We start from the raw sequence: 50965 nt of genomic DNA on the forward strand, positions 1-50965 counted from the left end.
CGTGGAGCGCCGGGCCCGCCAGCGCGGCCTCGACGTCGCCCGTCTCGACGTACGCAGCGACCAGCCGATCCCCACCTCCGGCGACATCTACCTGATCGGCGGCGGTGAGGACCGGCCGCAGCGGCTCGCCGCGGAGCGTCTGCGTCGCGACGGCGGTCTGCACCGCGCGGTCGGCAACGGCGCGATCGTCTTCTCGGTGTGCGCCGGCTACCAGATCCTGGGACACGAGTTCATCAACGACCTCGGACAGCGCGAGCCGGGCCTCGGCCTGCTCGACGTGGTCTCGGTGCGCGGCGAGGGCGAGCGGTGCGTCGGCGACGTCCTCGCGGACATCGACCCGCGGCTGGGCCTGCCACAGCTGACCGGCTTCGAGAACCACCAGGGCGTCACCCATCTCGGCCCCACCGCACGCCCGTTCGCGAACGTGCGGCTCGGCAAGGGCAACGGCACGGGCGACGGCACCGAGGGCGCGTACAACGACACGGTGTTCGGTACGTACATGCACGGTCCCGTACTGGCCCGCAACCCGCAGATCGCGGACCTGCTGCTGAAGCTGGCGCTCGACGTGAACGCGCTGCCGCCGATCGACGACCGCTGGTACGAGGCGCTTCGGGGCGAGCGCATCGCCGCGGCGCAGCAGCCCGCCTGAACCGCGCAAAACGCCCTCGGGGCGCGCTCGAGGCCATGGCTCGAGCGCGCCCCGAGTCGTGTCCGGCACGGTGTCCACAGGGCCCGCCTGACAGCCCTCCCGCTCACTTGTGCGGGCGAGTCCACCAGGCGGACGCCCGCTACGGCACCACCCCGTCCCGCCGGTAGGGTGACCGGGACTCAACCGGACAACGTGGTCCGGTCCCCAGCCCACGTTGAGAAGGTATTTCGGGCCATGCGCATTGGTGTCCTCACGTCCGGCGGCGACTGTCCCGGCCTGAACGCCGTCATCCGGTCCGTCGTGCACCGTGCCGTCGTCGACCACGGCGACGAGGTCATCGGTTTCCGGGACGGCTGGAAGGGCCTTCTGGAGTGCGACTACCTCAAGCTGGACCTCGACGCGGTGAGCGGCATCCTGGCTCGCGGCGGCACCATGCTCGGTTCCTCCCGGGTCCAGCCCGCGCATCTGCGTGACGGCGTGGAGCGGGCCAAGGGTCATGTCGCGGAGCTCGGCCTCGACGCGATCATCCCGATCGGCGGCGAGGGCACGCTGAAGGCCGCCCGGCTGCTCTCGGACAGCGGCCTGCCGATCGTCGGCGTGCCGAAGACCATCGACAACGACATCGCCGCCACCGACGTGACCTTCGGCTTCGACACGGCCGTCGGCGTCGCGACCGAGGCCCTGGACCGACTGAAGACCACGGCCGAGTCCCACCAGCGGGTGCTGATCGTGGAGGTCATGGGCCGCCACACCGGCTGGATCGCGCTGCACTCCGGCATGGCGGCGGGCGCGCACGCGATCGTCGTACCGGAGCGCCCCTTCGACATCGAGGAGTTGGCCGCGACGGTCGGCGAGCGCTTCGAGGCGGGCAAGCGGTTCGCCATCGTCGTGGCCGCCGAGGGCGCCAAGCCCCGTGCGGGCACGATGAACTTCGACGAGGGCGGCAAGGACGTCTACGGGCACGAGAGGTTCGCGGGCATCGCCCGGCAGCTCTCCCTCGAGCTGGAGGAACGCCTCGGCAAGGAGGCCCGTCCGGTGATCCTCGGCCACGTCCAGCGCGGGGGTACGCCGACGGCGTACGACCGGGTGCTCGCCACGCGGTTCGGCTGGCACGCGGTGGAGGCCGCGCACCGTGGTGAGTTCGGCCACATGACCGCGCTGCGGGGTACGGACATCGTGATGGTGTCTCTCGCGGAGGCGGTGGAGACGCTGAAGACGGTTCCTGACGAGCGGTACGCCGAGGCGGAGTGCGTGTTGTAGGTCGTCGGGTGCGGGTTGTGGTGGCTGGTCGCGCCCACGCGGCGGAGCCGCACAGTGTCACAGCCCCGCGCCCCTTTCAGGGCGCTCGTACTGACCCCGGTCACCACGGTGACCGGGGTCAGTTCTAGTCTGGTGCCGGACAGACTGCGCACAACCCGTACGAAACAGGAGCCGGCGGATGGATCACAGCGGGCACGGCATGACCATGGATCTGCCGCCGTTCACGCTGGGACGGGGGCTCGAGTGGTCCGCGGACCCGTTCTTCCTCGTCGCCTGCCTGGCGGGACTAGGCCTGTACGGCTGGGGGGTGGTGCGGCTGGCTCGGCGCGGCGACAAGTGGCCGGTCGGGCGGACCATCGCCTTCGTCCTCGGTGTGCTGACCGTGATGCTGGTGATGTGCACCAAGCTGAACGACTACGGCATGGTGATGTTCAGCGTGCACATGGTGCAGCACATGGTGATCAGCATGCTGTCGCCGATCCTGATCCTGCTCGGTGCGCCGATCACGCTCGCCCTGCGCGCACTGCCGGTGGCGGCCACCCGAGGGCACAAGGGGCCCCGTGAACTGCTGCTGATGTTCCTGCACAGCCGCTACATGCGGATCGTCACGCACCCGGCGTTCACGATCCCGCTGTTCATCGCGAGCCTGTACGCGCTGTACTTCTCCCCCATCTTCGACTTCCTGATGGGCTCCAAGGTCGGGCACATCGCGATGATGTGTCACTTCCTCGCCGTCGGCCTGGTCTTCTTCTGGCCGATCATGGGTGTGGACCCGGGGCCGCACCGGCCGGGCTATCTGATGCGGATGCTGGAGTTGTTCGCGGGGATGCCGTTCCACGCGTTCTTCGGCATCGCGCTGATGATGGCGTCCGGGCCGATGGTCGAGACGTACGAGAACCCGCCCGCCTCGCTCGGCATCGACGCGCTCGCCGACCAGACCGCGGCGGGTGGCATCGCCTGGGCGTTCAGCGAGATCCCGTCCGTCCTCGTGCTGCTCGCGCTGCTCTTCCAGTGGTACGGCTCCGAGCAGCGCCAGGCCCGCCGCACGGACCGGGCCGCGGACCGCGACGGCGACAAGGAACTCGAGGCGTACAACGCCTATCTGGCCTCACTCAACGCACGCGGTCGCTGAATCATCTCTCGGTTGCTGAATTAACTTTGCAATTCGCCTTGCGTGAAAGGCATTTCCATTCAGTAGCATGAGATGTGATGCTCCGCGTCCGGACGGTCTCGTGTCCGCCCCGCGGAGCCCACGGGGGAAACCGCAGGGGGAGCGGTCATGACATTTCGCGCGTCCATGCAAAGGGTCGGCATTTCAGCGGCCCACAGGATTGTCTTAGTGCTGGTTTCCGTGCTGATAGTCAGCGGGTGCAGCAAATCCGATCAGTTGTTCGTAGTGCGGGCCGTGGCGGCCGGCGTTTCATCGGTCTCCCCTTTCTTCGAGGAGGACGGCCAACTCGGCACGGACATCCACCTGCGCGAGGCGCGGCCGAGCGGTGGCGTGCAGGCCAGCAACAACCCCGGGTTGTACGGCGGTGCCACCGGGGGCGACGACAGCGGTTCGCCGGGACAGGACGGCGACGATGGGGCCACCGGTGAGTTCGGCGGCTCGACCAAGCCCGGCACGTGCGACGTCGAGAAGCTGAAGAATTTCCTCACCGCTCCCGAGAACTCCGCGAAGGCTCAGGAATGGGCGCGGGTGCTGCGTATCACCACCGATGAGATCCCTGGCTATATCGATCGACTCACACCCGTCGTACTGCGTCACGACACTCTCGTGACGAATCACGACTACGAGGACGGCAAGGCCGTTCCCTACGCCGCTCTGCTGCAGGCCGGAATCGCCGTTCTGGTCGATCAGCAGGGACTGCCCGCCGTGAAGTGCTCGTGCGGCAACCCGCTGCTCCCCTTCGAGGGAGACGCCGCCAAGACCAAGGTGCAGTTCAAGGACGGCAACAAGAAGTGGGCCGACTTCCGGCAGGACCACGTCGTGGTGGTCAAGCCGCCGCCCGGGCAGCAGGACATCCGCAGGCTCCAGCTCGTCGACGTCCACAACCCCGACCGTGGCATCGCCCGGCCGCTGGGCACCGAGGGCAAGAACGACACGTCGTTCAGCACCCACGAGAAACACACCGTGCCTGCCGTCACCGGCATGGTGTTCGCCCAGGCGACCCAGAGCCTGGCGGACGAGGGGCTGGCGATGGCGTACGACGGCGGCGCTCTGCCGCCCGACGACGCCCCGGTCATCGCCTCCCAGCCCGCCGAGGGCAGCAAGGTCGAATGGGGCACGCCCGTGACCCTGAGCGTGCGGGACGACAGCCCGTCCGACAGCGGCGACGGTGGGGACTCGCCGTCGGAATCCGGTGGAGCGACCACGGATGGCCCCGACGACTCGAGCTCGGGCCCGGATGCGTCGAGCTCGAGCCCCGGGACCAGTCCGCCGACTCCGTCCGGCGACTCGTCCGGCCCCTCGTCCTCGGGCGGAGGCACCGGAACACCCACGACGCCCGGTTCGAGCGGCGGCACTGATGGCGGAACAGACGGCCCGACGAACGGCGGGACGGGCTCATCGCCCCCGCCGGACACTTCGCCACCGGACACTCCGCCGCCGGACACTTCTCCGCCGGAACCGTCGCAGACACCGACCAGAAGCGACCCGGTCACCCCCTCGCAGCCCACCTCGGCCGCCCCGCCATCGGTCGACCCCACCGTCAGCAGCGCGCCGCCGTCGACCGAACCGGAGTCGAGCGCGCCCGCCCCGGTCGACCCCGGCACGAGCGACTCCGCGCCCGGTGAACCCTCCACGACCGACTCCGGCGGGACCACCCAGGTCATGACCTGATCCGCGTACGAACCAACGCAGAACCCGGGGAGCAACCGGATGGCAGCAGGATCACCGCAGTCGGGAGTGGGCCGTGTCATCGGCGGCCGGTATCTGCTCCTGGACCAGGTCGGTTCCGGCGGGATGGGCCATGTCTGGCTCGCCCACGACCAGCGACTCGACTGCGATGTCGCACTCAAGGAGATCAAGTTCCGCGGTGTCCCGGACAGCGGTGAGGAGCACGAGTCGCGCATCGCGCGCGCCCGCGCCGAGGCGCGGCACGCGGCGGTACTGCGCGGGCACCCGCACGTGGTGACCGTGCACGACGTGCTGGAGCACGAGGGCCTGCCGTGGATCGTGATGGAGTACGTGGCGGGCGCGCAGGACCTGCGCGCCTGGCTCGCCCGGCGCGGCCCGCTGGCCCCCGACGAGTGCGCCCGTATCGGCATCGCGGTACTCGACGCGCTGACCGCCGGGCACGAGCGCGGCATCATGCACCGGGACGTCAAGCCCGCGAACATCCTGCTCGCCCCGGATCGCACGGGCACCCCCGGCTCCCGCATCCTGCTCACCGACTACGGCGTCTCGGTCCAGCCGGACTCCCCCGAGACCCGTTGGACCCGGGCGTCCGTCCTGGTGGGCACGGCCGGCTACCTGGCACCGGAGCGGGCCTCGGGCGGGCCACCGACCGCGGCGGCCGACCTGTTCTCGCTGGGCTGCACCCTGTACTTCGGTGTGGAAGGCACCGGTCCCTTCGACCGCGACAGCGATCTGGGGACACTGACCGCCGTCGTCCTGGAAGAGGCGCCGCCAACCCGGCGGGCCGGTGCGCTACGGCCGATCATCGAGGCGCTGCTGGTCAAGGACCCCGTCCAGCGAATCTCCGCGGAGGACACGGCGGCGGCCCTGGCCCGCGTCATCCTGCCCGAGCCCCATCCGCCGACTCAGGTGGACCCCGGCTCGCGGCCGCCATGGGCGGGGCTCGTCACCTCCGACGCGTCCGGGGGCCTGGCGCCACCGGGCCAGGCGGGCTCCGGTGCCCCGGCGCGGGACCAGGGCTTCGCGGCACCGGCATCGGCGCGGGACCAGGACCTGGCCACCCCCGCCGGAGATCAGGGCTTCGCGGCACCGGCCGCCCACACCGCCGCGGCCTACGCCCCCACGGCCGACGCCGCTCGCGCACCGGCGTCCCACCCGACGTACACGCCCACAGCGCACGCCATCGGCACCCCGGCCTCCGGATACGCCCCCCGGCCGGGCCAGGGCTTCGGCCCGCCGAACCCGAGCACCCCCCGACCCGGCGTCGGCTTCGGTCCGCCGTGGTCCGGAGGGCCGGTCACCCCCACCACAGGTCCCGGCAGGCGGCGCCGCAAACGCCCGCTCGTCCTGCAAGGAGCCGCGGCACTGCTCCTCGCGCTGGCGCTGACCGCGGGAGGGGTCTGGTACGCGATGGCGCGCAAGCCCATCCCCCCGTACGGCGACACGGTCGGCCTGTCCGAGCCGCTCCGCAAGGGCGACTGTGTGCTGAGCGACCCGTCCCCCGCGCCCTCGACGGGTGTCCCGCGGTTGCAACTGGATCCCAGCTGCGGAGCCCTGCGTCCCGACGGGCAGGTGATGGAGCTGTACCAGGCCCGCTCGTTCGAGGACGCGAGCCGCAGCGGAGCGAACCAGTGCGCTGAGCGGACGAAGGCCATCGCGGACAAGCTCGCATGGCATGTGCAGAGCCTGGCCGTGGTGCCGACGCGCGAGGGCTTCGAGGCCACCGGCGGCAACGTCGCGTGCCTGCTGGTCGGGAAGCACGGACCGGTGTACGGCAAGCTGGGCGGCCTCCGTCCGTACGGGATGACGTTCGAGGACGCGACCCAGATGCAGGAGGACGACTGCCTCGGCCATGTACGCGGGGACGCGCGCCAGTACACCCACTACGAGCTCGTCTCCTGCGACAAGGACCATGTAGGGGTGGTCGTCCGCATCACGCACCTCACTACCTTCGAGGCCGGCAAGGACGCCGATGCCGAGGCGGACGCGCAGTGCGCGACCGACGCCCCGCCGGAGGACTTCGGCTACAGCTCCCGCACCTACCTGAGCCATGGCTTGCGCAGCAAAGGACTGTGGGCCAAGGGGTACTACCTGGTGGTCTGCGGCATCGAGCGCCGGGACAAGACCCTCATGCGCGGCAACGAGTAGCCTGCCCGGCCCTGGCGAACCGCGCCCTGTCGGGTGAAAATGGCCCCAGGCCACGGCCCGCTTCGCGGACCCCGCCTCGAGGAGGGTGGTGCTGCGATGCCCGGTTCGACGAAGACGATGGGGGTGCTCACCGTCGGTGGGCTCGTCATGGTGACGGCCTACACGGTGGCGCTCGGCAGCAATGGCTGGCTGTGGTTCGGCTGGGTGCTCCTCGGCCTGATCACACTCGGGATGGTGGCCTCGCGCAGCACCTGACGCCCGCCGCGTTCACTGTCTGGGCAGGCGTCCCGCCGAGTGCACGCCCGGCTGATATTTCGGCAGCCGGGCGGTGATCTTCATGCCCGCGCCCACCGCGGTCTCGATGACGAGGCCGTAGTCGTCCCCGTACACCTGGCGCAGCCGGTCGTCGACGTTGGACAGTCCGATGCCGCCCGAGGGGCTGACCTCACCGGCGAGGATGCGGCGCAGCCGGTCGGGGTCCATTCCGGTGCCGTTGTCCTCGATGACGACCAGTGCCTCGGCGCCCGCGTCCTGCGCGGTGATGCTGATGTGGCTCTTGTCGGTCTTGCCCTCCAGGCCGTGCTTGACGGCGTTCTCCACGAGGGGCTGAAGGCAGAGGAAGGGCAGCGCGACCGGCAGTACCTCGGGCGCGATCTGCAGGGTGACCGAGAGACGGTCGCCGAAGCGGGCCCGTACGAGCGCCAAGTAGTGGTCGATGGCGTGGAGTTCGTCGGCGAGGGTGGTGAAGTCGCCGTGCTTGCGGAACGAGTAGCGGGTGAAGTCGGCGAATTCCAGGAGCAGTTCGCGGGCGCGTTCCGGGTCGGTGCGGACGAACGACGCGATCACCGCGAGCGAGTTGAAGATGAAGTGCGGGGATATCTGGGCGCGCAGGGCCTTGATCTCGGCCTCGATCAGGCGGGTACGGGACTGGTCGAGGTCGGCGAGTTCCAGTTGTACCGAGACCCAGCGGGCCACCTCGCCCGCGGCCCGTACCAGCACGGCGGACTCGCGGGGCGCGCAGGCGACGAGCGCTCCGTGCACACGGTCGTCGACAGTGAGTGGTGCAACGACGGCCCAGCGCAGGGAACAGTCCGGCTCATCGCACCCAAGCCGGAAGGCCTCGCCGCGCCCGGTCTCCAGCGGGCCGCCGAGCCGTTCCATGATCTCCGTGCGGTGGTGCTCCCCCACGCCGTCCCAGGCGAGGACCGTGTCCTGGTCGATGAGGCAGAGGGCGTCCGTGCCGAGCAGGGTGCGCAGTCGTCGGGCGGACTTGCGGGCCGTCTCCTCGGTGAGCCCCGCGCGCAGCGGGGGCGCGGCCAGCGAGGCGGTGTGCAGGGTCTCGAAGGTGGCGTGCTCGACGGGGGTGCCGAGCCCGCCCAGGTTCTCGGGCCGCGCGGTGCGCCTGCCGAGCCAGAACCCTGCGGCGAGCAGGGGGAGTACGGCGACACAGAGGCCCGCGAGGAATCCGCTCATGCCTTGGCCTCTCCCCGAACTACGGCCCGCGTCTCCCCTCGTGCCTCTCCTCTTGTCTCTCCTCTTGTCTCTCCCCGTATTTCTCCCCCGGACAGTTCTTCCGGCAGATGGAACCGGGCCAGTATCGCCGCGGTCCCGGCCGGGACCCGTCCCGGCGTGGCCAGCGACACCAGCACCATCGTGAGGAACCCGAGCGGCACCGACCAGAGCGCCGGCCAGGCCAGCAGCGCGTGCAGCGAACCCGAGCCCGGGTAGCCCGCCATGGTCGCGGCGACCGCGACGAAGGCCGCACCGCCGCCGATCAGCATTCCGGCGGACGCGCCCGGCGGGGTCAGACGCCGCCACCAGATGCCGAGGACGAGCAGCGGGCAGAAGGAGGACGCGGACACGGCGAAGGCGAGGCCGACCGCGTCGGCGGCCGGCAGCCCGCCCACCATCGCGCTCGCCGCGAGCGGCACCACCATGGCGAGCGCGGTGCCCAGCCTGAAGTGCCGTACCCCGCGCGAAGGCAGCACATCCTGCGTGAGCACCCCGGCCACCGCCATCGTCAGTCCGGACGCGGTCGACAGGAACGCCGCGAAGGCCCCGCCCGCCACCAGCGCGCCCAGGAGATCCGCGCCGAGCCCGCCGATCATCCGGTCCGGCAGGAGCAGGACGGCCGCGTCCGCGTTCCCGGTGAGCGTGAGTTCGGGAGCGTACAGCCTGCCCAGCGCCCCGTAGACGGGCGGCAGGAGGTAGAAAGCGCCGATCAGGCCGAGCACGGCGACGGTGGTGCGGCGGGCCGCGACACCGTGCGGACTGGTGTAGAAGCGGACGACCACGTGGGGCAGTCCCATCGTGCCGAGGAAGGTGGCGAGGATGAGGCCGTACGTGGCATACAGCGGGCGTTCCTCGCGACCGGCCGCCAGCGAGGTGGACATGCCGCCGTTGCTGCCGCGGTCGGCGACCGGGACCGGGTCGCCCTTGGTGAAGGTCAGCCGGGTGCCGCGTTCGATGTGGTGGGCGCCTGCGGGGAGTTGGATGCGCTCGTCCTGGTGGCGCCGGCCGTCGACCGTGCCCGTCGCCGTGACGGTGAGAGGGCTCGAGAGTTTCAGGTCGAGGCTGTCGTCGACGCGGACGACCCGCTGCTCGCGGAAGGTGGCCGGTTCGTCGAAGCCGTCGCGCGGTGCCCCGTCGGCCTGCCAGGCGAGGACCAGGAAGAGCGCGGGGACCAGCAGGGCGGTGAGCTTGAGCCAGTACTGGAAGGCCTGCACGAAGGTGATGCTGCGCATGCCGCCGGCGGCGACGGTGGCGACCACCACGACCGCGACGAGCACGCCGCCGAACCAGTCGGGCGCGTCGGTGAGCACGGCCAACGTCAGCCCCGCGCCCTGCAGTTGGGGCAGCAGATACAGCCAGCCGACCCCGACCACGAAGGCACCGGCGAGGCGGCGCACCGCCTGTGAGCCGAGCCGCGCCTCGGCGAAGTCGGGCAGCGTGTACGCGCCGGAGCGGCGCAGCGGGGCCGCGACGAAGAGGAGGAGCACCAGATAGCCCGCCGTGTAGCCGACGGGGTACCAGAGCATGTCGGGGCCCTGGACCAGGACGAGACCGGCGATGCCGAGGAAGGACGCGGCGGAGAGGTACTCGCCGCTGATCGCGGCCGCGTTGAGCCGTGGGCCCACGGTGCGTGAGGCGACGTAGAAGTCGGAGGTGGTCCGGGAGATCCGCAGGCCGAACGCGCCGACCAGGACGGTCGCCACGACGACGAGGGCCACCGCGGGGACGGCGTAGTTCTGGTTCATGGGTCAGCGGTCCTCGACCAGGCGCACGAAGTCCTTCTCGTTGCGCTCCGCGCGGCGCACGTACCAGCGGGCGAGCAGCACCAGCGGCGGGTAGACGCAGCATCCGAGCACGACCCACTCGAGGCTCTCGCCGTCCGGCATCGCGGCGAAGGCAAGGGGCAGCGGGCCGATGAGCAGCACCAGGACGGCGAACACCAGGAGTGCCGCCCGGAGTTGACTGCGCATCAGGGAGCGGACGTAGGTGTGGCCGAGCGTGGTCTGTTCGTCGATCTCGGTCCTGGGCCGGTAGTAGCCGGACGTCCCGCGGGTGCGCCGGGGTACCCCGGTGACGACCACACGGCGTTCGGTCGGGTCTTGCGGCACGCCGCCCTCCTCAGCTCGTGGTCCGGCGCATCAGCAGATCGCGCAGTTCGCGGGCGTGCCGACGGCTGACCTGGAGTTCCACCGAGTCGATGAGGACACTGACCGTGCCCGCGTCCAGGCGGAGTTCGCCGATGTGGCGCAGTGCGACGAGGTGGCGCCGGTGGATGCGGACGAAGCCCCGGGAGCGCCAGCGTTCCTCCAGGGTGGACAGCGGGATGCGGACGAGGTGCGTGCCCTGGGCGGTGTGCAGGCGGGCGTAGTCGCCGTGCGCCTCGACGTGGGTGATGTCCTCGACGGCCACGAAGCGGGTCACGCCGCCGAGTTCGACGGATATGTGGTCCGGGTCGGGCTCGTGCACGGGTATCAGGGGGGCGGTGTCCCGGAGTTGGGCGGCGCGCCGGACGGCCTCCGCCAGCCGTTCTCTGCGCACCGGCTTCAGTACGTAGTCGACCGCCTTGAGGTCGAAGGCCTGGACGGCGAAACCTTCGTGGGCGGTCACGAACACGACGAGCGGCGGTTTGGCGAATCCGGTGAGCAGCCTGGCCAGGTCGAGTCCGTCGAGCCCGGGCATGTGGATGTCGAGGAAGACGACGTCGATCGCCTCGGGCCCGTCGGGGCCTGACGCGAGCGCCCGGTTGATCCGGCGCAGCGCCCCGGTCGCGTCGCTCGCGCCCTCGGCGCCGGCGATCCGTGGATCGGCGTTCAGTAGATAGAGGAGTTCCTCGAGGGTCGGTTGTTCGTCGTCGACGGCGAGCGCGCGCAGCATGAAGGTGGAGTGTAAGAGCAATTCGTACGCCTGGACATGCGGCGCGTGGACGTTGCCGCCGCGCGCGGCGCGGGCGTCCCCGCGGCACGGGGCCCGGACGTCGGCAGGCTGCTCGGCATGGACGTCGCCACCGTGCGGGCCCTGGACGTTGGCGCTGCCGGGCCCCGGACGTTGTCGCTGGATACAGTGCCGCCATGAACAGCAAGCCCGCCATGTTCGACGAGCTCGACCGCAAGATCATCACGGCCCTGATGGCCAATGCCCGGACGAGCTTCGCCGAGATCGGCGCGGCGGTCGGGCTGTCGGCGACCGCGGTCAAGCGCCGCGTCGACCGGCTCCGCGAGACCGGCGTGATCACCGGGTTCACGGCGACGGTGAAGCCGACGGCACTCGGCTGGCGTACGGAGGCGTACGTGGAGGTGTACTGCGAGGGCGCCGCGCCGCCCCGGCGGCTCGCGGAGGTGGTGCGCAACCATCCGGAAATCACCGCGGCCATGACCGTGACCGGCGGCGCGGACGCGCTGCTGCATGTGCGCGCCACGGACGTGGAGCACTTCGAGGAGGTGCTGGAGCGGATCCGTATCGAGCCCTTCATCCGGAAGACGATCAGTTACATGGTGCTGTCCCACCTGCTGCCGGAGGCCCCGGAGGCGGGAGCGACCCACGCCGCACCCGAAGACGCATCGAACGTGCGCTGACCACCGGATCTGCGCAGCAATACTGCGCACACGCGCAGCTCTCGTCGCTTGTCGTCCGTATCCCCCTTTTCTACCGTGGAGACATCCCCAGCCGACACCGCAGGAAGCGGAGGAACCTCTCTGTGCCTGACAGCCGTGTGCCGCGCCTTCGGCGCTTTCTCGTCTGTGAACCCAGACACTTCGCCGTGCAGTACGCGATCAACCCCTGGATGAATCCGGACACCCAGGTGGACGTCGATCTCGCCCGCGGCCAGTGGGCGGCGCTCATCAGCGCCTATCGCGCCCATGGCCACACCGTGGACACCGTGGAACCCGTCGCGGATCTTCCGGACATGGTGTTCGCGGCGAACTCCGCGCTCGTCCTGGCGGGCCGTGTCTTCGGCTCGCTCTTCCACGCTCCCCAGCGCCGCCCCGAGTCCCTCGCGTACGACACCTGGTTCAAGGATGCCGGTTTCGACGTGTACCGCCCGGAGTCGGTGTGCGAGGGCGAGGGCGACCTCGTTCCGGTGGGCCCGTATGTGCTGGCCGGCACCGGTTTCCGTACCACCCGTGAGGCGCACCGCGAGGTGCAGGAGTTCTTCGGCGTGCCGACGATCAGCCTCCAGCTGGTGGACCCGCACTTCTACCACTTGGACACCGCGCTGTTCGTCCTGGACGAGGACAACATCGCGTACTACCCGGAGGCGTTCTCGCCCGGCAGCCGCGAGGTGCTCGGACGGCTGTTCCCGGACGCGGTGCTCGCGACCCGCGAGGACGCGCTGGCGTTCGGCCTGAACTCCGTGTCCGACGGCCGCCACGTCTTCATCGCGCCGCGCGCCGAGGCCCTCGCCGACCAGCTCGCACGCCACGGCTACGTCCCCGTCCCCGTCGACCTCTCGGAGTTCCACAAGGCCGGCGGCGGCATCAAGTGCTGCACCCAGGAGATCCGCTCATGACCGCTCCCGCCCGTACGCTGACGTCCGCCGACCTGATCCGCGCCGAGGCGCCCGTCCTCGCGCACAACTACCACCCCCTCCCCGTGGTCGTCGCCCGCGCCGAGGGCACCTGGGTCGAGGACGTCGAGGGCCGCCGCTACCTCGACATGCTTGCGGGCTACTCGGCCCTCAACTTCGGCCACCGCAACCCGGTGCTGATCGACGCCGCCCACCGCCAGCTCGATCTGCTGACCCTCACCTCCCGCGCCTTCCACAACGACCGGCTGGCCCGCTTCGCCGAATCCCTGGCCGGGTTGACGGGCCTGGACATGGTCCTGCCGATGAACACGGGCGCGGAGGCGGTGGAGAGCGCCATCAAGGTGGCCCGCAAGTGGGCGTACGAGGTGAAGGGCGTCGCTCCGGGTCAGGCGACCGTGGTCGTGGCGGCCGACAACTTCCACGGCCGGACGACCACGATCGTCAGCTTCTCCACGGACGAGACGGCCCGCACCGGCTTCGGCCCCTTCACGCCGGGCTTCCGCGTCGTCCCGTACAACGACCTCGCCGCCCTCGAGGCGGCCGTCGACGGGAGCACCGCGGCCGTGCTGATCGAGCCCATCCAGGGCGAGGCGGGCGTGATCATCCCGGACGAGGGCTACCTGACCGGCGTACGCGAACTGACCCGCCGCACCGGCTGCCTGTTCATCGCGGACGAGATCCAGTCGGGCCTCGGCCGCACCGGCACCACCCTCGCCGTCGACCACGAGGGCGTCGTCCCTGATCTGCTGCTGCTCGGCAAGGCGCTCGGCGGCGGCATCGTGCCGGTCTCGGCGGTGGTCGGCCGTCGGGATGTGCTCGGAGTGCTGCGGCCCGGCGAACACGGTTCGACGTTCGGTGGCAACCCGCTCGCCGCGGCGGTCGGTTCGGCGGTCGTCGAACTGCTGGAGACCGGCGAGTTCCAGCGCAGGGCAGCCGAGTTGGGCGTCATCCTGCGGGGCGGTCTGGCCGCGCTGGTGGGCCGGGGCGTCGTGGACTTCCGCTCGCGCGGGCTGTGGGCGGGCGTCGACATCGACCCCGCTCTCGGCACGGGGCACGAAATCAGCGAGGGCCTGATGCGTGAGGGGGTTCTGGTCAAGGACACCCACGGATCGACCATCCGGCTGGCCCCGCCACTGACCATCACCGGCGAGGAGCTCCAGTCCGCCCTGGGTGCCTTGGAGCAGGTGCTGACGCGAGGGGTCTGATACCGGCCAAGTGGCCCAAGAGGCCACAGAGAGTGACACTGGAACGGTTACGCCCGGCGACGGCCACGCCTACACTGATCGCTCCCCGGGGAAATGTCCCGGGGGAAAAGAGGAGCGCTTCAGTGTTTTATTACGTGCTCAAATATGTGCTTCTGGGTCCGCTGTTGAGGCTGGTCTTCCGGCCCCGGATCGAGGGCCTTGAGCACATTCCGTCGTCGGGCCCCGCCATCGTGGCCGGCAACCATCTGTCGTTCTCGGACCACTTCCTGATGCCCGCGATCCTCAAGCGGCGCATCACCTTCCTCGCGAAGGCCGAGTACTTCACGGGCCCCGGCATCAAGGGCCGTCTGACGGCCACGTTCTTCCGCAGCGCGGGGCAGATCCCGGTGGACCGCTCGGGCAAGCAGGCGGGGCAGGCCGCGATCCGCGAAGGTCTCGGCGTGCTGCGCAAGGACGAGCTGCTCGGCATCTACCCGGAAGGCACCCGCTCGCACGACGGCCGCCTCTACAAGGGCAAGGTCGGCGTCGCGGTGATGGCCCTGAAGGCTCAGGTCCCGGTCATTCCCTGCGCGATGATCGGCACCTTCGAGGCGCAGCCGCCGGGCCAGAAGATCCCGAGCATCCACCCCGTGGTGATCCGCTTCGGCAAACCCCTCGACTTCTCCCGCTACGCCGGGATGGAGGACGAGAAGGCCGTCCTGCGCGCCATCACCGACGAGATCATGTACGCCATCCTCACCCTCTCCGAACAGGAGTACGTCGACCGTTACGCGGCCGTCGTGAAGGCCGAGGAGGCCAAGGAGGCCGCCGAGAGGGCGGCGAAGGCCCGCAAGTTCCCGCGGATGCCCCTGAGTTGACAAGCATCCCGACCCGGCCGTACGTCCTGTACATTTTCTCCGTATGAGACGTGCGGTAGTGATAGGGGCGACGGGGCAGATCGGACGCGCGACGGTGGGCGCGCTCGTCGATGACGGCTGGGAGGTGACGGCCGCGTCGCTCGGCGGTGGCCGGGACGAGAGCTGGCCCGCGGAGGTGCGCGCGGTGCGACTCGACCGTGCGGACGACCCGGCGCTGGCCGCGGTGATCGGCGACGGCTGCGATGTGCTGGTCGACATGGTCGCGTACGACGCCGGCCATGGGCGCCAGCTGGCCGGCCTGGCCGACCGCGTCGGCTCAGCCGTGGTGATCTCCAGCGTGTCGGTGTACGAGGACGACAAGGGGCGCGGCTTCGACACCCAGTCGGAGCCGGACGGCTTCCCCCACTACCCGGTGCCCATCCCCGAGAGCCGGTCCACCGTCACGCCCGGTGACGCCACGTACAGCACCCGCAAGGCCGCCCTGGAGCGCGAACTCCTCGCCGCTGGCGACCGGTTGCCGACGACCCTGTTGCGGGCGGGCGCGATCCACGGCCCGTACTGCCGCTCGCCCCGCGAGCTGTATTTCGTCAAGCGCAACCTCGACGGCCGCCGCAGGCGCGTCCTCGCGTACGGCGGCGAGAGCCGCTTCCATCCGGTGAGCGTCCGCACCCTCGCGGAGCTGATCCGGCTCGCGGCCGCGCGGCCGGGATCGCGCGTCCTCAACGCCTGCGATCCCGATGTGCCGACCGTCGCGGAGATCGGCGCGGCGATCGACGCCGTGATGGGTGTCGAGACGGAGTCCGTCCTGGTGGACGGGGCCGCTCCGGAATCGACCGTGGGCGACACGCCCTGGTCGGTTCCGCTGCCGGTGATCTGCGACATGGCCGCGGCGGAAGGGGAGTTGGGCTACCGTCCGGTGGTCCGGTACGCCGACACGCTCCCGGAGACGGTCGCCTCGATCGAACGTCAACTCGCCGGGCGGGACTGGCGGGAGGCGTACCCGAAGATGCTCCAGGCATACGGGGATGTTCTCTTCGACTACGCGGCCGAGGACGCCTGGCTCGCATCATGAGCGAGGGGCGGCCGGAGTCCGGCCGCCCCTCGCCCTTCGGGTACTGACTACGGCTTGGGCGTGGCGTGCGGGGTGCACGTCACGTCTGCCGCGTCCGTCTTGCCGGTGAGCAGGTAGGTGTCCACCCGCTCGTTGATGCACGGGTTGACCAGGCCGGTCACACCGTGCGAGCCCGCGTCCTTCTCGGTGATCAGGCGAGAGCCCTTGAAGCGCTGGTGCAGTTCGACGGCGCCGGGGTACGGGGTGGCGGCGTCATCCGTGGACTGCACGATCAGGACGGCCGGCAGACCCTTGCCGGTCTTCACGTTCACCGGCGTCTGCTGCTTGACCGGCCAGGTGGCGCACGGCAGGTTCATCCACGCGTTGGCCCAGGTCATGAACGGGTAGTCCTTGTGCAGCCGCGTGTTGTCCTTGTCCCACTTCGTCCAGCTGGTAGGCCACTTGGCGTCGGTGCACTCGACGGCCGTGTAGACGGCGTTGCCGTTCTCCGAGGCGATGTTGCCCGCGGTGTCCGACAGGTCGGGAGCCGCGGCGTCGACGAGCGCCTGGGTGTCACCGGCGACGTACTTGCTGAACACCGTGGCGACCGGCACCCACGAGGAGTCGTAGTACGGGGCGCTCTGGAAGAAGGAGATCAGCTCGGCGGGTCCGACGACGCCACCGAGCGGGCTCTTCTTCGCGGTGGCGCGCAGCTTCAGCCACTGGTCCTGCACCTCGGCCCGGGTGTCGCCGAGGTGGAAGGTCGCGTCGTTCTTGGCGACCCAGTCCTCCCAGTCCTTCCAGCGGCCCTCGAAGGCGATGTCCTGGTCGAGGTTGGCCTCGTACCAGATCTTCTCGCGCGACGGGTTGACGACACTGTCGACGACCATACGACGGACGTGGCCCGGGAAGAGCGTGCCGTAGACCGCGCCGAGGTACGTGCCGTACGAGACACCCAGGTAGTTGAGCTTCTTCTCGCCGAGTGCGGCCCGGATGACGTCCAGGTCGCGCGCGGTGTTGGGCGTGGTCATCTGTGCCAGCATGTCTTCGCCGGTGCGCTCGGCGCAGCCGTCCGCGTACTCGGCGGCCAGCTTGCGCTGGGCGCGCTTGTCCGCCTCGGAGTCCGGGACCGGGTCGGCCTTGGGCGCCTTCACGAACTCCTGCGGGTCGATGCAGGATATGGGCGCCGAGTGACCGACACCGCGGGGGTCGAAGCCCACGAAGTCGTAGGCCTTGGCCGTGTTCGCCCAGATCGGGTTCTTGTTGGTGACCCGCGTCGGGAAGCGCATGCCTGAGCCGCCGGGGCCGCCCGGGTTGTAGACGAGGGCGCCTTGGCGCTCCTCCTTCGTACCCGTGTTCCCGATGCGGTCGACGGCGAGCTTGATCTGCTTGCCGTTCGGGTGGGCGTAGTCGAGCGGGACGGTGACCCAGCCACACTGGATCGGCTTCACGATGCCCCAGTCCGCGGGACAGTCCTGCCAGTCGATCCCGGCCTTGGCGGCCTTGGCGGCGGCGATCGCCGCGCCACGGGCCACGCGGTCCTGACCGTGGCGCGAGTCGGCGGTGGCCGTCGGCGCCGTGACGGCTCCGGCAATCAGGGTCGCCGTGACGAGCGCTCCGGCCGAGCCGAGCGCTGCCACCCGTCTCGTCGGTCTCATAGCCCTCAAGTGGGACCTCCCCGTACATCGTTGCGATTGGTACGGGGATCCTTTCGGCTGTCAGGTCCCTGAGAACAGAGGTGATCGGGCTTCTTTACTAATCCGATAACCGGTGTACGGCGCTCCGTTGAGCGGAGACGTGTGTTTCAGCCGAGGTCACTCAAGGCTTCGTCCAGCACCCGCCGCAGCCGCAGCGCGTCCGGCGCCAGCGCGCTGACCAGAGCAGCGGGCCCGGCGAGCGGCGTGAGCGCCGCTGACTCCCCCAGCAGCCGGGCCTGAACCGGGTTCCGCGCGAACTCAGGCCTGACGACGACGAGTTGACCCAGGGCGCGATGCCCGCCGAGGACGGCGGGCCCGTCCCATCCACCGGGTGCACCGGGCCCGCACGCCAACTCCTGGTCCAGCAGTGGCCGTCCGTCGAGCCGCACGGTAAGACGACTGGTGAGCCGGCCGGGTTCCTCACCGGCGCGCCCGAGTACCTGCTCCTCCCGGAAGACGAGCCGGGCGCCCCGCTGGAGTTCGATGCGCGAGGAGACGTACAGATCGCTGCCGCCCGCGGAGATCAACTGCTCGGGCAACCAGCGCAGTTCGCCCCCATCGGCGACGCTCAGCCGCACGTCGTAGCGCGCCTCGCCCTTGGCCTGGCCCGGCAGCGCGATGGTCGCGGCGGCCGACCCGACGTGCAGCCGGGCGCCTTGGGCGACCTCCGCCTCGACGGTGAAGTGGTCGCCGCCGAGCGGACCGCTCATCGCGCCGACGAGCATGACCCGCGCCTCGTTGTCACTCGCCCGGGTGCGGCGCAGGGCGAGCGGCCCCTCACCCTCCAGCACGGGCAGCGAGGTACCGCCCCGGCCGTCGTCCCGTGCCCCGATCCGTGCGGTGGCCCGCACTCCCGCTGTCGTCATGCCGTCCACGCCGCGATCCGTTCCCGCACCCAGGCGGCGACGTCGGTGACACCGCCCTCCGTCCGGAGCGACTGGAAGACGACGGGCAGTTCGGCCCGCTGCGCCTTGGCGTCGGCGGCCATCCGCCCCAGATCGGACCCCACGTACGGTGCGAGGTCGGTCTTGTTGACGACGAGCAGATCGGCGGTCGTCACACCGGGCCCGCCCTTGCGCGGGATGTCGTCCCCGCCCGCCACGTCGATGACGAAGATCTGCGCGTCGACCAGCCCCTTGGAGAAGGTCGCGGTGAGGTTGTCGCCCCCGGACTCTACGAGGATGAGATCCAGCGGCCCGATCTCGTCCTCCAGGTCCTCCACCGCTTCGAGGTTCGCCGAGATGTCGTCCCGGATCGCGGTGTGCGGGCAGGCCCCCGTCTCGACGGCGGTGATCCGCTCCGGCGGCAGCACGGCCTCCCGCAGCAGGAACTCGGCGTCCTCGCGTGTGTAGATGTCGTTCGTGACAACAGCGAGGGACAGTTCGTCGCGCAGCGCGCGGCAGAGCGCGGCGACGGTCGCCGTCTTGCCGGACCCGACCGGCCCGCCGAGCCCTATGCGCAGGGCACGACGGGAGCCGTCGGGACGGTGGGCGTCGGCGCTGACGGCGGAGGGGCCGTCGTGGGTGTGGGTGTGGTCGAGGTGCATGGTGTGCGGCTCCAGCCAGGTCTCATTTTTTAGCCCGTCCGGCGTTTGAGGACAAGGCCGTTCAGGCCGAACGGGGGTCTGGGGGCGGAGCCCCCAGGGGACGATGGGGTCCCCCCCTGCTCGAGCGAAGCCGAGAGCTTGGGGGAGGGTAGGGGCGGCGGGGGCGAGAACTCCCTACGACGCGAACAGCCGCACAGCCCAAGCGGCATGCGCCTCCGCACCGATCTCCAGCAGCGGAGCGGAAGCCGCAGGCAGTGCGTCGACCCCGTCGTCGAGAGCCCGGCGAGCGGCACCGGCCGCCTGATGGGCCACAAGGTCCAGCTCCGGCGCGAGCCGCGCAAGGACCGCCGTGGCGTCGAACGGATCGAGGCTCAGCAGCCGCACCGTCGCGCTCGCCGGCCCACTGACACTCTCGTACGCGGAGCAGTACGCGGCGTCCTCGGGCCCGAGCCCCGCGGCGCGCGCGGTGAGCCCGAGTACGACCGGCTGGTGCGCTCCCTTGGGAAACGCCCGTGCCAGCGCGTCGAGTTCCCCGGACGGCCAGGTCGCCCGAGCCGCCCGCATCAACTGCCGTCCGAGCCGCCGCGCGGCGACCCGCAACGCGGGCGACGGCGTACGCGCGTCCGCGGCCGTGTCCAGCTCCGCCGGATCGACCCCGAGCGCGGCCGCCGCGGCGAGAGCGGCCGACACCAGTCCCGCCGTGTGCAACCGTCCCCGGCAGAAGTCCTCCAGACTCGCCGCCCCGCTGATCCGTCCGGCCTTGACGGCGGCCTCGGCCCCGCCGGAGTGGGCGTGCCCTCCGGCGGGGAAGCGGCCGTCGGCCAGGACGAGAAGTGCTGCGCGGGACATCAGAAGAGGAAGTAACGCTGGGCCATGGGCAGTTCGGCGGCCGGTGTCGCCTCGACCAGCTCCCCGTCGATGTGCACGGCGAAGCTGTCGGGATCGACCCGCACCTGCGGCCGGGCGTCGTTCTCGCGCATGTCGGCCTTGGTCACCGCCCGGGTCGAGTCGATGGCGAGGAACCGCTTCCCGAGCGAGAGCCGCTCCGGCAGCCCGTCCTCGATGGCCAGCGGAGCCACGAAGTTGAACGAGTTCGAGGCGGGCGCCCGCCCGATCGCCCCGAACATCGGCCGGGGCAGGATCGGCTGAGGCGTCGGGATGGACGCGTTCGCGTCGCCCATCTGCGCGTACGCGATCTGCCCGCCCTTGATGACCAGGTGCGGCTTGACCCCGAAGAACGCGGGCTCCCACAGCACCAGATCGGCGAGCTTGCCGGTCTCGACGGAGCCGATCTCACGGGCGAGGCCCTGCGCGAGCGCCGGGTTGATCGTGTACTTGGCGACATAGCGACGTACGCGATGGTTGTCCGCGCGGCCGTCACCCGGCAACGCACCCCGCCGCCGCTTCATCACATGGGCCGTCTGCCAGGTCCGCATGATGACCTCGCCGACCCGGCCCATGGCCTGCGCGTCGGAGGAGATGATCGAGATGGCGCCGAGGTCGTGGAGGATGTCCTCGGCCCCGATGGTGGACGGACGGATCCGGGACTCGGCGAAGGCCAGGTCCTCCGGGACGGCCGGGTTGAGGTGGTGGCAGACCATCAGCATGTCGAGGTGTTCCTCGGCAGTGTTGACGGTGTACGGCCGGGTCGGGTTGGTGGAGCTGGGCAGCACGTGCGGCTCGGAGACCACGGTCATGATGTCCGGCGCGTGCCCGCCGCCCGCACCCTCGGTGTGGTAGGCGTGGATGCCTCGTCCGGCGATCGCGGCGAGGGTGTCGCCGACGAACCCGGCCTCGTTCAGGGTGTCCGTGTGGATGGCGACCTGGATGCCCGTCCGGTCGGCCACGGTCAGTGCGGCGTCGATGACGGCGGGCGTGGTGCCCCAGTCCTCGTGCAGCTTCAGACCGAGCGCGCCGCCGCGGATCTGCGACAGCATCGCGTCGTGCGAGACGGTGTTGCCCTTGCCGAGCAGGCCGAAGTTGAGCGGGTACTGCTCCATCGCCTCCAGCATCCGGGCCAGGTGCCAGGGGCCGGGAGTGACCGTGGTCGCCTTCGAGCCCTCGGCGGGACCCGTGCCGCCGCCGACCAGCGTCGTGATGCCGGCGGCGAGCGCCTCGTCGGCGATCTGCGGACAGATCAGGTGGACGTGCGCGTCGATGGCGCCCGCGGTGACGATCCGGCCGTTGCCCGCGATGATCTCGGTCTCCGGGCCGATCACCAGGTCGGGGTGCACCCCGTCCATGGTGTCCGGGTTGCCCGCCTTGCCGATGCCGGTGATCCGGCCGTCGCGGATGCCGACGTCGGCCTTGACGATCCCCCAGTGGTCGACGATCACGACCCCGGTGATGACCGTGTCGGGGGTGCCGTCTGCGCGCGTAGCGCGGGCCTGGCCCATGGATTCGCGGATGACCTTGCCACCGCCGAACACCGCCTCGTCACCGGCGAGACCGGGTCCGCCGGAACGGTCCTCCTCGATCTCGATCAGCAGGTCGGTGTCGGCGAGCCGGATGCGGTCACCGGTGGTGGGGCCGAACAGATCGGCGTACGCGCCGCGCGAGAGCTCAGGCATCGAGGGCACCTCCGGTCTCACCGCGCAGGCCGGGCACGACACGGGCGCCGGTGAGCGGAACGAGTTCGACGTCGACGGGGATCCCGGGCTCGAAGCGCACGGCGGTGCCGGCGGCGACGTTGAGCCGCTTGCCGCGCGCGGCGGCGCGGTCGAATTCCAGACCGGGATTGGCCTCGGCGAAGTGGTAGTGGGAGCCGACCTGGACGGGCCGGTCGGCGGCGTTGAGGACGGTCAGCGGGGTGACCTCGCGGCCTTCGTTGAAGGCGACGGGTCCGTCGGCGAACAGGATCTCTCCGGGAATCATGGCTCTCGCTCCCCCGTCAGACGATCGGGTCGTGGACGGTGACGAGCTTGGTGCCGTCCGGGAAGGTCGCCTCGACCTGGACGTCGTGGATCATCTCGGGGATGCCCTCCATGACGTCGTCCCGGGTGAGGATCTTGCGCCCGGAGGACATGAGCTCGGCCACGGTACGGCCGTCACGCGCGCCTTCGAGGATGTGCGACGTGATGAGGGCGACAGCCTCGGGGTGGTTCAGTTTCAGCCCTCGGGCACGGCGCTTCTCGGCCACGTCGGCGGCCACATGGATCAGCAGCCTCTCTTGCTCGTGCGGGGTCAGTTGCACGGCGTCCCACCTCACAGTCCTCGCTCCGGACCGTGCGGGGTCCGGTGGCCGCAGCCACCAAAACCCCTGGTGGCATGGATGCGCACGGTAGTTGGCCGTCGTTTCATGGACGTTAACCGGCCTGTGATCCACTCCTGACCGCCGGAGTGGGCTGCGCCACGCTCAGCAACGCCCACGGCCCGCGCCGCGCGCGGATACCGCCCACTCAGGAGGGCGCGGCGACTCGGCCCACCCTTGGATCACCGGCCGGGGACAGGGGCTTCCCCGGCCCGCCGCGCCTTCGGGATCCACCACTACGTCGACGAGGCCGTCACCCGGGACGCCACCGAGGATCGGACCGTATACGGCACGGCGCCGCCGCCACGCAGGCGCCGCCGCCACCGGCGGACGCGGCAGCAGCCCCACCTCGCCCGGCAGCCCCACAAGGGTTCCCGGCCGACCGGCGTGGCCCCGGAGCGCGAGCCCACGCCGACGAGCCGACACCGGACGACCGCCTTCCCGGCTCACCCCTCGGTCCGAAACGCCTTGCGGCTACGACGCGTTGGGCCCCCGGTGCTCCGCGGCGATGCCGAACCGCTGGCGCTCGCGCGGGGCGGAGGCGACCTCGCGGACGCTGGAGAGGGAGCTGACCACCTGCTCCTCGGCGGGCTCCTGGAGTGCCTCGAGTCGCTCGAGGTCGGCGGCGGAGACCAGGGCGACGAGAGGCTTCCCGTGCCGTGTCACGACGACGCGCTCGCCGCCGTACACCACCCGGTTGATCAGATCGGCGAGCTCAGCCCTGGCTTGCGTCACCGGAATCTCGTAGGCCATGCCCTCCAGCTTAGACCGGGCCCTGCGACACCTCGGGACCGGAACATCAGGCACCGGAAGACCCGCGCCGGTCGCCATCGACTGATCCGCACCACCCCACTCCCCCACACGGTGGCGCCCCGGGCCGACTCCCGGTCCGGGGCACAGCCGTTTTCGCTCTCAGCATGCCTCGCTCCCGACCGTACGTACGTCCTGTACATTTTTTACAGACGTCGACAGAGGAGGCGCGCGCCATGGACAGCACGTCCGCCCGCTATGTCCTGCCCGAGTTCACCGAGCGCACGAGTGCGGGACTCCGGACCCTGGATCCGTACTCGAAGCTGCTCGACGAGCGGATCGTGTTCCTCGGGACCCCGATCGACGACACGTCGGCGAACGATGTGATGGCGCAGTTCATGCACCTCGAGTACCTGGCGCCGGACCAGGACATCTCGCTGTACATCAACTCTCCCGGCGGCTCGTTCAGCGCGATGACGGCGGTCTACGACACGATGCGGTTCGTCAGCTGCGACGTGCAGACCGTGTGTCTGGGGCAGGCCGCGTCGGCCGCCGCCGTCCTGCTGGCCTGCGGCGCGCCGGGCAAGCGGTTCGCGCTGCCGGGTGCCCGGGTGCTGATCCACCAGCCTTCACTGGCCGAGCCGGTACAGGGTCAGGCGAGCGATCTGGCCCTGCAGGCCGAGGAATTGATGCGCACTCGCAGGCTGCTGGAGGACATGCTCGTACGGCACACGGGGCAGAGTCCTCAGCAAGTCGCCGCCGACATCGAGCGGGACACGATCCTGGACGCGCAGGCGGCGTTGGCGTACGGACTGGTGGACGGGATCATCCCGAGCCGCAAGACCCCGCACACCGCACCGGGCGCGAGGAACGCAACACCCGACGCGAGGTGATCCGCCGATGGTGCCCGAACTTCCCCCACTGCCCGCACTGACCCGTGCCGAGGCCGAGCTGATCGACCGTTACCTCGACGTGGTCGACCTGCTCGGCCGCATCAACCCGGCCCGGCCGGGAGACACCTACCGCGGGCTGCGCGCCGCGCAAGCACTCGTAGGGAAAGCGACGGCACTGCGCGACGCCCTCGCGCTGATGCACCAGCGCGGCGAGAGCGAGGTGCACGCCCCGACCCTGGCACAGGCCCTGCGGGTCCTCGACGGCGAGCGGCGGGTGGCCCGCGTCACCCTGCCGCCCGGCGCGGAGAGTTGACGCGTCCGGCCCGGGCTTCAAACGGACCAACCGGATTACCCCCTGATGGAGTAGACGCGGGTCCTTTCGGAGACCCGCAGAAGTTGCGCAACGCGCGTAGCCCAGAAGCGGAATAGAGCGCTCCGATGCTGGTGAAGGCATCATCGATAACCCCAACAGCCCTCGAACAGAAGAGTGTCCACCCGAACGGGTGAGTGGTGACTAACCCCACAAATCGCCGGTTCCGCTCGGATTTTCCGACTTCCATGCGTGAAGATCCCTTCGACGACAAGCCCCCGCCACAGCGGCGGGGCGGTCCGGGCGGACGCCGAGTCCTGCCGCCCCCGGATGACCGGTCGACAGATGTGCATCGGCAGGAGTGGAGGACCCAGCACGACGGTCCGCCGGAGAGATCCGGACGGTCCTTGGGGTGAAGCCGCAGTACGCGGCCGGGCTACTTCGCCAGCCCGAATCCGACAGGTCATCCTTCACAGGCGGCTGACGAAGGGTTGCGCATGACTGCGCTCAATCGTGTTCCGTCGCTGTGGACCCGGGCCGGTACGGCCTCGGCGCTCACCATCGCCGCCGTGGGCGGCAGTCTCGTGGTCCCGGGCGTCGCATCCGACGCCGAAGCGGCCACTGTGGCGACGAAGGCACTCCAGGTCGCGGCTTCCAAGAAGGGCTCCCCGTACCAGTACGGTGCCGCCGGGCCACGCCGCTTCGACTGCTCCGGGCTCACGCTCTACTCGTTCAAGAAGGCAGGCAAGAAGCTGCCTCGTACGGCCGCGGCGCAGTACAACAAGTCCCGCCATGTCTCCGCCTCGAAACGCAAGGCCGGAGACCTCGTGTTCTTCCACTCGGGCAGCAGCGTGTACCACGTCGGCATCTACGCCGGGAAGGGAAAGATCTGGCACTCCCCGAAGACGGGGGAGGTCGTGAAGCTCCAGAAGATCTGGACCAAGAGCGTGTGGTACGGCCGGGTCAGCTGATCTGCCCGCGGGGGTGACGGCGGCCGCGCCGTCGCCCCCTCGGGGCATGAAACGGGGTGAATCGGTTAGTCGTACTCCATGGCCGAGCAACGTCCCCCCACGGATCGTGACGAGACGCCCCTCGAACGCGCCGACCGCAACTTCGGCGAACTGCTCCAGGAACTGCGCGTCACGCAGGCCGGGGTGCAGATTCTCTTCGCCTTCCTGCTGACCCTGGCCTTCACCCCGCGCTTCCCGTCCCTCGACACGATGCAGCGGGCCACGTACGTCACGACGCTCCTGCTGGCCGTGCTGGCCACCGCCCTGTTCACGGCGCCTCCGGCCGTGCACCGATTGCTGTTCGGGCAAGGTGCCAAGCCGACCATCGTGCGGGTCTCCTCCGCCCTGACCACGTTCGGTATGGGCGTTCTCATGCTGGCGATCACGGGATCGGTGCTGCTCGTCGTGGACGTGGCGGTCGGGCGGGGGATCGGGATCGCCGCGAGCGCGGGCACGCTGGTCGCCTATCTGGCGCTGTGGGGCGCGCTGCCGCGGCTGGTCCGGCGTACCGTCGTCAGGACCGGAGAGGCTCCACGAGGAGCACCAGACCGAGAACGGTGAGTGCGGTGCCGGTGGCCGCCGCCACGACGCGGGCGGCGCGCGGCCTGCGCAGCAGGCGGCCGAGCCGGTCCACCAGCAACGCGACCGCCGGGAACCACACCAGGGCGAGGACGACCACGATCAGCGCCAGCAGCAGCGTGCGGGGCATCGCGGGGCTGCCCACGGGTACGAACTGCGGCAGCAGGCTGAGGAACGTGATGGGCGCCTTCGGGTTGAGCGCGTTGGTGACGAAACCCTGCCGCAGCGGCCCCGCACCCGAATCCGCCCCTTCGGCCACCGCCCCGCTCGGCCGCCGCAGCCCCCACAAGGTCCGTACGCCGAGGTACAGCACATAGGCGCCGCCGAGCAGCTGCAGCGCCCGGAACAGCGCGGGCACGGCCGTGAGGACCGCGGCGACCCCGGCGACCGCCAGCGCCGTGTGCAGGAGCAGCCCGCCGGTGATCCCGAGCGCGCACGCGACCCCGGCCCTGCGGGAGACCAGGGCGTTGCGTACGACGACGGCGAAGTCCGCGCCGGGCATGGCGACCATGCCCGCGGCGACCCCGGTGAAGGCGATGAGCTGTGCGTCCATGGCCACCAGGCTGCCCGGACCGGGCCTTCAACAGGTATGTCGAATATCCTGGGTCAGTCTTAAGCAGTCGTTTAGGCACTCGTCCAGGCACTCGTCCAGGCACTCGTCCAGGCACTCGTCCAGGCACTCGTCCAGGCACTCGTCCAGGCACTCGTCCAGGCACTCGTCCAGGCACTCGTCCAGGCACTCGTCCAGGCACTTAGTTCAGACACAGAGGCGGTGTTCGAGCCCCGGGAAGGTCAGGAGGGGCACGATGTACGACCCGACGCGGCTCGCGGCCCTGGTGGCGGTCGCCGAGGCGGGATCGATCACCCGGGCCGCCGAGCGCCTCGGGTACACGCCGCCCGCGCTCTCCCAGCAGCTGGCGAAGCTGGAGCGGGAGGCGGGCGCGAGCCTCCTGGTGCGGTCCCATCGCGGGGCGCGGCTCACGGACGCGGGCGAGCTGCTCGTGGCGCGGGCCCGTCGGATTCTCGACGAGATGGAGCAGGCCCGGCACGAACTGGCCGGACTGGCCGGTCTGTCCGGCGGCATTCTGCGGCTCGGCACCTTCCAGACGGCGGGCATCCATCTGCTGCCGCCGGTGCTCAGCGCCTTCCGCCGGGCGCACCCGGACGTACAGCTCACGGTCGCGAACTGTGAGCCCCCGGACGGCGTTTCGGCGGTCGCGGCGGGCGAGGTGGACCTCGCGCTGACGCACGCCTACGAGCCCGCGGACCCCGTGCGCCTCCCCTCGTCGGTGCGCGCGGAGCCGGTGCTGGTCGAGGAGTTGGTCCTCGTGACCGCGCCGGGGCACGTCCTGGCGGGCGGTTCGTCGCGGCTGCCGCTGACCGAACTCGCCGGACAGCCACTGATCAGCATGGCCCCGGATCATCCACCGCGACAGGGCGTGGAGGCCGCACTGGCCCGGGCCGGTGCCACCCCGTCGGTGCGGGTCGAGACTCCGGGGTACGCCCTGGTGTGCGCGCTGGTCAGCGCGGGGCTCGGGGTCGCTGTCGTACCGGAGATGGTGGCCAGGACCGCGGCGACCCCGGTGGGGCTGCGCCTGCTCGAGCCGGGGAACCTGCGGCGCACGATCTCCGTCGTCCACCGGACCGACCGTCCGACGCCGGCGGCCGACGCCTTCCGGGCCTTGCTGCGCGGCGCCTTCGGACGTGCGGCACAGCACAGGCCCGACAACTGATCTACTTCTTACGGCTCTTGTGGCCCCCCGGCCGTCACCGGCTGCGCCGGCACCGCCCATGGCAGTTCGATGGAGACCGTCTTGCCGCCCTCCCTGGTGGGCCGGACGAGGAGTCTGCCGCCGCACTCGGAGGTGAGCCAACGGATGATCACCATGCCGCGTCCGTTGTCCTGTTGGACGGCTGCGGGCAGGCGTTTCGGAAAGCGCGGGTGGCTGTCGGTGACGCCGAGGCGCAGGTGTTCGTCTCGGTCGAGCCGGACATCCACCGTGAAGGTGGGCGACTGCCCGAAAGTGTGCTGGACGGCGTTGGTGGCTAGTTCGGACACGATCAGACGTACGGTGTCGGCGACTTCGGCGTCGCACGGCAGGCCCCATTCGACCAACACGTCGGCGACGAATTTCCGGGCCGCGGAGACCGAGGCGGGATCGCTCGGCAGAGTGACGGATGCTTCATGGTGATCTGCCATGGCGACGTCGTCCCTTTCCCACGGGACCGGAGTCCGACAAGGAGCGGATGGTTCGAGTACGGTCCCGGACTGGTGCTTTGCGCCAGACTGCCATCACTGGGCCGGCCACGGGAGCGATCCACCGAGATATGCATATATCTGTCGCTCGAAGCGGTGAACTCTGCGACGGCAGACCGTATTTGGGCGGCCCGGGAGGAGTAAGGAGTACGGCCATGCAGCACGGTCCTGCGGTACGCCGCCGCAAGCTCGGTGCCGAACTGCGCGCGCTGCGCGCCGGTGCGGGCCTCACCAGTGGTGAGGCCGCCCGTCTGGTCGGCTGGCATCAGTCGAAGGTGAGCCGGATCGAAACCGGCATCAGCGGGGTGAAGCCGGCGGACGTCCAGCGCCTTCTGGACGCCTATGCCGTCGACGAGCCCGAATTACGGGAGCTCCTGCTCGGGTTGGCGGGTTCCGAGGGTAACGGGCGGCACCACTGGTGGCACGCCTACCGCGGAGTCCTGCCGCCGACGTACCGCGATTTCATCAGTCTGGAGTCCCAGGCCAGCGGAATGCGCACGCTGGAGACCTCGGTGGTACCGGGGCTGCTGCAGACTCCCGAGTACGCCCGGGAGGTGACCCGGGCCGCCGTCGGCGGTCTCGAGGACTCCGAGCTCGACGCGCTCGTCGAGGTACGCCTCGCCCGCCAGGACGTGTTGCGTTCGATTCCGCCGCTGGAACTGAGCGCGGTCCTGGACGAGGCGGTGTTACGACGCGAGGTCGGCGGACCGGAGGTCATGTCACGGCAACTGGACCGGCTGCGGGAGGCCGCCACCCTTCCCCAAGTGCGGCTTCAGGTCCTGCCGTTCGCCGCGGGGGCACACATCGGAGTCACCGGACCTTTCGTTATCTTCTCATTTCCGAACACAACTGATCTGGATGTGGTTGTTCTCGACCACTTGACGAGTAGCCTCTACCTCGAGCGGAAAGAAGACCTCCAGGCCTACACCGAGGCCTTCAACGCCCTGCAGATCCACGCCCTTTCGCCCGAGGACTCGTTGGATTACATCGCCGTGCTACGTGACGGCGCGTGAGGAGGCACCATGTCCGCCATGGCTCCGTACGTACCTTCCAGTGCTTCACTCCACGACGTGCGGTGGCTGCGCAGCAGCCGCAGTACCGGAATGAACAACTGCGTCGAGACGGCACGACCGGGCCCAGGCCCCTGGGCCGGACTCGTGGCCGTGCGCGACTCCAAGGACAAGGCGGGCCCCGCCCTGGTCTTCACCCCTGCGACCTGGACGGGATTCATCGCCGGACTGAGGTGACGTCCACCCCGCTCACCGATGCCCGCTGATCACCCGTACGGCGTGGGCGATCTGCGCGTCGGTGAGGTCGGCGCGGGCGGTCAGCCGCAGCCGGGAGACGCCGTCGGGCACGGACGGGGGCCGGAAGCAGCCGACGGCGAGTCCCGCCGCACGGCAGTCGGCCGCCCACCGCACGGCCCGCTCGGGTGACGGCGCACGCACGGAGACCACGGCCGCGTCCGGTCGTACGGCTTCCAGGCCCTCGGCCGTCAGCCGGGTGTGCAGCGCCGTCGCCACCTCGCGGGCCCGTGCGGCACGCTCCGGCTCGCGGCGCAGCAGCCGCAGCGCCGCGAGAGCCGCGCCCGCCGCCGCGGGCGCCAGACCGGTGTCGAAGATGAACGTGCGCGCAGCGTTGATCAAATGGTCGATGACCGGGGCGGGGCCGAGAACGGCGCCACCCTGGCTGCCGAACGACTTCGAGAGCGTCGCGGTCACGACAAGGTCCGGGTCGCCCGCGAGCCCTGCCGCGTGCGGGGCGCCCCGGCCGCCGTCGCCCAGGACACCGAGCCCGTGCGCGTCGTCGACGAGGAGCGCGGCTCCGTGCTCCCGGCAGGCGGTGGCGAGCCGGGACAGCGGGGCCGCGTCGCCGTCCACCGAGAAGACCGTGTCGGAGACGGCGAGGGCGGGACCCTCGTGGGTTCCGAGTGCCTTGCGTACGGCGTCGGGGTCGGCGTGCGCGACCACCTGGGTGGCGCCGCGGGCGAGCCGGCAGCCGTCGATGAGCGAGGCGTGGTTGCCCGCGTCCGAGACGATGAGCGAGCCGTGCGGCGCGAGCGCGGTGACCGCGGCGAGATTCGCCGCGTAACCGGAGGAGAAGACGAGTGCGGACTCGAAGCCGCAGAAGTCGGCGAGCTCCCGTTCGAGCTCGCCGTGAAGTTCGGTGGTGCCGGTGACGAGCCGGGAGCCAGTGGCACCGGCGCCCCAGCGGTGGGCCGCGTCCGCGGCGGCCGCCGTGATCTCGGGGTGGCGGGCGAGGCCGAGGTAGTCGTTGCTCGCCAGATCGAGCAGCGGAGAGTCGGCGGGGCGCGGGCGCAGGGTGCGGACGAGTCCGGCCTGTCGGCGCTGGTGCGCCTGCTCGTCGATCCACGCGAACGGCGATCCCGCCATGCTGGTGCCTCCGGGCCCTGAAGGTGGTCGTGAGGGGGTCATGAGGGTGGTCGTTTTGTAGGCAGTGCACAGACCCTAGCGGGACGGTCGGCCCCCCATGATGTGGCAATACCCACACGTCGAACCGTCTCTGTTGTGCAATCTCTCCTTGGCTCCACGGGCCCGCATACGTCAGGATCAGATTTCATGGACCTGCTGAACACGCTGGTGGACAAGGGGCTTCGGCGCGAGCTGCCGACCCGTGACGAGGCACTGGCCGTGCTGGCCACCTCCGACGACGACGTGCTCGACGTGGTGGCCGCGGCCGGGAAGGTGCGCCGGCACTGGTTCGGCCGTCGAGTGAAACTCAACTACCTGGTCAACCTGAAGTCGGGTCTGTGCCCCGAGGACTGCTCGTACTGCTCGCAGCGGCTCGGCTCCAAGGCCGACATCCTCAAGTACACCTGGCTCAAGCCCGACGAGGCCTCGCAGGCCGCGGCAGCCGGGCTGGCCGGGGGCGCCAAGCGGGTCTGCCTGGTGGCCAGCGGCCGCGGTCCGACGGACCGTGATGTGGACCGGGTCGCGGGCACCATCAAGGCGATCAAGGAGCAGAACGAGGGCGTCGAGGTGTGCGCCTGCCTGGGCCTGCTCTCCGACGGTCAGGCCGAGCGGCTGCGCGAGGCGGGCGCGGACGCCTACAACCACAACCTGAACACGTCCGAGGGGACGTACGGGGACATCACGACCACGCACACGTACGCCGACCGGGTGGACACGGTCCAGAAGGCACACGCGGCGGGGCTGTCCGCCTGCTCGGGCCTGATCGCGGGCATGGGCGAGTCGGACGAGGACCTCGTCGACGTCGTCTACTCGCTGCGCGAGCTCGACCCGGACTCCGTTCCGGTGAACTTCCTGATCCCCTTCGAGGGCACCCCGCTCGCCAAGGAGTGGAACCTCACCCCGCAGCGCTGTCTGCGCATCCTCGCGATGGTCCGGTTCGTCTGCCCGGACGTCGAGGTCCGTATCGCGGGCGGCCGCGAGGTCCATCTGCGCACCATGCAGCCGCTCGCCCTGCACCTGGCCAACTCGATCTTCCTCGGTGACTACCTCACGAGCGAGGGGCAGGCCGGCAAGGCCGACCTCGACATGATCGCCGACGCCGGGTTCGAGGTGGAGGACGCGGGCGAGGTGACGCTGCCGGAGCACCGGGTTCCGACGGGGGGCGGGTGCGGCTCGCATGCGGAGGCCGGATGCGGCTCGCATGCGGAGGCCGGGTGCGGCTCCGCCGGCTCGTCCGCCGAGGAGAGCGTTCCCGAGGCCCGTACGGATCTCGTCGCCGTACGCCGCCGAGGGGCCGGAACGGACCTCGCGCCCAATGCCTGACCTCTCCGTGGGTGAGCTGCTCGACCTCGACCGGCGGCACGTCTGGCATCCGTACGGGCCGATGCCGGGCCGGCAGGAACCGCTCGTCGTGGAGTCCGCGAGCGGCGTGCGGCTGCGGCTGGCGGGCGGCTCGGGCGAGTTGGTGGACGGCATGTCGTCCTGGTGGTCGGCGATCCACGGCTACAACCACCCGGTGCTCAACGACGCGGCGCGCGGTCAGCTGGATCGCATGAGCCACGTCATGTTCGGCGGGCTCACGCACGAGCCCGCCGTCCGGCTGGCGAAGCGCCTTGTCGACATCTCGCCCGAGGGGCTGGAGCACGTCTTCCTCGCCGACTCCGGCTCGGTCTCGGTCGAGGTGGCCGTCAAGATGTGCCTGCAGTACTGGCGCTCGCTCGGCCGCCCGGGCAAACAGCGCCTGCTGACCTGGCGGGGCGGATACCACGGGGACACCTGGCAGCCGATGTCGGTGTGCGACCCGGAGGGCGGCATGCACGACCTGTGGGCCGGGGTGCTCCCCCGCCAGGTGTTCGCGGATGCGCCGCCGGTCGCGTACGAGGAGTCGTACGCCGATCAGTTGCGCGAACTGATCGGGCGGCACGCGGACGAGCTGGCCGCGGTGATCGTGGAGCCGGTGGTGCAGGGCGCGGGCGGGATGCGGTTTCACTCCCCCGCGTATCTGCGGGTACTGCGGGAGGCGTGCGACGCGCACGACGTGCTGCTCGTGTTCGACGAGATCGCGACCGGCTTCGGCCGGACGGGCGCGCTGTTCGCGGCGGAGCACGCGGGCGTGACGCCGGACGTGATGTGTGTGGGCAAGGCGCTGACCGGCGGCTATATGACGATGGCGGCGACGTTGTGCACGGCGCGGGTGGCCGACGGGATCTCGCGGGGCGAGGTTCCGGTGCTCGCGCACGGGCCCACGTTCATGGGCAATCCGCTGGCGGCGGCCGTGGCCTGCGCCTCCATCGACCTGCTGCTCGGGCAGGACTGGCAGACCGAGGTCAAGAGGATCGAGGCGGGCCTGCGGGAAGGACTGGCGGAGGCCTCCTCGTTGCCGGGCGTCCGGGATGTACGCGTCCTGGGGGCGATCGGCGTCGTCCAGCTCGACCGTGCCCTCGACGAAGCGGCCATGAAGGCGGCGACCGCGGCAGCCGTGCGCGAGGGCGTGTGGCTGCGGCCCTTCCGCGACCTCGTCTACACGATGCCGCCGTACGTCACGGGCGACGCGGACGTGGCACGGATCGCGCGCGCGGTGTGCGCGGCGGCGCGGGAGGGATGACATGGCGGTCCTGGTGATCACGGGGACGGGCACGGAGGTCGGCAAGACGGTCACGACGGCCGCCGTCGCGGCCGCGACCCTCGCCGCCGGGCGATCCGTGGCCGTGCTCAAGCCCGCGCAGACGGGGGTACGTCCCCACGAGCGCGGGGACGCCGACGAGGTGGCCCGGCTCGCGGGCGCCGTGACCACGCTCGAACTTGCCCGCTATCCCGAGCCGTTGGCGCCCGCGACGGCAGCGCGGCGGGCCTCGCTCGCACCGGTGCGGCCGCACGAGGTGGCGGAGGCGGCGGCCAAGCTGGCCACCGAGCACGACCTCGTGCTGATCGAGGGGGCGGGCGGTCTGCTCGTCCGTTTCGACGACGAGGGCGGCACACTGGCGGACGCGGCCCGGCTGCTCGAAGCGCCGGTACTGGTCGTCGCGTCGGCGGGCCTCGGCACCCTGAACGCGACCGAGTTGACGGCCGGTGAACTCCGCCGTCGTGGGCTGGACTTCACGGGCGTGGTCATCGGGAGCTGGCCCAACGACGCCGACCTGGCCTCCCGTTGCAACCTCGCAGACCTGCCGGTGGTGGCCGGCGCCCCCCTGCTCGGTGCGATACCGGCAGGCGCGGGCTCGTACCCGCCCGCCGACTTCCGTGCGGGCGCTTCGAGTTGGCTGGCGGTCCGGCTGGGCGGCACCTGGGACGCGCGCCACTTCACTGCGGCCGGTGCCCCGTAACGGGGCGCGGGGAACTGCGCGGCCCAGCCCCCGCCGGCCCGTAGCCGACGAACCGGAGCCCGCCCCCTCATCCTTCTCCCAGCAGCCGCACCAACTCGATCCGCGAGCGGATGCCCAACCGGGCGAACACACCGCGCAGATGGTGGTCGATCGTGCGTGGGCTGAGCAGCAGCTGGGCGGCTATCTCGCGGTTGGTGGCTCCCTCGGCGGCCATGCGGGCGACCATCAGTTGCTGTGCGGTGAGACGGGCGGTGAGGTCGGCGGCGGCGCCCGCGGGTGAAGCGGGTTCACCGAGGGCGCGGAGTTCGGCGCGGGCCTGGGCGGCGCAGTGCGGGGAGCCGAAGTGTTCGAAGGCTTCGAGGGCGCTGCGCAGGCGGTCACGGGCCTCCGTACGGTGCCGCAGCCGGCGCAGCGCGCCGCCGAACAGCAGCTCCGTGCGGGCCCTTTCGAAGTCGCGGGTGCCGGAGGCGTGCAGGTCGAGGGCGGTGCGGTAGTGCTCGACGGCGTCCGCGCCGGAGGCGAGCAGGGCCCGGCAGCGGGCGCTGAGGGCCAGGTCGTCGGGGCTGCGGACGGTGCGGGCCCAGTGGTCGTAGTCGGCGTGGGCGGCGCGGGCGACCCGGGTGTCGCCGGTGCGGACGGCGGCCTCCACGTAGTGCGGTGTGGCGATGTGACGGATGGCCCGGTGCCCGTGCCCGGGGCCGAACCCCGCGAGGGCGCGCAGCCGGGCGGCGGACGCCGCGAAGCGGCCGGTGCTCAGGTCGAGGAAGGCGAGCGCGAACAGGGCCAGCGCGGCAGGGAGACCGAGCCCCCGTGCGAGGGCGTAGGAGCGGGCGGCCTCGGCGCGCTCGCGGCAGACCTCCTCGTCGCCGGTGACCGCGGCGAACATCGCGAGGGCGGCCTGCAGATGGCAGGCTCCGTTGTCCTGGCCGGTGGCGTACGCCTGGCGCAGTGCGTCCAGGGTGGCGGCCTCGGCGGCCCGTGGGCGCCCGGTCCAGAAGTCCGCGTACGCCCGGAACTCCATGGCTTGCGGCACGGTGACCGCGTCTCCTCTGGCCTGGGCCGAGGCGGCGGCACGGACGGCCGCGGTGGCTGCCGCGGTGTGGTCGCCGAGCATCAGTGCCGCGATGGCCGAGTGGATCAGCTGGGTGGGGTCGCCCCCGGGACCGCACCGGCCCGCGGCTGCCTTCAGCACGTCCCGTGCGTCGTCGTAGCGGCCCTCGAACGCCGCGGCCAGCCCGCCCAGCGTGCCGGGCGGCACGATCCCGAGCCGGTCGGCGACAGCAGCCGCCTCCCGACATCGGCGCAGGTCGCCGGTGTAGATGGCGGCCTCGGTGGCTCGGGCGAGCAGGTGAACGGCGGCGTCGCGGTCGTGCGTCGCGTCAAATGCCCCGGACAGGCCGGATTCCCCGGACAGGCGAGAATCCCCGGACCCGCCAGAATCCCCGGACGGGCCAGGATCCCCGGACCCGCCAAGACTCCCGACCCCGCCGAAACTCCCCGACCCGCCCGAACTCCCGGATTCGCCAAAACTCCGGAACACGCCAGAACTTCCGGGCGCATCAGGACTCCCAGGCACCTCAGGAATCCCGGACACCCCCGAGTTCACGGGCCTGGCCAGTCCCCCGTACGCCATGGGCTTCCCAAGACCCGCAGGGCTGCCGTACGCCGCACACCCGTCTGACACCGCACGACCGCCGGACTCCGGACGACCGCCGGACTCCGGACGACCACCGGGCACCACAGACCCGTCGCACTCCACACGCCCGCCAGACACCACACCCCCGCCGCACTCCACACGACCGTCAGACACCACATGCCCACCGGGCACCACACACCCGTCAGACACCGCGCGCCCGCCGGACATCGCTGCGTCCGGACGCCCACCCGCGCTATTGCCCGCTCCCCCACCCGTGTACCGCACCGCACCCGTCAGCAGCGCGTCGAACGCGTCCGTCGCGTTCCCCGCCCTCAGCGCGAGCAGTCCGCTCAGGGCGTGGTCGTCGCAGGTCGCGACGAGGCGGCGGGCGCGGTCGACGTCACCGGACCGCCAGGCGTCGGCGGCGGCACGGCCGAGCAGCCTGGTGCGCTCGCTCGGCTCGGACGAGAGCGCGGCGGCGCGTTCGACGAGGGCGCAGGCGACGGCGTGTTCGGCGGCGCCGCGCGCCCGGTGCGCGGCCGTGCGGAGTTCCGCGGCGAGCCGCCGGCTGGGGCCGAGCGCGGCCGCGCCCCGGTGCCAGGAGCGCCGGGATGCCTCACCCTCCGCGCGCAGGACCCGGGCGAGCAGTTGATGGACGGCGCGCCGGTCCGCCGCGGACGCGGTCTCGTACGCCGCGATCCGGGTCCAGGGGTCGCGGAAGACGATGCCGCCGGCCGTGGCGTGGGCGAGTCCGGCCGCCTCCGCGGCCTCGATGTGCCGGGTGTCGAGCCGGGCCGCGGCGACGGCGCGCAGGAAGGCGTGGGTGGCGACCGGGTGCTGGTCGGCCGCCGCGAGGAGCAGCAGGAGGCGGGTGCTGTCCGGCAGTGCGCGCACTTCCTGACGGCGTGTCCGCTCCGTCCGCAGGGGTACGGGAGGGTGCGCAGGCAGCGGGTCCAGACCGGCTCGTTGGCGTTCGGTCAGTATCGAGGCGAGTTCCGCGGCCGCGCGCGGATCATCGTGCGCGGCATGGAGTACGCGTACGCGGACGCCTTCGGGAAGTGGGGGGTCGAGGCGCTGCCACGCGTGCCTGAGCTGCGGTGGCGAAGGGGGCGGGAGAGGCGGGGGGTTCACCGAGGTCACCACACGAATGACGTTACTGGCGAGTTAATTGACTAGTAAAGACCGGCGAGTTCGCCGATGCGCCGCGCGTAGACCCCACCTGACACTCCAGGCATCCGCACTCGTACCTGGAGGCACCATGCAACGCCGCATGCGGCGCATCGCCACGTTCTTCTCCGCCGTGGCAGCAGCACTCCTTGTCTCGCTCTCCCTCTCCGCGACCCCGGCCCAGGCCGCCACCCACAACCCCGTGATCTTCGTGCACGGCCTCAGCAGTTCGGCGAGCAGCTGGGACGACTGGATCGCCGACTTCAAGGCCGACGGCTACAGCAGCTCGGAGCTGTACGCGTGGTCGTACGACTGGTCGCAGTCGAACGTGACCACCGCGCAGCAGCTGTCCACCCAGGTGCAGAACGTCCTCGCGCAGACCGGCGCGGCGAAGGTGGACCTGGTCGTCCACTCGATGGGCGCACTGAACGCGCGTTACTACCTCAAGAACCTCGGCGGGACCTCGTACGTCGACGACCTGGTCTCCACCGCCGGAGTGAACCACGGGACGACCGTGGCCGGTTGGTGCAGGTGGCTCTATACGTCGTGCTCCGAGATGTACACCGGCAGTTCCTTCCTGACCTCGCTGAACTCCGGTGACGAGACACCGGGCAGTGTCGCGTACGCCAGTTACTGGTCGAACTGCGACGACCTGCTCACTCCGGACACCAGCGCGATTCTGAGCGGCGCCACCAATGTGGAGGTCGGCTGCATCTCGCACACCGACATGAACAACGACTACGGCGTCTACGAACAGGTGCGCGACTTCATTGCCTGACGCGCGACGAGTGTGACGGACGTCCAGGGGGGACAATCACGGTAAGGCCCGTCCTCCCGGGAGGTCCGTCATGCCGTTCAGGTCAGCCGGCTCCGGCGCCAGGTCCGCCGGCTCCGGCAAGGTGTCGCCGGACCTCGTGCATCATCCGCTGTTCGCCCGGTACTACGCCCGGCTCAGCGTGACCGCCGAGACCCGGTTGGGTGTGGGTGGCGTACGGGACCGGTTGCTGGCCGGACTCTCCGGCCGGGTCATCGAGATCGGCGCGGGCAACGGTCTGAACTTCGCGCACTATCCGGGCACCGTCTCGGAGGTGGTCGCGATCGAACCCGAGCGTCTGCTGCGGCAGTTGGCCTTGGAAGCGGCGCTGCGCTCGGAGGTGCCGGTCGACGTGGCGCCGGGTGTGGCGGAGGCGCTGCCGGTCAAGAGCGAGGCGTTCGACGCGGCGGTGGTCTCGCTGGTGCTGTGCAGCGTGCGGGACGTGCCGCGCGCGCTCGCTGAACTGCGACGCGTACTGCGGCCCGGTGGCACCGTGCGGTTCTTCGAGCACGGCAAGGGCGGCGGGCGCGTGATGGGGTACACCCAGCGCGGCCTGGACCGCACGGTGTGGCCGCGGCTGACCGGCGGCTGCCATCTGGCGCGCGACCCGATCGCCGCGCTGCGCGACGCCGGGTTCGAACTCGGCCCGTACCAGCGGCTGCTGATGCCCGAGAAGGGACCGCGGCTGCCCACCTCGTACTGCGTGCTGGGATCCGCGCGCCGCCCCGAAGTCGACGACACGCCGTAGGGCTCGCAGCCCCACAGCCTCACAGGCTCCACTGGCGCAGTTCCTGCGCGATGTCCTCGACGGTCGCCACGCCACCCTTCACCAGGCGGGCGAGGTCGCGCACCTGCTCGGGGGAGGTGACGACCTTCAGGCCGCTGGCGACGAGATAGGCGTACGCGACGGCCGAGGCGAACATCGCGTTGGAGCGTTCGAGCGCCGGGACGTGCAGCAGGAGCTGGAGCAGTGCGGCGGCGCGGGCGTGCGGGCTGTCGTAGACGGGAACGCCGAATATCTCCGCCTCGTGCCGGCTGACGGCGGCGACGAGGGCTCCCCAGTCGGTGACCTGGGGGTCTCCGGGCGTCTTCTGTTCGGCGATCATGAGAAGCCAGGCAAGGTCGACTCTGAGACTGCTCAAGGGATCAACGACGACCTTCTCGCGAGCCTTCTCGGTCCGCGCCGAATTCCTCGGCGAACACGCTTTCGTACTGCTTCATAAAGTCGGCGGCGGCGTCGACGAAGGTGTGTCCCACTTCCCCGGTGTCCTGTCTGACCAGCTCCTCGATGTAGCGATTCACGCTCATCCCGCGCTCCAGGGCCCGCTCCCGGGCGGCCCGGGCGGTGCCCTCGTCCACCCGCACGTTCAGCTGAGTCTTCGCCATACCTCGAAGCTAGCGCCGATGCGCTAGCACCCGCAAGGGCGCCCACGGCGGGACGCGGTACTTCGGGGGGATACCGGCTGTGGGTGGGGTCACATTAGGCTCAGCCGGGACAAGGGAGTCGGCACGTCCATCACCTAGGAGGCGGCGTTGTCCACACCAGCTGCGGAGCACACCGTCGGCCGGAGTGACGCCGATGGGGTCGCCGCCCGCGCCCGCGGGCTCACGAAGGCGTACGGATCGGGCGAGACGGCCGTCCTCGCCCTCGACTCGGTCGACGTGGACATCGCGCGTGGTCGCTTCACCGCGGTCATGGGCCCTTCGGGCTCCGGGAAGTCGACGTTGATGCACTGTCTGGCAGGACTCGACACCGTGTCGGCCGGCCAGGTCTGGCTGGGCGACACCGAGATCACCGGGCTGAGGGAGCGTGAGCTGACGCGGCTGCGCCGGGACCGGATCGGCTTCATGTTCCAGTCGTTCAATCTGATCCCGACGCTGAACGCGGCCGAGAACATCACGCTGCCCATGGACATCGCGGGGCAGAAACCCGACCAGAAGTGGCTGGACCAGGTCATCGACACGCTCGGGCTGCGCGATCGTCTCAAGCACCGGCCGGCGCAGCTGTCCGGCGGGCAGCAGCAGCGCGTCGCCTGCGCGCGGGCGCTCGCCTCGCGCCCCGAGCTGATCTTCGCGGACGAGCCGACCGGAAACCTCGACTCCCGCTCGGGGCTCGAAGTCCTCGGCTTCCTGCGCGAGGCGGTCGACGAACTGGGCCAGACCGTCGTCATGGTCACCCACGATCCAGGCGCGGCCGCCCACTCCGACCTGGTGATCTTCCTCGGGGACGGGCGGATAGTGGACGAGATGGAGCGGCCGACGGCGGAGGCGGTGCTGGAGCGCATGCGCCTCTTCTCCGGGGGTCGCCCCCCGGCCCCCGGGTCCGACGGTGGCTCGGACGGCTCCGGCCCCTCCGCCGACGTCGCCCCGGACGACGTAACCCCCGACGACGTAACCCTCGACAAGGACTGAGGCAGCCGTGCTCAAGGCGACTCTGCGGAGCTTCCTCGCACACAAAGGGCGGCTGCTGCTCTCGGCGCTGGCCGTCGTGCTGTCCGTGGCGTTCGTCGCGGGCAGCCTGATCTTCTCGGACACGGTCACCCGCACCTTCGACCGGCTCTTCGCCTCCACTTCGGCCGATGTGACCGTGGCGCCCAGGAACGATCTCACCTCGCAGCTTCCGACCGGCGCCACCGAGACGCTGCCCGCCTCGCTCGCGGACCGGCTGGCGAAGGTCGACGGCGTCGCGGCCACCCATGTGGACGCGGGCGTCGAGAACCTCACGATCGTCGACCGCGACAACGAGTCGGTCGGGCCGACCACGGGCGCCCCGACCATCGCCACCAACTGGGAGGTCACCGAGCGCAGTCCGGTGAAGCTGACCTCCGGCCACGCGCCGACCGGCGCAGACGAGGCGCTCCTCGACGCGGACACCGCCGAGCGCAAGCACGTGGCGATCGGCGACACCCTGACGGTGCAGGCGCAGCCGGGCACGTTCAAGGTGCGGATCGTCGGCATCGCCACCTTCACCACCACCAACCCCGGTGCGGCGCTGCTGTTCCTCGACACCCCGACCGCCCAGACGAAACTGCTCGGCAGCGCCGACGCCGCCACGAGCATCTCGCTGGACGCGGCGCCGGGGGTGAGCGACGCCGAACTCAAGCAGCGCGTCGCCGCCGAACTCGGCGCCAAGACCTATGACTTGAAGACGGCCGACGAACAGGCCGAGGACGCCGCCGCCCAACTCGGCGGATTCCTCGACGTGATCAAGTACGTGATGCTCGGCTTCGCCGGAATCGCCGTGCTTGTGGGCGTCTTCCTGATCGTCAACACCTTCTCGATGCTCATCGCCCAACGCACCCGCGAGCTGGGGCTGTTGCGTGCGCTGGGCGCCGACCGGCGGCAGGTGCGCCGGTCCGTGCTCACCGAGGCGCTGCTGCTCGGCCTGGTCGGCTCGACGCTCGGGCTCGCCGCGGGGATCGGGCTCGCCCTCGGGCTGATCCAGCTCATGACCGCGTTCGGGATGAACCTCAAGTCCACCGAGATGGTGATCGGTTGGGCGACCCCCGTCTCGTCCTACGTCGTCGGGGTCGGCGTCACCTTCGTGGCGGCGTATCTCCCCGCCAGGCGCGCGTCCGGCGTCTCCCCGATGGCGGCCCTCGCGGACGCCGAAATCGCCGGTGTGGGACGGCCGTTGCGGATGCGTGCCGTGGTCGGTTCGGTCGTGGCCCTGGCCGGTGCCGCCGCCCTCGCCGGGTGCGTCACGTCGTCGAAGACCTCGACGGCCGCCTCACTGCTGGGACTCGGTGTCGTCCTGACCCTCATCGCTACGGTGATCGCGGGTCCGCTTCTGGTACGGCCGGTGATCCGGGTCCTGGGTGGAGCCTTCCCCGCGCTGTTCGGCCCGGTCGGCCGGATGAGCCAGCGCAACGCGCTGCGCAATCCGCGGCGCACGGGCGCCACGGCGGCAGCCCTGATGGTGGGCCTCGCCCTGGTCGGCGGAATGTCCGTGGCGAGTGCGTCCATGAGCAAGTCCTTCGACCGCCAGATCGACAAAACGCTGGGCGCCGACTTCGTGATCCAGAACAGCAACTTCGTGCCGTTCTCCCAGGAGGTCACGGACGCGGTGCGCGGCACGAAGGGCGCCGGGCTCGTGGTCCGCCAGCGGTTCACGCCGGTCGCGGTGCGGCTGCCGGACGGCAAGCGGATCGAGACGACCGCCGCGGGCTACGAGTCGCAGCTCGACGACGTCGCCCACATCACGTACGCCCAGGGGGACACGGCGGCGGCGCTCGGCGACGGGCACATCGCCATGGACGGGGAATTCGCGCGGGAGCACGGCGTACGCGTCGGCAGCACGATTCCCGTCGAGTTCCCCGCCGACCGGCGGACCGAGCTGACGGTGGCCGCGCTCACCGACCAGGACGCCGCCGAGGGCTTCGGGACACAGGGCGGGCTGTTCTTCGGCTTCCGGACGATCGAGAAGTACGTGCCCGGCGGGCAGGACTCCGGCCTGTACGTGAACGCGGCCCCGGGCACGAGCGCCGACGAGTTGCGCTCGCGGCTCGAGCGGACTCTCGATCCGTATCCACAGGTGCAGGTCCGCGACCTGGCCGACTACAAGAAACTGATTCACGATCAGATCGCGGTGCTGCTCTACCTCGTGTACGCGCTGCTCGGACTCGCGATCGTCATCGCGGTGCTCGGCGTGGTCAACACCCTCGCGCTGTCCGTCGTCGAGCGCACGCGCGAGATCGGGCTGTTGCGCGCCATCGGCCTCGCCCGGCGCCAGCTGCGCCGGATGATCCGGCTGGAGTCGGTGGTGATCGCCGTGTTCGGCGCGGTCCTCGGCCTCGCGCTCGGGCTGATCTGGGGCGTCTGCATACAGCAGGTGCTCGCGCTCCAGGGCATGGACGCACTCGCCATCCCCTGGGGCACGATCGTCGGGGTCGTGGTGGGGTCGGCGGTCGTGGGCATCGTGGCGGCGCTGCTACCGGCGTTGCGTGCATCCCGCATGAATGTCCTGGCAGCGATCGCCCACGAGTGATGTACTCGCATCAAGTCGTCTTGATGTAAGGAGAGTTAATGCCGCGCCCGTTCCGTTTCGGGGTCAACCTGCTCACCCCCGCGCCCGCCGACGAGTGGCGCGCGAAGTGCCGCCGGGCCGAGGAGCTCGGCTACGACGTGATCCTGGTCCCCGATCACCTGGGCATGCCCGCCCCCTTCCCCGCGCTGGTGGCAGCGGCCGAGGTCACCGAGCGGCCCCGCCTCGGCACCTTCGTCCTCAACGCGGGGTTCTGGAATCCCACCTTGCTGGCCCGCGAGGTGGCCACCACGGACGCGCTGACGGGTGGCCGCCTCGAACTCGGCCTCGGCACCGGTTACGTACGGGCGGAGCACGAGACGGCGGGCCTCCCTTGGGGTTCGCCGGGTGAGCGCGTCACCCATCTCCTGCGTACGGTCGAGGAGTTGGACCGGATCCTCGGCTCGGACGAGCTCCCCCAGTCTCGGCTTCTCCCCCACTCTCGGCTTCGCTCGAGCGGGGGGACCCCCATGCCGCCGGCCGCCCAGCAGCCTCGCGTGCCGCTGCTGATCGGCGCGGGCGGCGACCGGATGCTGCGGATCACCGCCGAGCACGCGGACATCGCCGCGTTCACCGGCGCGCGCACCAAGCCGGACGGCATGGTGGAGCCGATCACGGCCGCGGAACTCGACGAACGCGTCGCCCTGTACCGGGAGTTCGCCGCCGGGCGCAAGGAGCCCGCCGAGCTCAACCTGCTGATCCAGATCGTCACCGTGACCGACGACCGCGGGGCCGCGATTCAGCCGTGGCTGTCCCGCATCCCCCACCTGGCGGAACAACAGGTCCTCGAGCTGCCGATCGTCCTGGTGGGAACCCTGGAGCAGATCATCGAGCAGGTGCGGGCGCAGCGGGAGCGGTACGGAATCTCGTATCTGACGGTTCTGGAGCCGAACATGGAGGCGTTCGCTCCCGTGGTGGAGGCGCTGCGCGGCCAGTGACCGTCCACATGACCGACCTGCACATACGGGCCACGACGCCCGACGACCGCAGCTGCGTGGAGCGGCTGGTCGAGCGTGACGCCGAGGCTCTGATCCTGGCCGAGCAGGACGGCGAGCTGGACGAAGCAGGACGAGATCCTCGGCGCCGGCAATGATCCCTTCGGTGTTGCCGCGACCGGCTTGACCTGGCTGCCCAAAGAAAAACACTTAAAGGGGGCCCGGCTGTGCCGGGCCCCCTTCTTCTGATGGCGGGACAGGATGTGAACCTTCGACCTCAGGAGCGGAGTGCCCGCATCACGCCGGGTCGAGCGCCCCCGGCTGCCGCGGTCCTGCCGCCTGGCCGGCGATGCGTGGATCGATGGGGCGGCCGACGAAGACCGGGGCGTCCGACTGGTAGAAGATGTCGATGTCGGCCTCCTCGCCGCCGACGATCAGCGTGTCCCAGGCTCCGCTCTCTTGCAGGGCCCGCAGGGTCGACGGAGCGAGGGTGGACAGGTGGCTGCGCAGTTCCTCGTCGCTGGGCATTCCGGGGAGGCGGGGGGCGAGGCGCTCGCGGATCGCGCGCATCCGGTCCAACAAGCGGTCCAGATCGGACCGCTCGGCGTCGGGTTCGGCGACGACCCGGTCCCCCTCCATGCTGTCGGCGATGATGTCCTTGATGGCGCGGGTCACGCCTCGTTCGTCGGTGGTGACCATGGCGTTCCAGGCCCGGCTCTTGTGCCGGTACTGGAGCATGGACATCGCCGCCTCGTGCCGGATGAAGTCGGCGTCGCGCAGCGGACGGCCCTGCCAGACCCGGCTGAGGGAGCGGGAGAGGGAAACAGCCGAGGCGAGGCCACTGTTGAGGCCGCGCCCGGGCCAGAAGTGGATGGCGTTGGCCGCGTCGCCCAGCAGGAAGCCGTAGGTTCCGGGGCTCGTGGCGGTAGGGCGGCTGAGCTGGGCCGTGAACCGGGGGCGCTGCACCATGTCCAGCCGGAACGAGGTGATGGCGCTGAGATCGTCCTCGGGGACGCCGAACAACCTCAGGCCCTCCTGGATCTGCTTCCACAGCGGCGAGCTGCGCAGCAGGGCGGGCAGGAAGAGGGTCCCATGGGTCGGGCAGACGAACTCGTTGTCCTCGTGGCGGCTCATCAGGCAGGGCCGAGCCGCCACGCACTCCTCGAAGACCTGCCGGACCGGGTCGATGCCGATCACATTGCCGGCCTCCTCGCGGGTCAGCCTCATGTTGAGGAACCCCTCGCCACGCAGCGAGTTGAGCAGGAACCGGTTCTGCGCCACGGTCAGCAGGACGCTCATGGGGTCCGAGAGCTGGGACTTGACCCGCAGTCCCAGCACCAGGTCCTGAAGGTGCTCCCCGTCGAGGGAGTAGATCGAGGAGTCGGCCGCGCCGAAACGGTCCGCGAAGTGCTCTCGGGTGCGCGACCGGCCGCCCTCGCTGATCACCAGGACGTGTTCCTGGGAGAGCCGGTGCTGCTGCTCCGACGGATCGAATCGCTTCGGCACCAGGCGGATCGCGGACTTGGCGTTGGCCAGTTCCAGCAGCTTGTCCTCGATGTAGGCGATCCGGATGTTGCGGGGCGGGCGTCCGTCCACGGAGTCCGGTCCCAGGGGCCACATCTCGGAGAATCCGCCCGCGTCGAACAGCGCCGACTGCATCTCCTCGGTGAGCGCGAGGTACTGACGGCTCTGGACGGTGACGACCTGCTGGCGGCGGACGTTGCCCTGGGTCTCGTCCTTCCAGACCACGGTGGAGCCGTTTCTGATCCACCGGCCGTCGTAGACGGTGATGGACACCTTCCCCGGCAGGGCGTTCTCCAGCAGCAGGGCAAAGGCGAGGCCGACCGGGCCTCCTCCGGTCACCGTGACCCGCAGCTCGCCCGGGTTCGCCGAGGCATTGGCGCGGGGCAGGTCGAGCTGGGAGAGGTCCATGACCGTCTCCAAGGCCTCCTGCGTCTCGAACAGGAAGGTCTCGTCGCCGATGCGTATGGAGTCGCCCGGCACGAGCACGTGACGGGTCACGCGCTGGTCGTTTACGAAAGTTCCGTTCTTGCTGCGGTCGTAGAGGACGAACGCGCCGTCCTCCGCCACGATCTCGGTGTGCAGGCGGGAGGCGCTGACGCTGACGATGATCACGTCGTTGTCGCTCTTGCGTCCGAATCGCAGCGGAGCGCTGCCCAGAACCGCACTCTGACCGGCGAAGGGACCCGTGCGTCCCACGATGACCGAGGCCACAGAAACTCCTTGCGAAAGTCTCGGATGCGGGCAGAGGATCCGCACCCTGCGGTTGATCCGCTACGAGGGTGAGAGTCGTACGTCACTCCCGCAGAACTCCGGTCCAGCGGGGCTCACTTGACCGGTCATGTCCGAGTCGGACCGGCAGCGATCCAACTCGTACTGGTTGAAGTATGGCCGATGCGCGGGGATGACTCGGCTGCGCGGCGCCGACCTTGACGCCCGGTTGACTAGCCGCCCGTCGTCGAGGCGCATGTCACCGAGAACGGCACCGAGTTGGACACCGCCTCGAACGGTGAGCGGATCTCCACGGCCATCCGGCTGCGGAGTGTTCCGGTCTGCGCATACGTCGACAGCCGCACCGTCTCCTGATGGGTGCGGGGGCCGCCGTCCGGGAACGCCAGCGTCCGCCACTGCCGGTCGATCACGGTCCCGTTCGCCGAGACCCACCGGTACGAGAACTGGAAGGGCAGCTCGGACACTGTGAAGGTCGCGGTGAACCAGGGGGCCTGCGAGTCCGCCGGGGGGCAGTCTCCGACGTATGTGGTCGCGCCCCCGGTCACGCTGACCGAGACGGGCTGCCCGGCGGTGTGATCCGACCCGCTGTTCGCCGTACCGGAGGCGGCGGCCTGCGCCTGCCCCGTGGGCGAGCTGGTGCCCTTGCGGCCCTCACCGTCGCCGCCGCCGAGCGCATAGCCCAGGCCGCCTACGAGCAGCGCGAGCACGACCGCTCCCGCCGCGGTCAGGTACCCGATGCGCCGTCTCCGCCGCGTGGGGCCGTGACCGGTCGCTTCGGCGCCCTCGAGCTCGAGCGCCGCCGGTGAGGCGAGCACCGCGGAAACGGCGGTGGGTACGGGCCCTGATACCGGGCCTGCCCATACGGTGGGCGACTCGGCGATGCCCGAAGCCGAGGCGGCCTCCGGCGCGGGACGTGGCGGGGCGGGAGAAGCGGGGACGCCGGGGGCGGCGGGGCTGTCCGCGCTGGGCAGGGAGGCGGCGTCGACGGACGAGCGGGGCGCCGGGGCGGCCGTCTCGGCGGTGACCGCAGGTACGGCACCGGGAACCGGGGGCTGTGCCTGGGCGGTGGGGGCGCCGGGGTGTGCCGCGGCCGTGGGTATGTCGGCCGTGGCGGTGGGTGTGTCGGCCGTGGGTACGTCGACCGCGGCCGTGGATACGTCGGCCATGGCCGTCGTCCCCGCTTCCGGTGCGGCGGGGGCGGAGGCAGTGTTCGCCGGCGCCCCGGAAGCCGCAGGTTCCTTTGCTGTGGGCGCGTCGACTCTCGCCGCCATGTCCCTGGCGTCCGTGGCGTTTTCCGGGACAGGCGATGACGCCGAGACGGTCGGTGCCCCGACCGTGGCCGTAGGTGCGGTCTCCCCGAGCGGGGACTCGGCGGTGGGCAGCTCTTCGGTGTCCGCCGTGGGCAGCGGGGCGGACGGCATGGCCGTGTCGGCGCCTGAGGTGCCGTCAGCACCAGCCAGGCGCAGCTCCTGCTCGGCCTGTTCGGCCGACATCCGTTCGTTGGGGTCCTTGCGCATCAGGCCTTCGATGACGGACACGAGGGGTCCGGCCCGATGCGGCGGGGGCAACTCGTCGTCGACGATGGCGCGCAGAGTACTCAGCGGGGTGGTCCGACGGAAGGGCGAACGGCCCTGGACGGCCGTGTAGAGCAACGCTCCGAGGGACCACAGGTCCGACGCGGGGCCGGGGTTGCGGCCCAGTGCCCGCTCCGGCGCCACATACTCGGGAGAGCCGACGACCTCGCCGGTCATCGTCAGCGCGGAATCCCCCTCCACGGTGGCGATACCGAAGTCGGTGAGCACCACCCTGCCGTCGTCTGCGAGCAGGACGTTGGCGGGCTTCACGTCGCGGTGCAGAACGCCGGCGCCATGCGCCGCGCGCAGCGCGGCCAGCACCTCGGCACCTATGCGCGCGGCCTCCCGCGGCGTGAGGGCACCCTGGGAGCCGATCACGTCGGCCAGCGACCCGCCGCGGACGAACTCCATGACGATCCAGGGTCGGCCGTCGTCGGTGGCGACGTCGTGGACGGTCACCACACCGCGAGCACTGATGCGCGCCGCCGCCCAGGCCTCCCGCTCCAAGCGGGTGTACATCCGCTCGACCTGCGCTACGGCCAATCCGACGGGAGCGCGTACCTCCTTGACGGCGACCTCGCGGTGCAGTACCTCGTCGCGGGCGCGCCACACGGTGCCCATACCGCCCTCGCCGAGAACGGACAGCAAGCGGTAGCGACCGGCGACCAGCCGTTCGACACCCGCGTCCCGCGACGCCGTGTTCTGTTGTGGCATGAGGGCCGTACTCCTTGTCCTTTGCGAACGGCCGAGGAGTGGCGACGCCCCCGTCCGATCCGTGGCCTGCCGGGCCGGGGTCCCTTGGGTTCGGCCACGGCCGGAGGTCCCGCCGGACTTCACCTCCAGCTCCGGTGTGCGGCGCGGAAGGACCGGCGACGCACCACGTCGCTGACCGCGAAGGACACAGCCCCTGGACAGTATGGTCAAAGACCTGATGTTCGTGAAGTGCGGACCTGGGTAAGGGCTCGTCTTACCGCTCGCTGTGGGGGAGTTGTGACGTCGCGGTGGTCATACCGTCGACTTCTTTCGAGGCCCCTGGCAGGCTCGGATGCGGCGGTCGGTGCTGCGGGAGTGGGCCCGGGCAGCAGGCTCGTACGGGTCACAGCCCGGACGGGGTGCGGGTCACTCGCTGGCGGGTAGGCGCGGATGTTCCATGCGGGAGAGCCAGGTCGTGAGCAGTGTTTCGAGCGTCTCGGCCTCGGTGGGGGCCAGCAGGTCCAGCAAGTGGCGTTCGTTGCGCATGTGGTCGGTGAACGCACGGTCGATCAGCTCGCGCCCGGGCTCGGTGAGGGCGACGATCCGGCCACGTTGGTCGTCGTCGGAGCGGCGGCGGGTGACGAGTCCGGTCCGCTCCAGGCGGTCGATTCTCTTCGACATCGCGCCGGTGGTGACCATGGTGTGCGCGGCGAGCTCGCCAGGTGCCCGTTCGTAGGGCTGGCCGGCGCGGCGTAGTGCGCACAGGACGTCGAACTCCCCCTCGCTGAGACCGTAGCGACCGTATACGAGGCAGAGTTCCTCGGTGAGCTGGTCCGCCAGGCGGTGCAGCCGGCCGATCACTCCCTGCGGTGTGACGTCGAGGTCGGGCCGTTCGCGGCGCCAGTCGGCCTGAATGCGGGCTACGCGGTCCAATGGCTGCCGGTCTTCCATGGACACCATGATAGCTTCCCGGGAAGCTATATTGTCTTCCATGGAAGCTAATGCACGTTGGGTGGCACTGACCGCGGTCGCGCCGGTGGCATGGGGGGCCAACTATTTCGTCACGCGTGAGTTCCTCCCCGCAGGCAGCCCGCTGTACGGAGCTGCTCTGCGTGCGCTGCCGGCCGGCCTCATCCTGCTGGCCCTGTGCAGGCAGCGGCCGCGTGGCGCGTGGTGGTGGCGATCCGCGATGCTCGGCCTGCTCAACGTGAGCGTGTTCTTCGTCCTCGTCTACGTCGCTTCCCAGCTGCTGCCGACGAGCGTCGCCTCGACCGTCATGGCGGTGTCCCCACTGACGATGATGCTCATAGCCTGGCCGCTGGTGTCCGAGCGGCCCCGGACCGCCCACCTGGTCGGCGCCGCGATCGGGCTCGCCGGGGTGTGTCTCATGCTGCTCACGGGGGTGGAAAGGGTGAGCGTGCCGGGGGTCCTCGCCTCGGCCGCCGCCATGCTGGTGTCGTCCTTCGGCCACATCCTGGCCAAACGGTGGAGCGCCGACGCTGACGTGCTCGCCTCGACCGCCTGGCAGCTCACCGCCGGAAGCCTGTTCCTGCTCCCGGCCGCGGCAGTCGTGGAGGGTCCGCCCCCCGCGCTCTCCACGCCAGCCGTCCTCGCCTTCGGCTACGTGGCCCTGGTCGCCACCGCACTGGCCTTCGCCGCCTGGCTCACGGGGCTGCGGCACCTGCCTGCGGGGACAGTGGGTCTGATCGGACTGCTCAACCCCGTCACGGGCGTGCTGCTCGGCACAGCGGTCGCCGCCGAGGTGGTGACCGTTCAGCAACTGTGCGGACTGGTCCTGGTCCTGGCCGGAGTCGTCCTCGGCCGGCCCACGCGCGCGGGCCGACGCGTCAGCAGTCAGGCACCTGCCCCTCCTGTCTCTCTGTCTCTGACGGGAGTCCCGCGCGAGAGCCGTCTACTTGCAATCCCCGATGAGTGCGCGGGGGCTCCCGGCGGCCACGTCTGCTTCGTACGGTGGCCGTATGGGCAGGGACGGGGTGCCCCGGCTGCGGCTGATCGTGGTGGGGGACGACGACTTGGGGCCGCGATTGTGCCGTGGGTGCGGTGGTCCGCTGATGCCGTCGGTGAAGGCGACGGCGGTGTTCTGTTCGTCGGCCTGTCGTTCGCGACAGTGGCGCCGGCTGCGGCGGACGAGGGCGAGGAATGGGGCGGTCCAGGCCGCTCGGACCGCCGCCTGCCCCGAGTGCGGCGCGCGTTGGACGGTCGGGGTCCACCATCCCGTCCCCTGCCAACTGTCCTGGCCAACGCCATGATCACGACATCCCCCTGTCCACGGCCGCGCATGCCTGCCTGACCGTCCTGCGCGCCCGAGAGCTGGACGCCAAAGCAGACACGGCCGCGGGGGATGCGGGCGGAAGGGAAGCCCGAAGCCACCTCGTTGGGTTGAAGTCGGGCGGTTCAGCCTCTTCGGAGGCCGTATCGCCCGGAACGCCCGTACCCTTCGTGGTGTCTACGGCGTCACATAGCGGGCGCCGAACCACTGGAGGCAACACCTCGTGCTCATTGCTCAGCGTCCATCCCTGACCGAAGAGGTCGTCGACGAGTTCCGCTCCCGGTTCGTGATCGAGCCGCTGGAGCCGGGCTTCGGCTACACCCTTGGCAATTCCCTGCGTCGTACGCTCCTCTCCTCGATCCCGGGTGCGGCGGTCACGTCCATCCGCGTCGACGGCGTTCTGCACGAGTTCACCACCGTGCCGGGCGTCAAGGAGGACGTCACCGACCTGATCCTCAACATCAAG

48 protein-coding genes, 2 pseudogenes and 1 riboswitch (1 of these 51 only partly in view) are annotated in these 50965 nt (G+C 70.8%); of the genes and pseudogenes, 29 read left to right on the forward strand and 21 right to left on the reverse strand.

The genetic code is table 11. From position 1 onward, the window contains the following. The 6 genes from ACX28W_RS19795 to ACX28W_RS19820 all read left to right on the forward strand — a co-directional run. On the forward strand, nt 1-649 hold the 3' portion of the coding sequence (locus tag ACX28W_RS19795; RefSeq protein WP_362086747.1) for a type 1 glutamine amidotransferase. It extends 80 nt beyond the left edge of the window; 649 of the gene's 729 nt are visible here — the last part of the coding sequence; the start codon falls outside the window, past its left edge; its stop codon occupies nt 647-649. 234 nt (nt 650-883) lie between these two features. After that, complete coding sequence (locus ACX28W_RS19800; protein WP_362082207.1) at nt 884-1909, forward strand: 6-phosphofructokinase; 1026 nt, start codon at nt 884-886, stop codon at nt 1907-1909. 178 nt (nt 1910-2087) lie between these two features. Continuing rightward, nucleotides 2088-3041 (forward strand): cytochrome c oxidase assembly protein, encoded by a 954-nt coding sequence (locus ACX28W_RS19805; protein WP_459000312.1) that lies wholly within the window; start codon nt 2088-2090, stop codon nt 3039-3041. Nucleotides 3042-3248: 207 nt separating this feature from the next. Next, entirely contained in the window at nt 3249-4751 is a 1503-nt protein-coding gene (locus ACX28W_RS19810; RefSeq protein ID WP_459000313.1) for a DUF6777 domain-containing protein, read from the forward strand. Between the two features lie 39 nt (nt 4752-4790). After that, on the forward strand, nt 4791-6917 hold the full coding sequence (locus ACX28W_RS19815) for a serine/threonine-protein kinase (RefSeq protein WP_459000314.1): 2127 nt from the start codon (nt 4791-4793) through the stop codon (nt 6915-6917). A gap of 96 nt (nt 6918-7013) precedes the next feature. Continuing rightward, a complete protein-coding gene (locus tag ACX28W_RS19820; protein WP_459000315.1) occupies nt 7014-7172 on the forward strand; it encodes a hypothetical protein in 159 nt (52 codons plus the stop codon). Between the two features lie 12 nt (nt 7173-7184). On the opposite strand, the gene ACX28W_RS19825 is transcribed toward ACX28W_RS19820, so the two are convergent. Genes ACX28W_RS19825 through ACX28W_RS19840 form a run of 4 tightly spaced genes read right to left on the reverse strand, consistent with a single transcriptional unit; the run spans nt 7185 to nt 11303 of the window. After that, complete coding sequence (locus ACX28W_RS19825) at nt 7185-8390, reverse strand: sensor histidine kinase (RefSeq protein WP_459000316.1); 1206 nt, start codon at nt 8388-8390, stop codon at nt 7185-7187. Beyond that, nucleotides 8387-10174, reverse strand: coding sequence for a sodium/solute symporter (locus ACX28W_RS19830; RefSeq protein ID WP_459000317.1), 1788 nt, complete (start codon nt 10172-10174; stop codon nt 8387-8389). Before ACX28W_RS19830 ends, ACX28W_RS19825 begins: the two co-directional genes overlap by 4 nt. A gap of 3 nt (nt 10175-10177) precedes the next feature. Beyond that, nucleotides 10178-10537: a hypothetical protein gene (locus tag ACX28W_RS19835; protein WP_362082186.1), complete on the reverse strand. Its 360-nt coding sequence runs from the start codon at nt 10535-10537 to the stop codon at nt 10178-10180. A 10-nt stretch (nt 10538-10547) separates the two neighbouring features. Further along, nucleotides 10548-11303, reverse strand: coding sequence for a LytR/AlgR family response regulator transcription factor (locus ACX28W_RS19840; protein WP_459000318.1), 756 nt, complete (start codon nt 11301-11303; stop codon nt 10548-10550). Between the two features lie 194 nt (nt 11304-11497). Between ACX28W_RS19840 and ACX28W_RS19845 the strand changes: the two genes are divergently transcribed. The 5 genes from ACX28W_RS19845 to ACX28W_RS19865 all read left to right on the forward strand — a co-directional run bounded on the left by ACX28W_RS19845 (nt 11498) and on the right by ACX28W_RS19865 (nt 16088). After that, nucleotides 11498-12001 (forward strand): Lrp/AsnC family transcriptional regulator, encoded by a 504-nt coding sequence (locus ACX28W_RS19845; protein WP_459000319.1) that lies wholly within the window; start codon nt 11498-11500, stop codon nt 11999-12001. Between the two features lie 122 nt (nt 12002-12123). Continuing rightward, nucleotides 12124-12936 carry a dimethylargininase gene (gene ddaH / locus ACX28W_RS19850; protein ID WP_459000320.1) on the forward strand — a complete coding sequence of 271 codons (813 nt, stop codon included), beginning with the start codon at nt 12124-12126 and terminating at the stop codon, nt 12934-12936. Beyond that, a complete protein-coding gene (rocD, locus tag ACX28W_RS19855) occupies nt 12933-14159 on the forward strand; it encodes an ornithine--oxo-acid transaminase (RefSeq protein ID WP_459000321.1) in 1227 nt (408 codons plus the stop codon). The genes ddaH and rocD overlap by 4 nt, the downstream gene beginning before the upstream one ends. 122 nt (nt 14160-14281) lie before the next feature. Beyond that, the gene (locus ACX28W_RS19860; RefSeq protein WP_459000322.1) at nt 14282-15016 is read left to right on the forward strand and encodes a lysophospholipid acyltransferase family protein; all 735 of its coding nucleotides are present in this window, start codon (nt 14282-14284) and stop codon (nt 15014-15016) included. A gap of 43 nt (nt 15017-15059) precedes the next feature. Then, a complete protein-coding gene (locus ACX28W_RS19865; protein WP_459000323.1) occupies nt 15060-16088 on the forward strand; it encodes an NAD-dependent epimerase/dehydratase family protein in 1029 nt (342 codons plus the stop codon). A gap of 47 nt (nt 16089-16135) precedes the next feature. On the opposite strand, the gene ACX28W_RS19870 is transcribed toward ACX28W_RS19865, so the two are convergent. The 8 genes from ACX28W_RS19870 to ACX28W_RS19905 form a co-directional block, all read right to left on the reverse strand. Then, a complete protein-coding gene (locus tag ACX28W_RS19870; protein WP_459000324.1) occupies nt 16136-17725 on the reverse strand; it encodes an alpha/beta hydrolase in 1590 nt (529 codons plus the stop codon). A gap of 146 nt (nt 17726-17871) precedes the next feature. After that, entirely contained in the window at nt 17872-18630 is a 759-nt protein-coding gene (locus ACX28W_RS19875) for an urease accessory protein UreD (RefSeq protein WP_459000325.1), read from the reverse strand. Further along, nucleotides 18627-19310: an urease accessory protein UreG gene (gene ureG / locus ACX28W_RS19880; RefSeq protein ID WP_459000326.1), complete on the reverse strand. Its 684-nt coding sequence runs from the start codon at nt 19308-19310 to the stop codon at nt 18627-18629. The genes ACX28W_RS19875 and ureG overlap by 4 nt, the downstream gene beginning before the upstream one ends. Nucleotides 19311-19484: 174 nt before the next feature. Next, a complete protein-coding gene (locus ACX28W_RS19885) occupies nt 19485-20159 on the reverse strand; it encodes an urease accessory protein UreF (RefSeq protein WP_459000327.1) in 675 nt (224 codons plus the stop codon). After that, nucleotides 20159-21880: an urease subunit alpha gene (locus ACX28W_RS19890; protein WP_459000328.1), complete on the reverse strand. Its 1722-nt coding sequence runs from the start codon at nt 21878-21880 to the stop codon at nt 20159-20161. Before ACX28W_RS19890 ends, ACX28W_RS19885 begins: the two co-directional genes overlap by 1 nt. Next, the gene (locus ACX28W_RS19895) at nt 21873-22184 is read right to left on the reverse strand and encodes an urease subunit beta (RefSeq protein ID WP_459000329.1); all 312 of its coding nucleotides are present in this window, start codon (nt 22182-22184) and stop codon (nt 21873-21875) included. Before ACX28W_RS19895 ends, ACX28W_RS19890 begins: the two co-directional genes overlap by 8 nt. Before the next feature lie 16 nt (nt 22185-22200). Beyond that, on the reverse strand, nt 22201-22503 hold the full coding sequence (locus ACX28W_RS19900; protein ID WP_054229180.1) for an urease subunit gamma: 303 nt from the start codon (nt 22501-22503) through the stop codon (nt 22201-22203). 531 nt (nt 22504-23034) lie between these two features. Next, on the reverse strand, nt 23035-23313 hold the full coding sequence (locus ACX28W_RS19905) for a type II toxin-antitoxin system Phd/YefM family antitoxin (protein ID WP_459000330.1): 279 nt from the start codon (nt 23311-23313) through the stop codon (nt 23035-23037). Nucleotides 23314-23546: 233 nt separating this feature from the next. On the opposite strand from ACX28W_RS19905, the gene ACX28W_RS19910 reads away from it, so the two are divergent. The 4 genes from ACX28W_RS19910 (at nt 23547) to ACX28W_RS19925 (ending at nt 26084) form a co-directional block, all read left to right on the forward strand. Next, a complete protein-coding gene (locus ACX28W_RS19910) occupies nt 23547-24203 on the forward strand; it encodes an ATP-dependent Clp protease proteolytic subunit (protein WP_459000331.1) in 657 nt (218 codons plus the stop codon). Nucleotides 24204-24210: 7 nt separating this feature from the next. Continuing rightward, nucleotides 24211-24516, forward strand: coding sequence for a hypothetical protein (locus ACX28W_RS19915; RefSeq protein ID WP_459000332.1), 306 nt, complete (start codon nt 24211-24213; stop codon nt 24514-24516). A gap of 326 nt (nt 24517-24842) precedes the next feature. Continuing rightward, a riboswitch (cyclic di-AMP (ydaO/yuaA leader) is annotated at nt 24843-25007 on the forward strand. Nucleotides 25008-25010: 3 nt separating this feature from the next. Then, the gene (locus ACX28W_RS19920; protein ID WP_459000333.1) at nt 25011-25484 is read left to right on the forward strand and encodes a C40 family peptidase; all 474 of its coding nucleotides are present in this window, start codon (nt 25011-25013) and stop codon (nt 25482-25484) included. 78 nt (nt 25485-25562) lie between these two features. Then, nucleotides 25563-26084 (forward strand): DUF6328 family protein, encoded by a 522-nt coding sequence (locus tag ACX28W_RS19925; protein WP_459000334.1) that lies wholly within the window; start codon nt 25563-25565, stop codon nt 26082-26084. On the opposite strand, the gene ACX28W_RS19930 is transcribed toward ACX28W_RS19925, so the two are convergent. Next, nucleotides 26038-26655: a LysE family translocator gene (locus ACX28W_RS19930; RefSeq protein ID WP_459000335.1), complete on the reverse strand. Its 618-nt coding sequence runs from the start codon at nt 26653-26655 to the stop codon at nt 26038-26040. The genes ACX28W_RS19925 and ACX28W_RS19930 overlap by 47 nt on opposite strands. A 253-nt stretch (nt 26656-26908) precedes the next feature. Here ACX28W_RS19930 and ACX28W_RS19935 point away from each other — a divergent pair, with 253 nt between their 5' ends. Beyond that, on the forward strand, nt 26909-27835 hold the full coding sequence (locus ACX28W_RS19935) for a LysR family transcriptional regulator (protein WP_459000336.1): 927 nt from the start codon (nt 26909-26911) through the stop codon (nt 27833-27835). An 8-nt stretch (nt 27836-27843) separates the two neighbouring features. Here ACX28W_RS19935 and ACX28W_RS19940 read toward each other — a convergent pair whose 3' ends face one another. Next, a complete protein-coding gene (locus ACX28W_RS19940) occupies nt 27844-28302 on the reverse strand; it encodes an ATP-binding protein (protein ID WP_459000337.1) in 459 nt (152 codons plus the stop codon). A 212-nt stretch (nt 28303-28514) separates the two neighbouring features. On the opposite strand from ACX28W_RS19940, the gene ACX28W_RS19945 reads away from it, so the two are divergent. Further along, nucleotides 28515-29372, forward strand: a complete 858-nt coding sequence (locus tag ACX28W_RS19945; RefSeq protein ID WP_459000338.1) for a helix-turn-helix domain-containing protein — start codon at nt 28515-28517, stop codon at nt 29370-29372. A gap of 9 nt (nt 29373-29381) precedes the next feature. Then, nucleotides 29382-29606 carry a DUF397 domain-containing protein gene (locus ACX28W_RS19950; protein ID WP_459000339.1) on the forward strand — a complete coding sequence of 75 codons (225 nt, stop codon included), beginning with the start codon at nt 29382-29384 and terminating at the stop codon, nt 29604-29606. Between the two features lie 12 nt (nt 29607-29618). Here ACX28W_RS19950 and ACX28W_RS19955 read toward each other — a convergent pair whose 3' ends face one another. Further along, nucleotides 29619-30752 (reverse strand): 8-amino-7-oxononanoate synthase, encoded by a 1134-nt coding sequence (locus ACX28W_RS19955; protein ID WP_459000340.1) that lies wholly within the window; start codon nt 30750-30752, stop codon nt 29619-29621. A gap of 186 nt (nt 30753-30938) precedes the next feature. On the opposite strand from ACX28W_RS19955, the gene bioB reads away from it, so the two are divergent. Genes bioB through bioD form a run of 3 tightly spaced genes read left to right on the forward strand, consistent with a single transcriptional unit; the run spans nt 30939 to nt 34114 of the window. Then, nucleotides 30939-32114, forward strand: a complete 1176-nt coding sequence (bioB, locus tag ACX28W_RS19960; protein ID WP_459000341.1) for a biotin synthase BioB — start codon at nt 30939-30941, stop codon at nt 32112-32114. Further along, nucleotides 32107-33396 (forward strand): adenosylmethionine--8-amino-7-oxononanoate transaminase, encoded by a 1290-nt coding sequence (locus ACX28W_RS19965; protein WP_459000342.1) that lies wholly within the window; start codon nt 32107-32109, stop codon nt 33394-33396. Before bioB ends, ACX28W_RS19965 begins: the two co-directional genes overlap by 8 nt. Before the next feature lies 1 nt (nt 33397). After that, complete coding sequence (gene bioD / locus ACX28W_RS19970; protein WP_459000343.1) at nt 33398-34114, forward strand: dethiobiotin synthase; 717 nt, start codon at nt 33398-33400, stop codon at nt 34112-34114. Nucleotides 34115-34181: 67 nt separating this feature from the next. On the opposite strand, the gene ACX28W_RS19975 is transcribed toward bioD, so the two are convergent. Then, nucleotides 34182-36644, reverse strand: a complete 2463-nt coding sequence (locus ACX28W_RS19975) for a LuxR C-terminal-related transcriptional regulator (RefSeq protein WP_459000344.1) — start codon at nt 36642-36644, stop codon at nt 34182-34184. Nucleotides 36645-37008: 364 nt separating this feature from the next. On the opposite strand from ACX28W_RS19975, the gene ACX28W_RS19980 reads away from it, so the two are divergent. Next, on the forward strand, nt 37009-37695 hold the full coding sequence (locus tag ACX28W_RS19980) for an esterase/lipase family protein (RefSeq protein ID WP_459000345.1): 687 nt from the start codon (nt 37009-37011) through the stop codon (nt 37693-37695). 70 nt (nt 37696-37765) lie between these two features. Further along, nucleotides 37766-38479, forward strand: a complete 714-nt coding sequence (locus ACX28W_RS19985) for a class I SAM-dependent methyltransferase (protein WP_459000346.1) — start codon at nt 37766-37768, stop codon at nt 38477-38479. Nucleotides 38480-38498: 19 nt separating this feature from the next. Here ACX28W_RS19985 and ACX28W_RS19990 read toward each other — a convergent pair whose 3' ends face one another. After that, the gene (locus ACX28W_RS19990) at nt 38499-38873 is read right to left on the reverse strand and encodes a fic family toxin-antitoxin system, toxin component (RefSeq protein ID WP_459000347.1); all 375 of its coding nucleotides are present in this window, start codon (nt 38871-38873) and stop codon (nt 38499-38501) included. 4 nt (nt 38874-38877) lie between these two features. Continuing rightward, on the reverse strand, nt 38878-39117 hold the full coding sequence (locus tag ACX28W_RS19995) for a toxin-antitoxin system HicB family antitoxin (RefSeq protein WP_459000348.1): 240 nt from the start codon (nt 39115-39117) through the stop codon (nt 38878-38880). Nucleotides 39118-39264: 147 nt separating this feature from the next. Here ACX28W_RS19995 and ACX28W_RS20000 point away from each other — a divergent pair, with 147 nt between their 5' ends. Genes ACX28W_RS20000 through ACX28W_RS20015 form a run of 4 tightly spaced genes read left to right on the forward strand, consistent with a single transcriptional unit; the run spans nt 39265 to nt 43847 of the window. Continuing rightward, the gene (locus ACX28W_RS20000) at nt 39265-40143 is read left to right on the forward strand and encodes an ABC transporter ATP-binding protein (protein ID WP_459000349.1); all 879 of its coding nucleotides are present in this window, start codon (nt 39265-39267) and stop codon (nt 40141-40143) included. Between the two features lie 7 nt (nt 40144-40150). Beyond that, nucleotides 40151-42718: an FtsX-like permease family protein gene (locus tag ACX28W_RS20005; protein ID WP_459000350.1), complete on the forward strand. Its 2568-nt coding sequence runs from the start codon at nt 40151-40153 to the stop codon at nt 42716-42718. A gap of 38 nt (nt 42719-42756) precedes the next feature. Further along, entirely contained in the window at nt 42757-43692 is a 936-nt protein-coding gene (locus tag ACX28W_RS20010) for an LLM class F420-dependent oxidoreductase (RefSeq protein WP_459000351.1), read from the forward strand. An 8-nt stretch (nt 43693-43700) separates the two neighbouring features. Next, nucleotides 43701-43847 (forward strand): hypothetical protein, encoded by a 147-nt coding sequence (locus tag ACX28W_RS20015; RefSeq protein ID WP_459000352.1) that lies wholly within the window; start codon nt 43701-43703, stop codon nt 43845-43847. 139 nt (nt 43848-43986) lie between these two features. Here the strand turns inward: ACX28W_RS20015 and ACX28W_RS20020 are convergent, their stop codons facing one another. The 3 genes from ACX28W_RS20020 to ACX28W_RS20030 form a co-directional block, all read right to left on the reverse strand. Then, nucleotides 43987-45924, reverse strand: coding sequence for an FHA domain-containing protein (locus ACX28W_RS20020; RefSeq protein ID WP_459000353.1), 1938 nt, complete (start codon nt 45922-45924; stop codon nt 43987-43989). A 230-nt stretch (nt 45925-46154) separates the two neighbouring features. Beyond that, a complete protein-coding gene (locus ACX28W_RS20025; protein WP_459000354.1) occupies nt 46155-48230 on the reverse strand; it encodes a serine/threonine-protein kinase in 2076 nt (691 codons plus the stop codon). A 405-nt stretch (nt 48231-48635) separates the two neighbouring features. Continuing rightward, complete coding sequence (locus ACX28W_RS20030) at nt 48636-49160, reverse strand: MarR family winged helix-turn-helix transcriptional regulator (RefSeq protein ID WP_459000355.1); 525 nt, start codon at nt 49158-49160, stop codon at nt 48636-48638. A 40-nt stretch (nt 49161-49200) separates the two neighbouring features. Between ACX28W_RS20030 and ACX28W_RS20035 the strand changes: the two are divergent. Together ACX28W_RS20035 and ACX28W_RS20040 are read left to right on the forward strand one after the other, a co-directional pair. Beyond that, a pseudogene (locus ACX28W_RS20035) lies at nt 49201-50055 on the forward strand (EamA family transporter); the annotation flags it as partial. 667 nt (nt 50056-50722) lie between these two features. Further along, nucleotides 50723-50965 (forward strand): annotated as a pseudogene (locus ACX28W_RS20040) (DNA-directed RNA polymerase subunit alpha); the annotation flags it as partial.

Source organism: Streptomyces sp. SD15, from assembly GCF_054462255.1.

Coding starts and splice junctions, on each gene's coding strand:
- ACX28W_RS19800 (WP_362082207.1), top strand. CDS start 884: ATGCGCATTGGTGTCCTCACGTCCGGCGGCGACTGTCCCGGCCTGAAC.
- ACX28W_RS19805 (WP_459000312.1), top strand. CDS start 2,088: ATGGATCACAGCGGGCACGGCATGACCATGGATCTGCCGCCGTTCACG.
- ACX28W_RS19815 (WP_459000314.1), top strand. CDS start 4,791: ATGGCAGCAGGATCACCGCAGTCGGGAGTGGGCCGTGTCATCGGCGGC.
- ACX28W_RS19820 (WP_459000315.1), top strand. CDS start 7,014: ATGCCCGGTTCGACGAAGACGATGGGGGTGCTCACCGTCGGTGGGCTC.
- ACX28W_RS19825 (WP_459000316.1), bottom strand. CDS start 8,390: ATGAGCGGATTCCTCGCGGGCCTCTGTGTCGCCGTACTCCCCCTGCTC.
- ACX28W_RS19830 (WP_459000317.1), bottom strand. CDS start 10,174: ATGAACCAGAACTACGCCGTCCCCGCGGTGGCCCTCGTCGTCGTGGCG.
- ACX28W_RS19840 (WP_459000318.1), bottom strand. CDS start 11,303: ATGCTGCGCGCGCTCGCCGTCGACGACGAACAACCGACCCTCGAGGAA.
- ACX28W_RS19845 (WP_459000319.1), top strand. CDS start 11,498: ATGAACAGCAAGCCCGCCATGTTCGACGAGCTCGACCGCAAGATCATC.
- rocD (WP_459000321.1), top strand. CDS start 12,933: ATGACCGCTCCCGCCCGTACGCTGACGTCCGCCGACCTGATCCGCGCC.
- ACX28W_RS19865 (WP_459000323.1), top strand. CDS start 15,060: ATGAGACGTGCGGTAGTGATAGGGGCGACGGGGCAGATCGGACGCGCG.
- ACX28W_RS19870 (WP_459000324.1), bottom strand. CDS start 17,725: ATGAGACCGACGAGACGGGTGGCAGCGCTCGGCTCGGCCGGAGCGCTC.
- ACX28W_RS19875 (WP_459000325.1), bottom strand. CDS start 18,630: ATGACGACAGCGGGAGTGCGGGCCACCGCACGGATCGGGGCACGGGAC.
- ureG (WP_459000326.1), bottom strand. CDS start 19,310: ATGCACCTCGACCACACCCACACCCACGACGGCCCCTCCGCCGTCAGC.
- ACX28W_RS19885 (WP_459000327.1), bottom strand. CDS start 20,159: ATGTCCCGCGCAGCACTTCTCGTCCTGGCCGACGGCCGCTTCCCCGCC.
- ACX28W_RS19890 (WP_459000328.1), bottom strand. CDS start 21,880: ATGCCTGAGCTCTCGCGCGGCGCGTACGCCGATCTGTTCGGCCCCACC.
- ACX28W_RS19895 (WP_459000329.1), bottom strand. CDS start 22,184: ATGATTCCCGGAGAGATCCTGTTCGCCGACGGACCCGTCGCCTTCAAC.
- ACX28W_RS19905 (WP_459000330.1), bottom strand. CDS start 23,313: ATGGCCTACGAGATTCCGGTGACGCAAGCCAGGGCTGAGCTCGCCGAT.
- ACX28W_RS19910 (WP_459000331.1), top strand. CDS start 23,547: ATGGACAGCACGTCCGCCCGCTATGTCCTGCCCGAGTTCACCGAGCGC.
- ACX28W_RS19915 (WP_459000332.1), top strand. CDS start 24,211: ATGGTGCCCGAACTTCCCCCACTGCCCGCACTGACCCGTGCCGAGGCC.
- ACX28W_RS19920 (WP_459000333.1), top strand. CDS start 25,011: ATGACTGCGCTCAATCGTGTTCCGTCGCTGTGGACCCGGGCCGGTACG.
- ACX28W_RS19925 (WP_459000334.1), top strand. CDS start 25,563: ATGGCCGAGCAACGTCCCCCCACGGATCGTGACGAGACGCCCCTCGAA.
- ACX28W_RS19930 (WP_459000335.1), bottom strand. CDS start 26,655: ATGGACGCACAGCTCATCGCCTTCACCGGGGTCGCCGCGGGCATGGTC.
- ACX28W_RS19935 (WP_459000336.1), top strand. CDS start 26,909: ATGTACGACCCGACGCGGCTCGCGGCCCTGGTGGCGGTCGCCGAGGCG.
- ACX28W_RS19940 (WP_459000337.1), bottom strand. CDS start 28,302: ATGGCAGATCACCATGAAGCATCCGTCACTCTGCCGAGCGATCCCGCC.
- ACX28W_RS19945 (WP_459000338.1), top strand. CDS start 28,515: ATGCAGCACGGTCCTGCGGTACGCCGCCGCAAGCTCGGTGCCGAACTG.
- ACX28W_RS19950 (WP_459000339.1), top strand. CDS start 29,382: ATGTCCGCCATGGCTCCGTACGTACCTTCCAGTGCTTCACTCCACGAC.
- ACX28W_RS19955 (WP_459000340.1), bottom strand. CDS start 30,752: ATGGCGGGATCGCCGTTCGCGTGGATCGACGAGCAGGCGCACCAGCGC.
- bioB (WP_459000341.1), top strand. CDS start 30,939: ATGGACCTGCTGAACACGCTGGTGGACAAGGGGCTTCGGCGCGAGCTG.
- ACX28W_RS19965 (WP_459000342.1), top strand. CDS start 32,107: ATGCCTGACCTCTCCGTGGGTGAGCTGCTCGACCTCGACCGGCGGCAC.
- bioD (WP_459000343.1), top strand. CDS start 33,398: ATGGCGGTCCTGGTGATCACGGGGACGGGCACGGAGGTCGGCAAGACG.
- ACX28W_RS19980 (WP_459000345.1), top strand. CDS start 37,009: ATGCAACGCCGCATGCGGCGCATCGCCACGTTCTTCTCCGCCGTGGCA.
- ACX28W_RS19985 (WP_459000346.1), top strand. CDS start 37,766: ATGCCGTTCAGGTCAGCCGGCTCCGGCGCCAGGTCCGCCGGCTCCGGC.
- ACX28W_RS19995 (WP_459000348.1), bottom strand. CDS start 39,117: ATGGCGAAGACTCAGCTGAACGTGCGGGTGGACGAGGGCACCGCCCGG.
- ACX28W_RS20010 (WP_459000351.1), top strand. CDS start 42,757: ATGCCGCGCCCGTTCCGTTTCGGGGTCAACCTGCTCACCCCCGCGCCC.
- ACX28W_RS20015 (WP_459000352.1), top strand. CDS start 43,701: ATGACCGACCTGCACATACGGGCCACGACGCCCGACGACCGCAGCTGC.
- ACX28W_RS20025 (WP_459000354.1), bottom strand. CDS start 48,230: ATGCCACAACAGAACACGGCGTCGCGGGACGCGGGTGTCGAACGGCTG.
- ACX28W_RS20030 (WP_459000355.1), bottom strand. CDS start 49,160: ATGGAAGACCGGCAGCCATTGGACCGCGTAGCCCGCATTCAGGCCGAC.